Raw genomic sequence first — 53,973 nt, 5'->3', positions numbered from 1 at the left:
TGATCCCGTTAGGATTCGAACCTAAGACCCTCTCCTTAGAAGGGAGATGCTCTATCCAGCTGAGCTACGGGACCATCATTATTTTTGATGTTTGCCTTTCTTTTAAAGCGCTGCAAAGATAAACAATTATTATTCGTTAAAACAAATAATCAACAATAAAAAATAGATGTTTTTTTAAGCACATTTGATACAATATTGTATATCATATATTTGACATAAGCGATTATGTATTTTTATTAATTTTACACCCCAAACCATAAACTAAAAATGATAAACACGTTATAATTTCTAGGATATCTGTAGTTGAGCACAAAATTGAGTTAAACTATAACATTATAGTACCTTAGTCACTATTTTTTGTTGGAGTGATAAAAAGAATGTCCTACTTTTGAAAGAATTTTAAATCTCGAATAAATAACTTTTATACTTAAATAATTATTATGAATAAGTGGATAATAGGCATACTTGCAGTTGGCACACTATCATTTACCTCTTGCAAGTCGTTACAAAAAACAGGTTCCTCTAGCTTTGATGATAGCGAATCACCCTATCTTGAAGAAGAACCCATTGTAAAAGAATCAGAACCCAAATCGGATGCCAAACCAATTATAGTTAAAGAGGAAAAGGTTAAAGTTATTGAAGAAAAAAATACAGAATCCTTTAAGTATTATGTGATTATTGGTTCTTTTAAGGTTTTAGAAAATGCTAGAAATTACAAAACCGATTTAACCCAACAAGGTTTTACTCCGGTAATTCTTGAAAATACAGAAGGTTTATATCGTGTTTCTGTTTCTGCATACAATGAAGAAACTAGTGCACGAAACAAGATTGCCAATATTCGTCATCAATACGAAAAGTATAGTGATACATGGCTTTTAAAAGCAAAACAATAAAGTAAGCATAGTAATATTTAAAACTAAAACTTTATTTTTGGCATCATATTACCTAAATAAAATAGATAACATCATATAAAATGTACAAACCAGTTAATTTATCAACCGATATATACTATGTTGGTGTAAACGACCGAAAAACTAGTCTTTTTGAGAATATGTGGCCTTTAGATAAAGGGGTTTCATATAATTCGTATGTAATTGCCGATGAAAAGGTAGCCATAATTGATACTGTTGAAGCAGGACAATTTGAAAAATGGTTGGCCAAAGTTAGAGCAATTTTGAATGGAAGAAATGTAGATTATCTTGTGGTTAACCATATGGAACCAGACCACTCTGGCGCTATACGAATTCTTACTGAGCTATATCCAGAAATGGAAATAATTGGTAATAAAAAAACAATCCCTATGATTGAGGGATATTATGGTATAACTGAGAACTGCAAGCTTGTAAAAGAGGGTGATTCAATTGAACTAGGAAATAATAAACTTTCGTTCTATCAAATACCAATGGTACATTGGCCAGAGTCGATGGTTTGCTTTGAAGAAAATAATCAAATTCTTTTTTCATCCGATGCCTTTGGTAGTTTTGGTACTTTAGACGGTGGGATTTTTGATGATGAATTAGACTTTGATTCATATATTGATGAGATGCGTCGTTACTACTCTAATATAGTAGGTAAATATGGTAACCCTGTACAAAAAGCTTTACAAAAGTTAGGTGGTTTAGATATCAAGATGATTGCTCCCTCACATGGTCCTATCTATCGCGAGAATATAGAGCGAATGATAAAAATGTACGACCAATGGAGTAAGTACGAAGGAGAAGAGGGCGTAGTTATTGCCTATGCCTCAATGTATGGAAATACAGAGGAAATGGCAGAAGTAACTGCAAGAGCCATCGCCGAAGAAGGTATTAAAAACATCAAAGTATACGATGTTAGCAAAACACATCCATCGTATATAATATCAGATATTTTTAAATATAAAGGGCTTATTTTAGGTAGCCCTACTTATAGCAACGAGCTCCATCCAAACATGGAGTCACTAGCACTTAAGTTACAACACATGGGCATTAGCAACCATTATTACGGTGTTCTGGGTTCGTTTACTTGGGCAGGAGCTGCTGCAAAAAAACTAAATGTAGTTGCCGAAACTTTAAAATGGGAGGTTGTTGCTGAAGCAGTTGAAGAAAAGCATGCTTTAAAGGCTGATAAATATGAAGCTTGTAGAGAACTTGGTAAGGCTATGGCCGAAAAGTTAAAAGCTTAATTCTAGATAAAAAAAAATCCCCGTTTGACATTAGCTCAAACGGGGATTTTTTATGCAATAAAAATAGCTATTCAAATAAAGCAGAAAACTGTTCCTTAGAGACTAATATAGGCAGCTGTATAATTGAATTCACAGTTTTGCCCTTTTTTAATGCTGGCTCCCACATTTCCGAAGTTGCTTCTATAGCATTGATAAAAGCGGTATCTAATTCTGATGAAACCCCTTTTACAACTTTTACTTTACTAACCATACCCTGCTTGTTTACTTCAAAGGTGAAGAGTGATTTTTGACTAAAATCTGAGAAGCTAAGCTTATGGGTTTTTGCTACTTCTTTTAAAATATAATCTTGAAAAGATAATGGATTTAATACATCTGTATTTTCAATAGCAAGTTCTAAACTTCCAAGAAAAATAGATGAACAAGTTTTTTTTTCAACTGGCCCTTGAGCAAAAACTAACTGCATACAAGAACCAATAAACAAAGAGAGAATTAGGTGTTTTGTCATAAAAAATAAGTTTAAGGTGAATTATTTAGCTTCTACTAGCAAAGACTGACTAAGTTAAAAGCGCTATTAGGTATTAAATTATAACTTTTAATGATGCATTACTTCATAAATTGATGAAAAACACAAATTCCTCTACGAATTCACTAATTATTGAAACTAGATAAAAAAGGGTAACAAGTACAATACTTGCTACCCCTACCCTTTACTTAAATCAATCGCATTATCCTATTTAACGATACACTATCTATTTGCTCTTCTCATTGCCTGCAACTCTGGTATGTAATGATCAGCCAAAGAACAATTCAACCTTTTTACTCTTCTAAAATCTTTTAATGCCATTTGATATTCTCCATTTTCATAATTCACACAACCTTTCATGTATACTAGTCCTGGATGATTTGGCATAATTCGCATTGCTTGAGCAAATAACCGCTCCGCACCTTTTAAATCACCATTATTATATCTCTCAACACCTTTTGCATATTTCTTAATAGCATATGATTTACTTTCAACCTCTTGTAAATCAAAAACAATAGATAATTCTGATGTATTTTCTATTGATACACCACCTGCTATAGCAGGCTGCCACATACCATTTGTTTTATTAACCGCTTCAATAATAGCTAAATCACATGCTTCTGATAAACTATTAACAATCTCAACATTTTCAACAGTTCCCATTTCTGTAACCTTAAATTCAACTATGGCTACTCCCTCAACAAAGAAATTCTTCATATCCTCAGGGTATTCTAAATTCTCAAGAATATACTCTCGAAAGGTTAAAGGCTCTAACACTTCTCCAAATTCAAATGCCTCCTCCAATGATCCTAGAAAAACTGGTTCAACTTTGGGTGATTTATCTTCCTGCGCTATGGTAAAAAGTGAGACACCCATACAAACTACTAATAATAAAATTGCCCTTTTCATAACTCTGTTGATTAATTAGTAATAAAAGACTCTTAAATCTTTATTACAAATTTATGGCAACTCGGTACTAGTGGCAATAGCATGTTTATGTCATTTTTACACAATTAAATCCCATACTCTTTAGCAAACATGATTAACTCTGAAGTTTTATGCACCTTAAGTTTCTTAAAGATAGATCGTTTATGGTTATTAACTGTATTAAAGCTTCGGTTTAAAGCCATTGCTATTTCTTTTGTAGATAAACTTTGAACCAATAACTTAAGTACTATTAGCTCAGACTTTGTTAATAATGAACCATCAATACTATTCTGATCTCTTTTTAATTCTGATATACATTCATCTAGCTTAGTGTTATTGATTAAAAACTGCTCATCTACTCTGAAAGCGATACAAATAATATGTATCATATCTTCTTGTAAAGCTATCCTCTTCAACCTAATGTACATCCAATTACAAGCTGAATAAAGGTTTACCCTACAAATTACCCCAACTTCGGTATTATGCTGAATCAACAATTTCTTTGTTGCCGCAATTACATCTTCCGAATCTTTTATACTATAGATATCTTCTGGATGAGCAAAACCAAGCTTCAATCTATCTTTTAAATCTAAACCCGTAACCTGAGCATAATTATCTGTAATCCAAATGGGAAGAGTGCGATTTAAATTATCAACTTCCAGTATTTGAACCATGGCAGGTAGGGAGTTCAGAACTTTAAATAAGAATTCATTGCTTTGATCGTTTAATATATCCATTGTATCATTTGTAATACGCGTAGTAGACCGCAAAGGTATTACACAAATAAAGGATAGTCAAGTCTTTTATTAATTCCATCTACCATCAAAAATGAATAGCTATTATATTACCAACTCAGATAAATCCCTTATTTTTGCAAAAAAAGTAATTATGGCAAACAAAGATTATGACCAACTAAAGGCAAAGTTGGAAGAAAACAAAATATGGCCCTTATTATACATGTTTAAATTTATTGCTCCCAATGAAGATGGCAAAGTAAAACAAGTGGAATCTTTACTACCTAAAGGTGGAGAAATATCGCATAAACATACGAAGAACTTAAAATACGTATCGGTTAGTTGTAAGGTTAAAATGCCTAATGCTCAAAGTATTGTTGATGTAATGGAGCGCATTACAAAAATTGAAGGTATCATCAGCTTATAACTATCAAATCGACATCATTTAACACTTAAAACCTCTATTTTAACACAATTAGGGGTTTTTTACATTGAAATTACCATACCTTTACATTCTCTGGCGAGCATTAATCATTACAATAATCTTATAAATGAATGGTTATGAAAGAAACAAAGTTTTGGCAAGATCAAGAAAAGGATTGGAAATTCTATTTTGATGAAGGTAAAAGCTATTTAAAAACTTGTAATAAACTCATTAATAAAAAAGGAGTATTTGATAATGAGTTTATCTATAATTTAGCGGTTTTAGCGGGCGAACGAATAACGCTAGGCATGCTATTGAGCTATAACTATATTCCGGCATCTACAAGTTTATCGGGCATGCTAAAAGAGGGTAAAGAATTATATCCATTGGCAACCGAACTTATTGTTGGGGCAAGAATTATTAATCGTTTTCAAGCATTTTGCTCCCTTGATGTTGTACCACTAACAGCACCAAAAGATGATGAACTTATTGAAGTGGTAAAATACATAAACTCTGTTGATGCATTTTGCTCAGAACATCTGAATCAAGAAGTTTCAGTGATCTAAAACTTTTATTACACCCCAAATTGCACATAAATAATCCCTCAATAGTCCTATTGAGGGATTGTTTTTATATTGAAGTCTACTCCCCTATTGCAAAGATTACTATTCTCTAATTGCAATTAACCAGAAACCATCCTAACTTAATAGCTCCACACATTTATTATCAAGTTCTCATTACTTATTTAGGATACTACCACAATTACTTCCCCTTTTTGTTGACTCTTATGAGCACTTTCCTTAATTTGAACATAATAAATAGGTTACTGTTAATTAAATATTGAAGCAGCAATTTATCTAATCCCATATCAACAACTTAGCATTACATTTTGTCTATATAATACACTAAAAATATAAGATCTAAATTTTAAATTAATTGCTATGAAAAAACTTTGCTTAATAACTCTAATAGCATTTCTAACACTTAACACTTTAGGATTTGCCCAAGAAAGACCCACTCAGTTTGATGCCCTCACTTGGCGGTTTATTGGACCTATCATCGGAAATAGAGGTTCCGTAGTGATTGGGCACCCTACAAAACCAAATACTTTTTTTCATGGTGCAAGCAATGGCTTATGGAAAACGGAAGATGCAGGTACCTATTGGGAAGCTGTGGGTGATGATGATTTTAACTACGGAAGCATTGGGGCGATGGAGTTTTCGGAGTCGAACCCAAACATTGCTTACGTGGGACTAGGAGAACCCCAAATGCGTAATAATGTAAGTTGGGGCGACGGTATATATAAATCTACTGATGGTGGTGATAACTGGTCGCATATTGGTTTAGATAAGGTTAGACACATATCTCAAGTTAGAGTGCATCCAACTAACCCTGATATTGTTTACGTTGGAGCCTTTGGCGATGCTTTTGGTCCTGGGACTAATCGTGGTGTATATCGCACTAAAGATGGCGGTAAAACTTGGGATCAAGTACTCTTTAAAAGCGATAAAGCAGGTGTAATTGATTTGGTTCTTAATCCATCAAACCCTGATGTACTATTTGCTGTAATGTGGGAGTTTGAGCGCAAAGCATGGGGACCAAAAACAGGTGGTCCTGAGTCGGGAATTTACAAATCGACGGATGGTGGTGATAATTGGACTGAAATAACTTATAACAATGGTTTACCTGAAAAAGGGCGTGGTAGAACGGGTATAACCATGTCGGCAGCAAATGCTACAAAAGTATACGCACTAATTGATTCAGAAACTAAACCTGGTTTATATGTATCTGATGATTTAGGAGATAATTGGAGTTTTGTGTCAGATAACTTCCAAATTATAGGGCGCCCATTTTATTACAGCCACATTTTTGCAAGCCCACATGATGCCAACGAGCTTTGGTCCCCAAACAACAGAATGTTTATGAGCAAAGATGGAGGAAAAACTTGGGTGCTCGACCCGGGCATTAAAGACGACTTTCATGATATTTGGATTTGCCCCAAAGACCCAAATAGAATGATTGGCACAAATGATGGTGGTTGCCAAATTAGTATGACTGGTGGTAATACATGGAGTAGCCAACATACACAGAAAAACTCACAATTTTACCGCGTTAATGTAGATAATGATTTTCCTTATAATGTATACGGCAGCGGACAAGATGTTTTGGCGTATAAAGTACCAAGTGCTTCACGTTGGGGAGGGATTTCGGGATATGAAACTACTATTATTGGCAATGGTGAGACCAGTAGCGTTATACCTAATCCGAACGACTTAAACATTGTTTACAATATTTCGGGTGGAGCCCCTATGGGAAGCGGTGCTCCTTTCACGGTTAATAATATCGCAACCGGACAAAACGAAGTGCGTTCAGTGTGGCCTGTTCCTTTGTTTGGCTTAAATGCTTATGATCTAAAATACCGTTTTAACTGGGATTTAGCCTATTTTTTATCTCCTCATGATAATAAAACCTTGTACTTAGGAGGTAATGTGGTTTTTAAAAGTACCGACGAAGGATTAACATGGGAGGTTATTAGTCCGGATTTAACAAATGATTTAAAGGATCGCCAAAAAATAACTGGTACACCTTGGCTATCTGAATACTTTGGTCAGGAGATTTATAGCACCATTAAGCGTCTTGATGAGTCGCCAGTAAAACAGGGTGTAATTTGGGTTGGTTCCGATGATGGAAAAATATCTATTACAAAAGATGGAGGTGCTAGCTGGGAAGATATTTCTATTAAGGATAAAGCATTACCCAAATACTCGCAGGTATACGAAATTGAACCTTCGCCTTATGATGCTGCCACAGCATATGTTGTTTTCTCAAACTTTAACACCTACAATGATTATAAGCCTTACATTTTTAAAACTACCGACTACGGTAAAACTTGGATCAATTTATCTGCCAATTTCCCTCAGGAAGAAATTACACGTACCATCAGGGTGGATAAAGTGCGTAAAGATCTTCTTTTTGTGGGTACTGAAACAGGAGCTTATTATTCACTAAACGATGGTAAAAGTTGGGATAAACTAAAAGCCAACTTACCTGCCGTTCCTGTGGTTGATATTAAGATAAAGGACCATGACATAGTGATAGCTACAAACGGACGTGGTTTTTGGATAATGGACGATATTACACCTCTTCGTGAGTTAGGAACTGAAGCTGCCTCAAAACCGACACACCTCTACCCTATCCAAGATCATACGCGCTTTGGTTATAACTGGTGGTTAGATTATGTACCAGGTGGTGACCCTGCTATGAAAAAGAATTATTTTGTGCAGAATATGCGTCCTGGTTTAACTTATTACGAAGAAAGTTTTAAGCAAGTTAATGGCGAACGCAAACGCAAATTTATAGATGCTGGAGATCCGAAACCTCTTGGACCAACTTTCTATTTCAAGCTTGAGAGTGAACCTAAAGATATTTCAATAGAAATAATGAACAGTGATAATAAGGTAATTCGCAACTACGGCAAGAAGCACATGATGCTTAATTTCAGTAAAGGAGACGACTTCAACAGTGGTTTAAATAAATTTGTTTGGGATATGCGTATTAACATGTTACCACGAGTTCCGAAACGCCCTGCTACTGCAATCATTCCCATAGTAGCACCGGGAGAATATCAGGTTAAATTAACGGTAGATGGTTATAGTGAAACACAGAAGTTTAAAATCCATATGAGTCCAAAAGAAAAATATACGCAGGCTCAGGCCGATGCGAAGTTTGAATTTTGGATGAACATGTATAACTCAGCATCACAAATGACTAAAAATGTAATGGATGCCTTGAAGGTTCGTGATGATGCAAAATCTAAACTTGAAGTTTTAGAGGCTTCTGGTGCTTCCCCTAGTGCAATTAAAAAGGCTCAGAAACAATACGATGTAATTGCCAAAACGGTGAATTCTTACGAAGGCAGCTATGTTTCAACTGGGCGAACTTTGGCTGAAGTAATTAACCTACCGGCAACTATACTATTTAAACTTTCGTTTATGAGCGGCATATTAGACCACTCAGAAGGACCTGTTTCAAACTCAATGAAAACGGAATATAAAGTTTTACTTGATGAAGCTAAAGCTGCAGATTTGAATTATAAAACTGCAATTGATACTGAACTAATAAAGTTTAACAAGCTTGTAAAATAATAACTACTAAGAAACAATACTATGAAAACACTTTTCCCTATTATTCTCATTTGTATTTCGCTTAATATGTATGGAAGCGAAGAAAGCAAAACATGGGACGCCTCAAAGAAAGCCAAGAAGTTTGTAGAAGAAACAATTGTAATTGGCTTTTTTGCCAGCCCTTATGGTGCTGGATGGACAGAAGATAAACATTTACATGATTATTTAGATCGTTCTAGAGAAGCAGGAATTACAGGCCATGATATGACAATTGCAGCAGCTAGTTACACATGGCAAAACTACTTAGATGAGTTGTACAAATGGCGATCTACCATGGCGCAAACCCCTGAGAAATATATTTTCGTGCGTAGTGTGCGAGATATAGAGGCAGCTCATAAACGTGGTAATACCACTGCTGTAATATGGAATACGCAAACGGCATCCATCCTTGATGGGGATATACGGAAAGTTGCACTCCTAAAGGAGCTAGGTATTGCCAGCATGATTTTATCGTATAATGATTTGTTCAGGACAGGGTCTGGAAGTTTGGCCGAATTTAATGGTAACACAACAGGTGTAACTACTTGGGGCTTGAAGGTAGTTGATGAAATGGTAAAATATGGTATTCTAGTAGATTTAAGCCATATGGGCCCAATAATGACTAAAGGTATTATGGATCATATGGATAAAAATCACCCTGGTGTACCTTATGTTTATACTCACTCGTTGCCTATAGGCCTATACAAAGACGAACCCGAAGCTACACACAGAGGTTGTTACCGAAATATAAGCGATGAAGAGGCTATTAGAGCTGCCAAGTCTGGTGGGTTTGTATCTCCTACATTTACAGAATGGATGATGGATGGAATCTGGCCCGATGACATTACGCCTCAACAATGTGCTGATATGATTGACTACTATGTGAAATTAGTGGGCATTGACCATGTGGGAATAGCTTCTGACGATATGTTTACTACTGAACCAACAATGGACTTTGTGGCGAAAAACCCGAACATGTATGATGATGATGGATACATGGTAAATGCATTCAATAAAGGAGCTACAGGTTGTGGCGAACTTGCTAAAATACTACCAGCCATTACCGATGAGCTTTGGAAAAGAGGATACAGCGATGAGGACATCAAGAAAATATACGGTGGTAACAAAATGCGTGTTTACCGCCAAGTATGGGAAGGGAGCAGTCCGGAAAATGCCTCGGTAAATAAACATTAAAGAGCGAAATTTATTGATAAATAAACTAGGTCTATGAAAAACAACATATATATAATCTGTATTTTATTTGCCACATTGACTCTTAATGCACAAGAGCAAGAAGGAAAAAAAAGCAACAGCTTTGTAGGACCGGATAATGTTGAGCGCACATTAGAAGAAGACCAGAAGCCGAAACAACCCTTTTTTGAATTAGGATGGATGCAAGGCTATTTCGGATTAAAAACGGAATTATACGAAAAGACCGGAATCAATTATGGGCTTGACTATAGCGCTGCATACTTTGGTACAAACCATAGTATTGGCCACAATGCTGCAGGAAGTGGTATGGTGCGTTTATATGGTAGCTGGGACTTAATTGGTAAAGGCAAAAACAACACAGGGGCATTTATATTTAAATTGGAGCATAGGCATAAATACACCAATACTTCACTTAAGAATTTTGGTTTTCAATCAGGTTACGTGGGTATGGTTTTGCCTCCATTTAGTGATGATGGCTTTAGAATGACCAACTTTTATTGGCGTCAGCGTTTTGCTAATGGTAAAATATCGATGGCTGTTGGCTTATTAGATGCTACAGATTATATTGATGTGTATGGTTTAGCAAGTCCTTGGATGCATTTCTCTAATTTCCAATTTAGCACTGGTTCTCAAACCATGTTTGTTCCGAATGATGTAAACTTAGGCATTGCACTTGCTGCTTACCTTACCGAAAATATTTATCTGATTGCAGGTATTAATGACACCAACTCAGACCCAACAAAGCCATTTAAAAGTTTTGAAACTTTCTTTTCAGAAAATCAATATTTTAAAAGTATAGAGCTTGGTTGGGTGAATGGCAGAGATCGTCATTACTTCGATAATATACATGTGATGTATTGGCATAGCGATGGCAGCAATTTTCAGGCTTCGCCCGATGGATGGGGTTTAAATTTCTCGGGCACTTGGTTTGTGAATGATAAATTGATGCCTTTTTTAAGAGGGGGTTATGCCGAGGATGGCGGCTCTATACTTCAGAAATCAATTACCACAGGTTTAGGCCACTACTTTGCTGATGGAGGTCATTTACTTGCAGGAGCCATTGGTTGGGGCGAAGTGAATGAATCAACATGGGGTACTGGATTAGACAATCAAATATCAATGGAAGCTTTTTTCCGCTTTCAGATTTCAACAAAGTTTGCGCTTACGCCAGATGTACAGTTTATAATAAATCCGGCCTTAAATTCTGAAGAAGATACAATGTTTTTAGGAGGAATCAGAGCTCGATTGACCTTATAATTCAATTATATATGAAAAGAGCATCGCTTACAAAAACTATAGCATTAAGCTTATTTATGCTTGCCTGTGCCTCAACGTATAGCCAAAATGAAATAGATAGGTGGGACAATTGGCTTATACTAGGTAACAAAATAGTATTTGGCGGTGATAAAGATTATAGGCATTCGCACGAACTTCAGTGGCGTGTTGATAATAACATGCAAAACTTAGATCAATGGTTTTATGAGGGTGTATTTACTTATACGCCTAATAAAAATTGGGAGGTAGTACCCGACTTTAGGGCCAGTGTTCAGTCTGATAGATTAGACTTTAGGTTAGGACTAGGTGCTGTTAATAAGCAATATTTAGGATCGGGAGAAAATGGCTTTAACTCTCAATTTGTTACACAAACAAAGTATCAACTTGATTTTGATAACAAAAACAACGTAAGGCATGGTATTCGGATCGTTTTCTCATACAATTACATTTACAGTAAAAAACTTTTAATTGGCGGTTTGGTTGGGCCATTCTATCGTTGGTCGGAAAACTTTACTGGTATTGAGTTTATAAGGGGCGGGCCAACCTTTACTTATATTTTTGATGAGATTCATACCATTGCTTTTGCTCCCCTATTTGGTGCTGGGAATATAAAACCCAATGGATGGGCTTATTCATTTACACCAATGATTTCGATAATATTTAGAGTAAATAAAGATTATAAATATATACCAGCTAAGTATATAAACTTTTAAAAACACTCCTTATGAAGCTATTTTTATTTTTCATCGGTATCACTATGATTTTTGTAAGCTGCAATGCTCCTTCAGAAAAGAGTACTAAAACACCAGCAGTAAATCAAGACTCGATAAATACAGCGCAGTATGAAACAGAACTACTCAATAAGGAGATGGCATTACTAAAAGACTCCATAGAAGATTCTAAATTAGATGAGAAATCGTTAAAAGCCAACTACCTAAATGAGCGTAAAAAACGTATTGCATTGGAAAAGGATTATGCCGCAGAAACTCTAATTACTGATTCGTTAACAGAAGTGATTCGAAGTAAAGATAAAAGCTTAAGCATGCTAATTGAAAAGAAGCAGCAAAAGCAAGTTCAGAATCAGGAAATAAAAAACTTAATTACCAATTTACATACTGCCATTAACCAACTTAGAAGCGAGCAACAAGAAGGGGCTGTTTTACAATATTTCTTACCTCAATTCTCTATTAAACACGTAAAAATAGATACCGATAATTTGGGTCATATTGCAGAGTATAATCACGAGGATTATAAGAAACATTTAAAGGATTTAAGCAAAGAAAAAAAGAGCAGGTATGTAATTGACAACATTAATATACTTGATATTGAAACCAAGGAAAATAGCTTTTTTAATGCTTTATATAAACTTAAAATGAGTTTGTATGAGAATGATAATCGTAAATACACCACTAATACCATGGTATCATTAACTGGTAAAAGAATAGATGGAGAACTAAAAATAGCCAGTTTCTCTCTGGTTGAGTTCCAATACAAGTAGGGAGTGCAATCTTCTACTTCTTTATTTCTCATCCACGCCCGTGAAATGGCATCAACTATTTGGTGAGGCCATGCTTTTCATTCTGAAGGGGCATCTACATTTGCGTAAGGGTACAACTGGAGCTTATTAAGTTGTATCCTTTTTTCGGGATGGTACTTTTTTGGGATTAAAAGGGCTTCTTTTTTTTCAAGATGGTGTTTTTTTATCCACGATAGAGCATCAACACTTTGGGGATGGCACTTTTTTAGCCCCGATGATGCATTTATTTTTTGGAGAGGGTACTTTACAAACGCAGATGCTCCATCTACATTTTGTGTATGGTACTTTTTAGGCGATGATGAACCTTTTATTTTTTCGGGAGGGGACATTATGATGGCAGATACAGAATCCTTTTTGCGGATTGATACTTTTTAATGCATGGTGGAACATATCGGTTTAGGGGATGGCATTTTTTTGCCTAAAAATGGTTTTACAGCAATGGGATTTGCATTTTTGTTAAAGAAGTTGTTTAAAGAAAAAATGCGGCTGCTATATTGCCTGCGAACCCAGTTGGCTTAGGGACAGAAGCGGCATCCTTTGTGAGCCCTTTTTGGCGAAGCAAAGATATAGCGGATGGCCCGACCCGCAGGGGAAGCCCCAATTGAATAGGTCTGAAAAGAATTGGTGATTGATTATTTGCAGGATGGAACAGGGATAAAAAAACGGCCGATACAGGGTTGTATCAGCCGTTTTGAGTGTATCATGTAGTTGGTATTATTCCCACATTACTGGAATCCAAACCGACATTTCTGATTTTCCGCGATTACTCCATGCAAAATAAGGTATTAACTGCACTTTTGCAGTTTCCCATGTTGGCTTTTGCATTTCGTTATACATTTCTTGGTTTTTATCCTGACGGATTTTGAAATTACCTTCAACGGTTGTTACTCCACCTAAGAAATCGGGTTTGTATGTGGCATCCATTTTGGTGCTTGATGGAAGGTATAAATCTAAGATTTTAGCATTGCTAGGTAAATCAGTCGACTCAGCGCAATATACTACCGGCCCTCTTTTTACGGCTACCTGGTTACGCACTTCTTCAATACGCTCGTGCCCTTCAAGATACTTTACATCCATTGGCATATCGATGGTAATAACATCGCCTTTTTTCCATTTGCGGTCTATTTTAGCATAGGTACCTGGTGTTGCTGCAACTACGGCATCGGTTCCGTTTACCAATAATTTTGAACCTTTTGCCCACTCAGGAATACGCACTTGCACTTCGAAGGCATCTTTTTTACACTTCTCAAGGGTTATATCTACTTTACCCTCCCATGGGTATTTTGTTACTTGAGTAAGCGATAGTTTTGAGCCATCTAACATTTGAGTGTTTAATTTATTTCCGCCGTAAAGGTTTACTGCTACCCCATTATTGGTTAAACTATAGGCCCAACCTGATACTTTGGCAATAGTACGTACTAGGTTTGGAGGGCAACAAAAACACTCTAAGTAAGGCTTGCGATGTTGTACGATATGGGTTTTTGCCATTTTACGCGACTCTAATGAGCGAAGTGGATTGGCGTAGAAATATTTGTTGCCTTGGATATTAATGCCTGACAATGCTGAGTTGTATAATACCAACTCCATAACATCAGAATACTTGGCATCGCCATCGAGACCCAACATACGGTAACTGAACATTGAGTTACAGATATTGGCACAGGTTTCGTTATAAGCCGTTAGGTTAGGCATCATATAATCGTTGATAAATGCCTCGTGAACCATATCAACTCTTGACGAAACACCATGGTGTGTTTGACCGCATGCACCGGTTACATACATTTTTTGATTCACCACGTTAGACCACAAACGATCTAAAGCATCTTTTAACTCCTTTTCGCCTGTTTCAGCAACCACATCGGCCGCACCTGCATAAAAGTACAAGGCCAATACTGCATGCCCTACTGCTTCGTTCTCTTTGCGGATAGGCTTGCGCTCTTGAACCATATCGCCCAGATGCTTATAACTAGCAACTTTTGAAGGCTCTACTTTTTGTGTACCTCGCATGTTGATGAACAATTCTGCTAGATCTAAGTATTTTTTATCGCCCAGAGTACGATACATTTCAACCAATCCCATAATTTGTGTTTGGTTAAAACCGAAACGTGCTAACTCCTTTGGTTTTGGCATAAAAGTATCATATAAGAAATCTGCGTTCTTTTTGGCAATATCCATAAAGTTAGTTTGCCCCGTTATACGATAGTGAATACAAGCACTTGTCATTAAGTGACCTGAATTATACATCTCGTGATATTGACGATTACCAAAACGTTTTTGTCCCTTTATATCAACTGAAGTCTGTAAATAACCATCTTCATGTTGCGCCTTTCCAATAATTGAGATGTACTCATCAAGGCTTTTTAGTATCTCTTTATCTTTATTTTGAGCGTAAATATACATGCATGCTTCCATGTATTTATAAAAGTCGCCATCGTGCCAATTGTGTCCTCCATGCTCACCTTCCTTCATGCCGGCAACAATTTTAAAGTTATTTAGGGCATGACCCACATCGCCACAAAGCACTTCGCCCATATAAGGCACCATAGTTTCTTCACATACTTTCCATTTATCGGCCCAAAACCCCTCTGTCCACTGGCAATCGCCAAAGTTTATGCTTTTAAACTTTACATTCGGACTTTTACTGTTGTCGATAATTCCTTTCTCTTGGGCAAATGCATGGTTACCAACAATTAAACACAAAATTAGCGTTACAATCTTTCTCATTATACTGTTTTTAGTTTATGAAGTTGTTTAAAGTTGTATCGAAAATCTGCGAGTAACACCTTGATTTTATGAGGTTAAAAATATGTATTTTATTTTGTCTCATAGAACTCTCGTTTCATTGGCTTCAGCTAATTTTTATTCCGTAGCTACGGCTATGCAATAAAAAATTGAGCTTTGCCACTGATAATCAAATTGTCGCTCTCGAAATTCCCCTACAACCTTAAACAACTTCTTTTTCATTTTTCACAATTCACATAACGGTGTCAGACATTTCTGACACCGCTATAATCTAATACAAAATCAACTTTCGTAGGCTCTAACTTCATAGAGCTTAGGATCTGGCACTCCATAAGTCTCTTGTAAAACCAAACGAATAGCTGTGGTTTCGACTGAATCAAAACTGAACTTGATTAGTCTTGTTCTATTATTATCTGTTGCTCCAACCTTTACCCATTTACCCTTTACACGCGCCTCTACTGAAATTGTTTTCAATAGCTCACGGGGCACATCGTTCCAAAAGTTATGACTCACCTTTGAATCTTTACGCATCATTATATTGCGCTGCAAGTTGGTGTCGCACTTTACCTCTACCTTAGAAATTTTAACCGGTTTCTTCCACTCCATTTGCAAGTGTGCTGGTAAACCAGATGATTGCCAATGGTGCACTTTACCATTAAAATCGCGAGACATACCATCAATTACCAAATTCGCATCGCCCGACTTGGTGCTTGATGCAAATATTTGAGAGGCTTTTTTAGCTAAATCTTTAGAATCTTTCGATGGCCTATTGGGTATAAAAGCATCATCGCGCATCAGGTTCTCTTGCAATTCATTGATATATTTCTGAGAGATATCGCGCGGATTTACTCCTTTTTGCACACATAAGTTAGCTGCTGTACCTGCTGCTTGCCCCATAAGCGAACAAGTAGACATTACTCTTGACGAGGATAAAGCAATATGTGTTTGACTAATATTACGCCCTGCAAATAAAAGGTTGGTAATGTTTTTAGAATACAAACTACGATAAGGTATTTCGTACACCTTTTTAAAGTGATAATGGAAATAACTTGGCGGATCTTGTAAATTTTCGATACCTGCCCAACAGTGCTCGTCTAATGACCAACCGCCAAAGGCTACAGCATCGGAAAAGTGGCGGTGCTCGGTTAAGTCTTTTTCCGATAAAATATAATCGCCAATAAATCGGCGCGACTCTCTTTTACTTGGTAAAGACCCCAACCAATCTAAAGCTAAATTGTCTGCCTCAGGGAAATTTCCGGAGTTTTTAATGTAATCCCATACGCCATGTAAATACCCCATTAGCTTATGGCGATTGATTTCCTGATCGGCTATAATATCATTATCACTACCAATTTCAATCCACCAAATTCCATCTTTAAAGCCAGCAAATTTCCGCTTAGGATGGGATTCCTCAGCCTTGTATTTAATGGCAAAATGTGGCGCCTCGTAAGGTGTTGGTTTACCCATATCCTTGGCCGACAATAATAAGGTAGCTCCCATTTGCCAACCATCTGGTTTTTCTGGGGCATACTTTTCGTTAAACTCATTACGACCTTCGCGCCCAGTTCTGTATTCGGCCCCTGCTGCTGCAGCAAGTAAACCATCGCCAGAACAATCGATAAACATTTGGGCGTTTACCGTAATCTCAGTTTCCGTAGTTAATTGCCAACAACGTGCTGCCTTTATGGTGTTTCCACTCATAATAGGCTCAACAGCCTGCGTATTTAATAATAACTCAATGTTTGGTTCGCGAGTTACAAAATCGTACATCACATGGTCGAACATTGGAAAGGACTCTTGCTTATTTAAGAAACGATTGTGTAATAATATTTCCTCAATAATACCTGTTTCTCGCTCAGCCTTATTATCTGGTTTCAAATGATTAACCCCATTCACATGAACCCGCATTTCACTAGATGCATTGCCACCCAATACCGGACGATCTTGCACCAAGGTAACCTTAGATCCATTGCGGGCTGCAGATACCGCAGCACAAATCCCTGCTAAACCACCTCCCATAACTGCCACATCGCATTTAATGCTTCGTTTACGATTAGGGATACCAACTTTACCTGTGCCCAGGTTTGTCCACTTATCTTTATCTCTTGTTCCAAGGTCGTCTGCTTTCGTATCAGCTTTTGCAATACTAGGCACCATGGATGCCCCTACGGCACCCACAACTCCTTTTCTAAAAAAATCTCTTCTCTTCATAGTAAGCTAATTTAGTGGAACCTGTGCGCGCACAGCTCTCGATTCTTTCTCAAAAAGTTCTAATAACTCATTGGTTAATTCTTCTTGCTCTGGTGCAATATTTTTGGTTTCATTCGGATCTAATTTATGATCGTACAACTCAACAAACAGTGGCTTTTCGTTCGGAACTTTCCTGTCTTTCCACACTATCAGTCTGTATCTATCGGTACGCATACCATAGCCCATTACATCATTTTCGAAGGTTGCTCTATCCCACTCTTCTTTAAACTCAGCTCTAATTTTTTCTTCAACATCTTCAATCAATGGTAAGAAATAGGTTTCGCGCATTCCTGGGCGTAAAGGATAGGCACCCCATTCGCGTAAAGCAGGGTTTGGAAATTGTGTAAATGCGGCTTTCTTCCACTTTTTGTGTGGCTCTTCCAATAAAGGAGCAAAGCTTTTTCCATCTAAGTGCGATGGTTTTTCTAGTCCTGCTAAATCACAAAGCGTTGGATATATATCTACTAACTCAACCAAAGCATCCGTTATTTCTCCTCTATTTTTCTTTAACATATCAGGTGTCCAAATCATCATTGGAACTCGTGCCGCTACTTCGTATGTGGTTGCTTTACCCCAAATACCCATATCACCAAGGTGCCATCCGTGATCGCCCCAAAGCACAATAATAGTATTGTCTTTAACACCTGCCTCATCTAAAGCATCAATCATTCTACCCAATTGAGCATCGATATAACTTACACAAGCCAAATAAGCATGCTTTAGTTTACGTTCTAATTTAGGATCTAAATCGCCATATTTAGGTATATTTGAACGAACCCTTAATTCGAATGATGGATGTAAGCCCATTGGTGATCCATTTTCTGGTGCCTCAGTATTCTCGGCCATTGGAATTTCATCCTCATTATACATATCCCAATACTTTTTAGGAGCAACCCAATTTAAATGCGGTTTCTTCATACCTAAACCCAGAAAAAAAGGTTTGTCAGGATTCTTCTTTAGCATGTCTTTTAAGGTAGCAATGGCCAATGTGGTATTATAACCATCCTCGTAAGTTACATCCGGAACATCAGCACATTCGTAGGCAGGCCCCATCGCAAGACCGTATTTTGCTTGTTCACCGTATTTAGCAAACATGGCTTTTCTATCCTCAGCCCTACTTTTCATATTTTCTTCCAGAGCAAAACCAACTGGCTTCTTTAAACCTTTCATTTCAGGTGCATTTTTGGCTGCTTTACGTGTCCAGGCTAGTGTATCTAAGGCATCTTTACCATGAAATACTTTTCCGCAATAAACGGTTTCGTAGCCATTTTCCTTAAAATGCTGCGGTAAGGTTATTATATCAGGACTACCTTCGCGTAATAAGGTATAGTTATGTGTTACTCCAATGGCCTCGGGTCTACCGCCCGACATTAAACTGCATCTTGAAGGACCACAAATGGATTGCTGGCAATAGGCTCTATTGAATAATAAACCATCACCGGCTAACTTATCTAAATTGGGTGAAACAGCAATTGGAGATCCGTAACATCCCAATTCTGGTCGTAAATCATCAACTGCAAGAAATAAGATATTAGGCTTCCTTTTCTCTTCAGTTTTGTTTTTACCATTACATGATGAAAATGAAATAACCATGCATGCAATTACGACAGCATTAATAATTTTATTCATAGGTAATATTTTTAACAGAATACTTTTCTGTTCGTTAGTTGTTTAATAATTGAATACCTCAAAATTATTGCAAACGAAGGTTTTTTATATCATATTTGCCCTTACATGGAGTTAACATACAGATATATTTTTGATATTATTAGTTAACACACTCCATTTACTACCGGGAACACAAAGGCTTTAAACTACTGAAGATGTTAATGATAAAACTTAAGAACAAATACACTGTACTCATTTTAACATTATACACACTCTCGTTAGGCTTATTACATGGCCAGCAATTCAATCATTTTTTAGAAGACCCCTTAATTAAGCATAACAATATCTCTTCGGAGGAATTAATGACAGAATTAAGTTCACAATTAGAAGAATCTATTAGAGATAATGATAGTATTGCCATTGTTCAACTTCAAATATTATTGAGTAATATTTCAAGAACTAATTTAAAATATGGGAAAGCATTTGACTATGCTGGCGAAGCTTTATTTTTAGCTGAGGAAACCAACAATGACCTTTTAATAGCTAAAGCCAATGAAGAGTATGGCATACTTTGCTATCTTTTTAAGCAAGATAAACAAACCGGCGATTTGTTTAAAAAAGCACATCAAGCGTACTTAAATTGCTATTTAAACAATGAGATAACTATTGATATTTTACATCGCTCGTACTACAACCTCTTATTATATTATCAGAATATTAGAGATAAAGATAACACACAAGCCTATATTGATACTTGCTCTGCTATTGCAGATACAGCGGATATTGCTCCTATATACAGCACTTTTTTAAAGGAAAAGAAATCGAGCATTTATAATTGGGAAAAGAACTTCGCGGCTTCAGGCAAATTACTATCAAAGGCCATTGATGAACTGGAGCAATTAGAAAAAGACTCGCATGCCGCCTACAAGAACAACGACTTTTTAACGGTTCTTTATGCTGGCATGGCCATTTACCATAGTAACGTGAAAGACTTTAATAACGCTCAAATCTATTTTAAAAAAGCACTTGCTCAAAAAGATGTGTTTGGCGAATATACTTTCTATAAGGAATACATCTACCGCAGGTATGCATGGTCATTGTACAAAAATGGAGATTATAAGGAGTCGTATTTGAACTCAGAGCGTTCAAGAAAAATATTGGATAATTATTTAAATCCTAGAAGTAAAAGCACACAGGGCTTTATCTCATTAAAAAATAGATACACTGAAGAATTACGCCTAAAAAATAATGAACTGCACGTTCAGCAGCTTGAACTAGCCATGAGCAAACAACGCATGTTGGTGCTTCAAATTATTTTTATTGTGTTTATAGCTCTTATTATTGTGGCATACCTAGTAATCCTTTCTAAAAAGAGATACCACAGATACCAAAAGGAGAAACAACTCAACGAGAAAAAACATAAACAATCGCAAGATGAGTTGGAGCACAAAAACAAGGAGCTCACCACCTCTATCTTACAATTGGTTGAAAAGGAAGAAATTATAAAAAGACTCAGCAATGAGCTAAAAGAAAATGTAAATACTCCTCAAACCAAAGTGCTCCTGAAAAGTATTGAAAAACAATCGGGTAATTTATGGGATGCTTTTAACAGCCGATTTGTTGAGCAGAATGAATCCTTCTATGAAAAGTTAAAACTCAAAGCACCGAACCTTAGTCCGAATGACTTAAAACTTTGCGCACTCCTAAAATTGAATTTTAGTGGTAAAGAAATGGCATACTTACTAGGTATTTCTCACGGAAGTGTAAATGTAGCATGCCATCGCTTGAGAAAAAAACTCGATATTGATAAAGAGGTACGACTATCTTCGTATATCAATAGCTTATAATATTTGCGCTACTATATGGCTAATCTGTATGCCTTTGGTGTGGTGCCCATTATTTGTTTAAACTGTCGATTAAAATTAGTAATTGACTTGTAGCCTACCACATCACAAACTTCTGAAATGGGTAACTCCTCCTGAGCCAATAAACGAGATGCATTTCTAACTCTAACTTCGTTTAAGAACTGCGTAAACGATTTATTGGTTATTTTTTTAAAGAATCTACAAAAGGAGTTCGTGGTCATACAAGCAATTTCAGCCACATCATTTAGCGAAATATTACCGGCATAGTTATCAGAAACATACTTTATCACATCATCAATTCGCTGAGAACTCTCGGTTGTATACTGTCGCATATCCGATGATGAAAGTACTTTTACATCCTCAGTTAATGACAACTTACACAATATATCCAATAGCTTTATAGATTGTGCCGCAGGCGACAAATCGAGAATACTTACCAAATCAGAGTGTACTTTTTGGCTCATTGATTTACCAAAATACAAGCCGTACTTAGACTGCTCTAACATGTGATTGATTTCTGTAAATTCGGGATTATTAAAAGTTCCCTCGCCTATAAAATCTTTGGTGAATTTTAAGATGATTGTTTTTACCTTATTCGTATTGTCTTCTTTATAAAAAGAAACATCATTTCGCCACAGGTGTGGTAAATAAGGCCCCACAAGAACTAAATCGCCAGGAAAAAATTGAGAAACATTATCACCCACAAATCTAATTCCATTACTCTGCGATATATACAGAAGCTCATACTGGGCATGATAATGCCATGAAGAATCTAAACACGGAATTTCCTTTTTTGTAATGTTTAAGCGTCTATTTGCTGCACTCTCTGAATTTTTCAATATCAACTTCATCCCATCAAATTTTTCGCTACTTCTTACACACGCTAACTGTATTCCCTCAGAAGTACTAATTAATAATTCACTACAAAATTAACAGACTTGAGCTTTGCGGATGTGTTGATGCGTACATTCCTATACATCATTTGTACGTAAAGATAAATTTTACAAAAATAAGACAACGGTTTATAAATGAAAAAGGGCATCCTGTAAAGAATGCCCTCAAACTAATATAATTTAAAAATCTTAGTAAATAAACCTAAACCCAACTGAAACTGACAACCAGTTTTCTGCAGGATTATCACTTGTTTTAACAGCCATATTATACTGTGCATTCAAGTTGATGCTTGTTTTATAATTGATTGGAAAACTAGCGCCCAACTGAGGTGCTAATCCGAAATGCCAAGTAGTAGTATAAAGACTGGTTAAGCCCATGTCGAGCTGCTTATCGATATAATAGGTACCAACTCCTAAACCAACATGAGGTATCACTTTTGTTTCTTGCCCGAAAGGATAAAACATTCCATTAGCCAAAATTGGCACTGCCGATAGATACCTGTATTGCTTACCAGTTACCGCACCATTCTCAAGCGGATAAGTTGTTTTGGGTAACTCCTTATAAAAACTTTGAAAGCCCGATTGAATTCCAACACTAAATTTATCTTCAAGAACGTATTGTCCGAATTCTAATTGAAAGCCACTAAAGCTTGATTGGTCAATAAATTCGTTTGTATCGCCTGTTCCAAATCCCATTGAATATCCTACGATACTATATTTTTCTTGCGCTTCTAATTGTATTCCTAAAGCAAATACAAAAAGCATTGTATATAATATTTTTTTCATTGCAAATTGTTTTAATATAGTTATTCTATAAGATTAATAAGGCGCTTGATTAAACATATCATCTAAGCCCGTTTGAATACGTGCATCAATATATGCATCAGAACCTTGCAATAAACCATTTATGGCACCCATATAAATAACTGGATAAACAATCTCGTTTTCTCCTCCTTCTATCGGGTTTTCTATTGGATTTTTAATATCAGCAAACTCAACTAACAATGTACCTACTTTATAACTGTACGAAACAGGATAGCCCCAACCTGGATAACCTGGGTAACCTGGATAACCCCAGCCTGGATAACCCCAACCTGGATAATAGCCCCAACCTGGGTAACCCCACCAATAATAACCGTAATTCTTATTAGATATGGCAGAAACCATTACCATAAATGAAGATTCTAAATCTTCTGGCAACTGAGTAGCTGGGTCAAACTCTTCTCTCTCATAACCTTGGTCGGCAAGGTGCTTATTTATAGAAGCTAAAATCTCAGCATCCCATTCTCTATCAACATCATCAACCTCTTCGCCATCAGCGATATGAATGATTGTATCAGACATGATGTATTTATGGGCAGCTGTGAAATCAAACTCAGGATCATACCTACTAATGGTGACATCTAATTCATCAACATATTCGGCTCCTTTATGCGAACAGCTAGCTAGAAATGCTATGCATAACGCAACTAATTGTAATCGAATTAATTTGTTCATTTTTTAAATTATTTAGTTAAAATATTGGAGTTCCTTTATAAATAGAAGACATGGTGGTTGGCAAAAGCCTGCCATTATATCTTACACTTTGAGGTCCGTTACCCTTAATGGTTGCATCAACCATATCGCCAGTGTTATTGGTATTCATTCGTATATCGAAAGTGCCCAACGAAGAACTAACAATTAATACAATAAAGTAGGTGCCTTTTTTCTCATTATAATCTACTTCGTATTTTGTTACTCTACCATCTACAGTAACACCCCCTACTCCATTATAACCAATACCTGAATTACGGCCCAACTGAACCGTTGCGTATTTATTGGTTACACCAATAAAATTGAGTGTAGATGAAACGTTAACAGATTTACCATAACGATCGAATAACATATCGGCTTCAAGCACCCAATTGGCACTATCAATGGCCAGCTTAATAAGTGCTGATTGTTGCTCTTCATAAAGCTTTTGTTCAGCTTCTTTTTGTTCTTTTTCTAATGCTCGCCTTTCTTTGCGAGTCATCTTCTTTTCAGTTTCTTGAGCGGTAATTATGCTACAAGTAAAGAATAGGATAAATACGATTATTAAGTTTTTCATAAGTTCATAATTTGTTCTTAAGCCATTACCAATATGTAATTTAACAAAAGCATGTTGGATAATAAAGAAATTAAGAGCTCAACTTTACTTTATTTGATTAAAGCATTTCTGTTTGAAGTTGCGCTACAAAATATAAACATAAGCATTTGGTATTTGTTTAATAATGGCGCCAAAATAGATACCTAAATAACAAGTACAAGCTTAAATGTTTGCTACGAAAATATTTTTTACAAAATATAATGTTTTGGTTTTGTTTTTGCTTGATAGATGGGAATGGCTTAGAAATATTGAAACAAATAAGATCTAACAATAATAATAACTGTAATTATATAATGAAGTTGTTTAAAGTAATGCGGAAAAACTGCGAGTAACTTCAATACTAAAAATTGGGAAGCACCAATATTTATGAACCGACGGATCAGTAACATATATCTAGTTTTCACAATAATTAATTTTATTGCATTGGGTTTTGGAGCTAACTTAAAGGCTCAAAACAATGACAATATCATTGATGTATCTCAATTTTCATCGTATAAACTACTTTGGGATAATGACGTGATGATGCAAACAGACTATTACTATACCCAAGGGCTTGGGATGGAAATAATTTTGCCTGCGTTAGAAAAAAATCCGCTCAACTTCCTATTTTTTAAACCTAAAGGATTTCAATCGGTTTATGGTTTATCAATTCATCAAGAAACCTATACACCCACTATTATTAAAGTTCAGGAAGTATTAATTGGAGACAGACCATATGCTGGTGCTTTGTATGCCAAATCGTTTATCAGAAGCTCAAACTACGAGAAAAAGCTTTTTATTAATAATGAATTCGATTTCGGGTTTATTGGTCCTAATTCATTAGCGGGCATTACACAATATAAATTTCATGTTCTATCAGACAATCATTTACCATTGGGGTGGGCTAATGAAATTAAGCAAGTTCCGGTATTTAATTACAACCTTACGGTGAATAAGGGCTTAATTACAGATGAGTTTCACGAGGTTCAGGCTCTAAGTAGAATAAGAGTAGGTACTATGTACGATGACCTTTCTCTTGGTTTAACATACAGAGTTGGTTTAATGAATTCAACCTACCAAAGCGCGGGTGAAAACATATACCTTTTTAAAAAGTTTCAGGCCTATTTCACCTTTGGGCCACAGGTAAAATTTGTAGGTTATAACGCCACTATGCAAGGCAGTCCGTTTGTAACTGATTCTGACCAGTATGTTATACTACCTCATCAGGTAGAACGTATTGTGTTTTCGGTGAAATCGGGCATAACACTCATGTATAAAAATGTAGGAGCGTCATTTCATTTAAACTGGCAATCGCCCGAATTTAATGGCGGACTAAATCACACCTATCATTCATTTATTTTCTTTTATAACTTTTGAAACAACAACACGTTATACACAAACCACAGTTACAAACTACTCAATTCATAACATTAACTTTAAGTGTATTATAAAGTGAATGGTTACTTTTGATAAAAATATAGATTATTAGATATGCAAAAACACTTTACTATTATTGCAACACTCGCACTGTTAAGCTTTTCGTTTTATTCGTGCGATAATACCAGTCATAAACAGCATTACTCTGGCCAATTAATGAGCATTGACTCAACTATTACAGGTAATGCTATGATGCAAGATTATATAAAACCTTATCAATTACAACTCGACTCGCAAATGAATCGGGTAATTGGAGTAAGCTCTGAAACTTTAATTGCTGAAAAACCAGAAAGTCCTCTTTCGAACCTTGTTGCTGATATAATGCAAGATAAAACTGCTGAGTATATTTCAAAAAACAAACTAGAAAGCTTACCCCTATTCTCACTTGTAAATACCCGAGGTTTACGATCTGACATTCCCAAAGGAGAGGTTTTACTAAGAGATATTTATGAAGTAATGCCTTTTGAGAATCAAATTGTGTTGGTAAAGCTAACCGGAGAAACTGTATTAGCATTGGTAGACCATATTGTTAAATCAAAAGGAGATGGAATTGCAGGCTTAAGCTTTACCATAGAAAATGGCGAGGCAAAAAATATTAAGCTAAATAATAAAACCATCGATACTAAAGCCCACTACTACCTATCCACATCCGATTATCTTGCCAATGGAGGAGATAACTATAGCATGTTACTTAATCCGATTAGTAGAGCCAACATTGAACTAAAAGTACGTGAAGCTATTGTTTCACATATCGAATCGCTCTCAGAACAAAACCTTAGCATTGAGGCAAACAACAACAAACGCATTACTCTGTTAAACTAAGCAAACGGTCATAAAATGTCACATTCAAGAAGAAACTTTGTAAAAACGCTTACCCTAGCAAGCGCTTCTGCTGCATTACTACCCACTGCTTGTAGTAGTAATAAGGATAAAAAACTAACCATACTGCACACTAACGATGTGCATAGTCATATCGATCCTTTTCCGGCCAACGATAAAAAATTCGGCAATAAAGGAGGCTATGCACGTAGGGCTGCTCTGGTTAAAAAAATAAGAGCTACTGAGCCCAATGTAATACTATTAGATTGCGGTGATATTTTTCAGGGCACACCCTACTTTAATGTATTTGATGGCAAGCTTGATATCAGCCTAATGAGCAAAATGAAATACGATGCCGCAACAATCGGAAACCACGAGTTTGATAGTGGTGCTGAAAACTTAGCCGAACGTGTTAAAGAGGCTCAGTTCCCTTTTGTTTGCTCTAATTACGATTTCACAAACTCGCCTCTTGAATCGCTAACAAAGCCTTACGAAATCATTAAAAAGGGCGATTTAAAAATTGGTATTATCGGACTTGGCATAAAACTACAAGGCTTAGTTGACCCCAGAATGTGTGGAAACATTACATACAACAACCCCATTGAGGTTGCCAATCGTCTGGCAAAAAAGCTAAAAGAAGACGACCAATGCGATGCGGTAATTTGCATATCGCATTTAGGCTACAAATACGAATCGGATAAGGTTAGCGATGTAGAAGTAGCCACAAAATCAGAAAACATTGATGTGATTTTAGGAGGCCATACGCATACCTTTTTAGACGAACCCACCATTGTAACTAACCTTAATCAAGAACCTGTTATTATCAATCAAGCAGGCTGGGGAGGTGTTAAATTAGGCAGAATTGATTTAACCATGCACGCGCACAAAAAAAGCAAAACATTAGCTTACCATAAAATGGTTTAAAATAAGGCTTTCAACCAATAACACAGTAACACGAGGGTATCTATTCAATAGATATCCTCGTTTTGTATATTTACTTTCCTTCCTCTTAAGCATAAGCCCACTTGCACCACAAGCATTACTAAAGTACGTATTGGGGCGCCATATCCTGCTATGCGTTTTAGCCTTTATGTTTTAGCTTAAGTCAGCCTAAAGCGTGCGTGTGCTTCCTGCGGTCGCATCCGCCACTTAAAGCTGCCTAAACCCAAACCACAAAGGGCTGCCACTCCTATCAGGGCCGCACATTGGCATAAATCAGTAAGTTGGTGGCTTAGCATTAGCAAAACCCATCTAGCAAAGCTTAGCCATTCCATAGAAAGTTGCGAGCAATAATCAATACAAGAGCAAACATCCATTTTTTATTAAAACCCAGTGTTTACAAGGCGAGCGCCAATACAAAGTACGCACCATCCAGTGTAAACTGAGGGACATCCAGTGCAAACTGAGCATCATCTAATACCAACTACACACCAGCGCGTGTGTTTTATGTGTAAGCTAATACGCATTACAAGCCATCCCATATAAATTACAGATAAGCTGATGCAAATTACCGGCAAGCAAATATAAATTACGCACCATCCATCACTAAAAATAGAAGATCTAATACCAAATTTGACCCATCAGGTGAAACCATACAAAAAAAGCAGTAACACAAGGTTTAAACCCTCGCATTACTGCTTTTATAGTATTTGCGGCCGCTCCTTAAGAACAACCTTTATAATTTATCAAGAACTAGTCTATAATCACTTCTAAATACATTGGTGAAGTAATTACCTCAGAGCCTTCGCCATATGTAGCAAAAGAAACTTGCCAAATTTGGCCTTCTTCAAGATCTAACATGTGGTGCGATTTGATGATAGTATTGATTTTTTCAATAATATCTGCTTTGGTATTGTAGCGTAAATCAAAGTTTGGATAACCTTCACCCACCATTGTATAATCAGAAGCAATTAAAGTATAAGTGTTTGTACTTTCTTTATTATCTGATTCAATAAGTTCATAATTAGGTACTACTTGCCAATAAGATGAATCGGCAGGTGTTTCGCGCACGTAGGTTACAAAGCAAGTTGAATCAACAGTTCCGCCTTCGCTACCTAAAAAATAGGCAAATTGTACGGTTACTAATTCGCCATTGTTTCCGTATAAATTATGAATGGTTTCTGGTAAATACTCATCAAAAGGTGCACTATCCGAAAAATTCTTGTAATCGGCTACTGATTTATTTGAAGACATTTCATAGTCCTCATCAGTTAAAACATAAGGAGAATTTGCGTTGTATTCTGCTTCTGTAGCTAAATCCCTTTCAGAGATAAAGATGTACCAATCATCGTCAGCCTCAAGGTTATCATTTAAATCATCTCTATATTCATCTAAAGGATCGCAAGAGAAAAACGTAAATGCTACGGATAAAAATAATATGCTTTTAAATAAATTCATTGTTCTGTTTCTTTAATAATCAAATACTAAAAGTCAAGCTTTAAACCAAACGACCAAGTTCTACCTAAACCAATATACATCGATGATGCATCCCAAGTTCTGCCATCATTAGCATCGGCAATATACCACTCGTCTAAAAGGTTACTAATTTGAGTAAATGCAGAAGCATTTAGATTTCCAATTTTGAATCGGTAAGATGCATTTACGTCTAATAAACCAAAGTTTGGTAACTGCCAAGCCTGAACGCCTGATGAAGCTTCATCAGTTCTGTCTTCTGGCGAGAAGTTAGCGTAGTTTTTAGCAAAATAAGTATAGTCGGCACCAATACTTAGGCCTTCTAAAATTTCGTATTTAGCACCTAAAGCAGCTGTTATTTGTGCTGAGTTACCTACTTTTAAACCTTCAGTATAAAGCTTATAATCGCCAATAATATTTTGATCTTGATCAACAAAAGTAGCGTTTACATCGTTTGCCCAAGTCCAATCACCAACAGATCCCATACCGGTAACTGTAAGCTTAGTTGTAGGTCTCCATTCAAAATCAACTTCAACACCCATGTGTTGAGCATCCAAACCTAAAATGTTTGCATATCCGAAGAACTCGCCATTGTCATCGTACATTGATTGAATCATGGTTTTATCTTGCCAATAGGTATAATAAGCATTCGCATTAACCGATAAGGTATTACTACGGTAACCGTATCCTAACTCAACACTATAAATACCTTCATTTTTAGCTCCATCGTTGACATTGTTTGTATTGTTAATAAATACAGCGTTCATCATCGGAGGACGTTGGAAATAACCTGTATTGAAAAATACGTTGTTTTTTCCATCAATATTAAAGTTAACACCTGCTTTTGCAGAAATAGTTTGGTGGTGTTGCCAATCGGTAATATGATCGCCTTTTGCATGATCTTCAAAATCGTAACGACGGTATGAAACATTTGCAGCAGCCATGTTAACGAAAGAAGATAAACGACCTTCGCTATACTCTAACTGAGCAAAAGCTGATTCCCACAATACTTCTCCATCACTATGGTAACCTACAATATCGCCTTCACGAACAACCACATCCATGTTCTGACCATATTTATTACGGTTTACAACGGCATATTGACCACCCATTAAATCATCTAATACTTGGTAATGCTCGCCATAATAATAACGTCCATCTAATCCACCAATAAACTTAAGGTTGTTATTCACATTCCAGTCTAAGGTAGAAACTCCACCATACCAATCGTGATTATTTACAGATGATGCCATATATGTAGATGACTGACCGTTTTGTGCATTTTCGCGGTATAAACGATCAAAATCGATTAAGCTTCTGCTGTCGCCTACACGATAATCGTTGAAATTACGATCGTCGCCAAAACCAGCTACACCACCACCTCTACCTTGAGAGGCATATAATACAGTTTTAAGATTCAAATCATCGTTAATATTCCAAAAGTGATTTAACGACATTTGAGGCTTGCTATAATAATTTGTACGTGCATTGTACTCGCTTCCGTTAAGGTAACCCCAATCGGCATTGTGCTTACGTCCGTATTGATTCCACTCATCTAAGCTCATCATTGTACGACGCTGTCCGTGCGATTGATTTGCTCCAAATACATTGAATGAAAGTGTATGCTTATCATTAATTACTTTTGAAACATTGGCAAAGTAACTCCACCCTTCAAATTGTAATCCATCAGCCCAACCTTTACCTTCGGTATGAGAACCAGAGAATGTAAAAGCCCAACCTTTATCATTTAAACCTGTTGAGGCAGTAAATGCCATTTTTTCGTAACCATCGTTACCAATTCCATAGTAGATATTTCCACCTGGTTTACTATCGGTAGTGGCCGTTAATATATTAATTGTACCTCCGGCAGATGGAACCGCTAATTTAGAAGCTCCCATACCACGCTGAACTTGCATTGTACGAGTAACGTCTGATAAACCAGACCAGTTACTCCAATAAACGGCACCATTTTCCATATCGTTTACCGGAACACCATTAATCATTACTGCAATGTTATCGGTATCAAAACCACGTAAAGTAATACGTGAGTCACCAAATCCTCCACCTGAGTTAGTAGCATAAACACCTGGTGTGGCCTTTAATACTTGAGGGAACTCTTGAGAACCCAATTTTTCTTCAATCATTTTTGGTTGAATGGTTGATACTGCAACCGGTGTTTTACGGTCTACCGCAAAGTTGGCTACAACCTTAACCTCATCAAGGCCAACATCGTTACTTCCTAACGTAACAATACCCATGTCAACAGGAGTACCATTTAAGCTTACATTTTTCTCAATAGCATCGTAACCGATGTAGCTAAACACTAGGGTGTGATCTCCATTTTCAACTTCAAGAGTAAAGGTTCCATCAAATGAAGAAACTGTTCCATTAACTGTACCTTTAACAACAACAGATGCCCCAATTAGCTCCTCTCCCGTTTTAATATCGGTAATTGTTCCTGTAACAGTTGTTTGTGCAATGGCTGATAGTGGTAATAAGCCCAAACTTAAAAGCCAAACGAACCTGAATAATCGGATTCTCATTTTTTACGTAGTTTTTGTGTAATAATAAATTAATATAAACGACCTTTTTGGTCGCTGCCACAACAACTAAGAGTATGCCAATTTGTAATTGAGAATTAAAACGTTTGTTAAAATTAGTGTTATCTAATTGTAACCATTAAGGTAATTTAACTAATGATAATACTGGCTGAAAATAAACCAAACAGACACGTATGCTTGCGATTCAAATACTTAACACAAGCCTAAAGAATTAACTTATATTTTTTAAACCCACTTATATTACCTTAGTGTTAATTATGGAGAATAAACGAAGATATATTCATTACAAAAATTATCTAATTTTCACTTTCGCTCACATCTTTATTGAGGAAAAACACCTTCTTTTTCAAAAAAAAGAGGAATACAATTCGAATTGCATTCCTCTTTACAGAAGTTTATAGTGAAGTTGCTTAAGAAACGAATGTTGTCCTAAATAATATTACGTGTTGGGCTATTTGCCCAAACCTGCCTACCAGCAGGTAGGCCCAAATTCATTTCTTGCCTTGAAGCAAGAAACAGAAGCAAAGAAATTCAAGGCTGCTTTCCAAAAAACTTTCTTATTTATTTGAAGCTTAAGTGCGGCTGGCGGATCTAAGAACAAAGCTCTTAGCTAGCCAGTCTTACTAAAGCTCCAACTAAAACAAAAGCCTTTTGTAAAGAGGCCAGCCTAACAAGGCGCTTAAATACAAGCCTACAATAAAACACATTCCAATAACAAATTATTCATTAGTGAGTTAGCCTTAATCTTAAAAATCCTTTAAAACGCTATTGTTAAGATACCATACTATTTGGTCAGTATCATATACACTGGTAAATGGTCGCTATATCCATCGAGGTATGTTCTACCACCAAAAGTACGCAACAAGTGGCCTTTGTATTTTCCTTCTTGCTGAATTAAATAAGGTTTATTGTAGATTTTTGCCGTATCAAATTTTAAACCCTCATTACTTTTATCCAGTAAAGCTTTAGTAATAATCATCTGATCAAACAGGTTCCACTTTCCTCTATACATCAAAGTACCTATAGAGTCGGGCTGATGTAATTGCTCCATGGCATTAAACAAAGAACAATTATTATTAGCACAACAGTTGGTGAAACTACAAGCTTGTAATCCTTGTTTAAGGGAAACGTTGTGGGGATCATCGTTTAAATCGCCCATGCTTATAATTTTAGCATTGGCATTAACATGTAATATAGAATCGATAATAGATTTATTAAGTTGAGCTGCGGCTAAACGCGATGGTCGGCTTCGCTCCTCGCCTCCATATCGGCTTGGCCAATGGTTTACTATCAGATAAACAAAATCGCCTTTTAACTCACCTTCTACTAATAATTGATCACGAGTAAATACTCTATCACCTGATTCTTTATCGTGAATAATAAGTGGGTGAATGCTCGATTTAGCTAATTTAAAATCGGAAGCTTTATAAAACAAAGCCACATCGATACCTCGTTTATCCGGAGAATCATAATGTACAATCTCGTATCCTAATGGAGCCAACTGATCATTAGCAACTAAATCTTTTAATACATCTATATTTTCAACCTCGCATAAACCAATAACCGATGGACCCTCAAAACCCTCATCAGCACCTAAATCGGCAATTACCTCTCCTAGTTTATTTAACTTACTGGCATACCTAGCAGCATCCCATTGGTACTTTCCTTCAGGTGTAAAATCGATATCATTAACTCCTGGCGTATCAATGGTATCAAATAGGTTTTCGACATTATAAAATGCCACAACTGCACCTTTATCTACCTTATCTTTTTTAGTTACCGTACAGGCATTAAACACTAGCAAACCTGCCGCTATTAAGTATATTACTCTTTTCATCGTATTATTTTAAAACAACGAAAGCTACCAATATTTTGGTAGCTTTCAATTATAATAGAAAGTTAATTATTTACTCGAATGAATTCCATTCAATATCATCAATAATAAGCTGTTTTTCGGTGATATTTCTGATTTCAATGGTAACATCGCCTGAAACATTAATATCATCAATGGTCCAAATGTGCTTATTGTTATCATCAAAAGCTTCTGATGTACCATATGAATTACCGTTAATAAATAATTCAGCCTGGCGGTCACCACCACCTGTAAAACCTTTATAAAGCTTTACTCTAAAGTTTTTAATCCCGCCCGAAATAGTAGAAGATGTTACTTTACTAGCATCAGATAACCTACGTAACATTAACGCATTTCCATCGATACCAGCACCATTACCATCTCCATTTTCATCACGTGAAGCAACATAAGTCCATTCAATACCATTATTACCGGTAAATGAACCATCGACGTAACTATTACCAATCGTATTGTTATCAAAGTTCTCTTTAAAGTCGTAAGTTACATCTGGCTCAAGATCAATATCCACTCCACCATCTATACTCCCACCTTCTCCTTTAGCATCACCAAAGTTAAAGTTGGCAACCCTAAAGGTACAGTTCTCATCAAGATCAGTTCCTTTATAGTAAAAAACAATATACAGCTCTTCCCAATCGACTAGGGACGATAGATCAATGTTTCCTGATTCAACCCAAGCATGATCAGCATCAGAATCCCCAGCCACTTTAAAGTTTAATTTGGCCATTTTCGCTGTTGTTGGGTCATTGCTATCAGCAGCATACACTTCAAATGTAGTTGTTGCAGGTTGCCATCCGTATTTAGCCGTACTGAAACTTACTGTTTTTGCAACCACATCCTTAATGTTTAATGATGGAGACACCATCCAGCTTTCAATCTCAGTATTTAAACCCGCTCCTTTAGCTGTGGCTTGGGCATAATAATCATCATTATAACTAGTATATGACCATTGACGTTCTGGATCTGAATCTTTATTTAAAGTAGTCCATCCATCACCTACAACAGGGGCATAATTTTCGCCAACAAATTCATACAAATATGAATGTGCAGGAGGCTCAGTGCCTTGGTCATCTTCATCTACATCACCATAAGTAAAATCATCTACTCTAAAACTAGTTGAATTGGCACCAGCACCATCTCCTTTATAATAAAAGGCAATATACTGAACACCTGAGTATGCAGATAAATCAATATCCCCTGATTCAATCCATGCATTATCCTCATCTGCTTCAGCAGCTAATACTGCTGCTAACTCAGTTTTATTTGCTATTGACGGATCAACACCATCCATAATATACACCTTAAACTCTGTACTTGCTGCCCAATATGCTTTTGCTGTTTTAAATGCTACTTGTTTATTTATTGTGTTAGTAACATCTAATGGCGGCGATATCATCCATGAAGTATACGAAGCTTCTGTACCTCCAAAACCTGATCCTTGAGCATATTTATTTACTACACCATCAATATCAACTTCATTATATGACCAACCTCTATCTGCTCCTTCTTTGGCATCAACGGTTAACCAACCATTTTTGGTAATTTTATCATATTTTACACCATCGGAAAAATCGTAAAATAATTTTGTAGCCGCCACAACATCAACTGCTGGGTCAAAGTCTACAGTTGTAACTTCGAATACAACAGGGGCATCCGTAAGTATATTACTATTTTGCGGAAGCAAAAATGCCACGTCAATACCTTCTGCTCGCGGATCGTCCTTATCAACACCTACATATACAGGCGTATTATCTTTTTCCTTTAAAACACTGGCTGTTTGCAATTCCCAATTACCTTCTTCAACAGCAATAGCTTCTGTTGTGATGGTACCATCTTCGGCAATTGATTCGATGCCTAACTTAGACTCAACAACAACGCCATTATACTCTCTATATAACTTTATTTTTACCACAAAGTCCTCAGCAACTGTAATTACCTCTGGTGTATTTATTTTTAACTGTACATTACCTTTACGTACAATTTCACCTATTTCATCGATACACGAAAAAGCGATTAATGAAACAAGTGCTAACGATAAAAACTTATGTATTGCTCTCATTATAAATTATTGTTTTTTTTCTTAATTAACTGAATAAACTACTCCACCATCCCATGCAACATCCTTTTTACTACCGTAAATATGATCTACAAGTTCAGGATGATCTACAAAAGGATTTCTATTGTTTTGATGTTGAAATACAATATTATTTCGTCGTATTTCAAAGGGATCAACAGGATCGGTACTATGCCACTCTATCAGGTTAGTGACTCTTCCTTGTCGTGCAGGGCCTCCATCGTGTGACCCTGTTGAATTAGTACTAGAATCATCTAAATACAAGCCTTTACTATCAGCCCAACGCAACTCCATATACATTAAAATACGAGCTACATCACCTCGAGCAGAAACCATTGGCGCGTAAGAATACGAACCGTGCACACCAAAATAATTAGCATCATCCGACTTTGTTTCAAAATCTCTATTGCTTTTAATTCCATTAACTCCGGGATTTTCAGCTTTAAGATTATGTACATCGGAAGCGATACCTTTTGTTGAGTTATCCGCACTTGATTCTCCAACCTGTTTTAAACCTCTAGATTGTGCCCATACATGCTCTCTATTCCAAGTACTGCCACTATCCCAAGTTGGATTACCTGTCATCTCCTGATAAAAACACCAAGTGCGACCACTTACAGGATCATTATCCGCTTTTTCCATTATATAACGTGCATCACCATAACTTACTGCTTGATAATTGTCCGTAATTATACTAGCTATAGCTGCTTTTAGCGCATCTCCTTTTTTCCCTATTGCTGATGCGTAATAAGTTTCAATATCAAAAGGTTTATTATTATCAATATCATATGCTACTGAAACCACATGATAGCTGGCTGTGTCTGTATACAGTGGAGGATTACCACTAACAATTATACGCCCATTAACATCTACTTGAGGTATGATATAATCATAAGCAATAATTACAGTATCATCGTCTTCCTCATCTGAATCATCAGGTTTCTCGTTAGGGTCAACATAATCCGGAGGAAGCACATCCTCAATGGTATCACCGTCACAAGATGTAATAGAAAATACGGTAAATGTTACTAATAAAAGGTGAAATGTAAATTTTATATAATTCATTATAAAATTATTGTTGATTGAATAATAATCTCTTAAGCCATGGACTTAAGAGATTAGACTTATTTAAAATACAGGACCTGATAGTAAAACAAACTCAGGATTTGGAGAAGCTTTTGTACAGTTAAAACTGTATGTAGCTAATTTCTCACTTTTATCGTTGTATCTTAATTTGGCATTGGTTACTCTATAGGTAATTGTTACACCGTTCGATTCTATTTGAGCACCAGCCTCTTTGTACTTTTCCTTAAGCATAATCATAACTCCTTCTCCCACTCTATCAATCAAAGCTTCATCTAATTCTGCCAATTGATTTGTATCAAATAAAGCAGCTAAGGTTGGATCAACAGTAGCATCACCTATAAAATCTCTGCCAGAATTTGCTCTGTTATAGTGTGATAAATCAAAGTTTGAATACTGAGCGGTACTACCATAATAAAGGTCTCGTCCTCCATTATACCTGTCTTCCCAATACGTACCAAGATCTTTGCTATTTTTTACATAATCGGTAATTAACTGAAACTCCGGAGTACCCATAACAACATCTACTACTGGAGAAAACTTCCAAAAACGCGCTGCTTGCATTTCGTAATATTCAGCCACTGTATCTACCGCCGCTTCAAGAGCATCTGCAGTTCTAAAGGTTACCTCCGTAATAGATTTATTAGCGTATCCAGCAAAGGGTGCATCTATCACACTAGGAATATAATCAACAGAATAACCTTTATAAAGAATAGTATCTTCAGCAATGCTTTTTGCCAGTTCTAGCTCCTCTGGCGTAAGGGCATCCTCTTGTACCAATTTACTAATACTAACATAATCAGATGGAGTTAAAGTATAAGTCAGGCTCTTGTTTAATGGCCCTGTATATGCATCATCCAATTGGTTAGTGATATCCTCTAAAGGTTCACAAGCAAAAGTAATTATTGCAATAACAATTAAGTATATATAATTAAATTTCATTTTTTATTTTTTTAGAAGTTAACTTTTAGACCTAAAGAATAAGTGCGACCGAAACCATAATAAACTGGAGAACTTTGCCACGTAAATCCATCATCAGCATCAGTAATATAAACTGTATCAAATAGGTTATTTATTCTACCCGAGATACGAGTCATTACGTTGCCGATAGCAAAGTTATAACCTGCATTCAGATCCATTAGGTAAGCATCTGGTATTTGCCAAGCATCAACACCACTAGTTTCAGGAGTAGTTCTGTTTGCTGGATCGAAATCTGCGAAGTTGCGACCAAAGTAGTTTCCATCAAGGCCAATATTAAAACCATTAAAAAAACGATAGTTAAGACCTAAAGCTGCAGTTGTTTGAGCTGAGTTACCAACGCTAACGTCTTTTACATAAGCATTAAATTCACCTACAAACTCTCCTTGGTCATCAAATTCTTGGAAACGAACGTCATCTGTATACTTCCAATCTCCCACTGATGCCATAGCAGTAATTGTTAAATTTTTGGTTGGTTTATATGATCCTTCAAACTCAACTCCTCGGTGTAACGAATTTAAACCTAGAAGAGAAAAGCTTTGTCCTTGAAAACTTCTACTTAAACCCTGATCTCTCCACTCGGTATGATAAACACCTAATTTCAAACTAAGATTACGTGTTTTAAAACCATAACCTCCTTCAAAGGTTAACACCTTCTCGTATGGCGCATCCTCAATAATATCATTTGTATAACCATCAAACACAAACTTTATAAATGGTGAACGAATAAAATAACCCCCATTTGCATATACATTGTGCTTATCGCTTATATTATAATTAGCACCTGCTTTAATACTCCAATCTAAGAAGTTAGCCCAATCAGAAATTTGATTACCTGGCTCATACTGAATATAATCGATACGTCGTACGTTTTGATAAGACGAAGCGCCAGAAACAAATGCCGACCATTGGTCTAAAACAAACTCAGCTTGTGCAAATAAACCATTACGTAATACTTGCATATCGTTGTTAAAACTATAAATATCACCTTTTCTTAACGGTGTGTTATCTGAACGATTTACATCTTTATCATCCAAGAAAAACTGACCTCCAAGTAAATCATCGATTTGCTCGTAATGCTCTCCTAAATAATATCTACTATCTAAACCAAAAGTTAAGTTCACATTATCAACAGTTGTATTTAAGCTTGATAATAAACCATACCATTGATGAGAGTTTATTGAATTAGCTATAATAAAATCTGACTTCCCGTTAATTTCATTATTATGGTCAATCATCTTATCCCAATCAATTAAGCCATCACCAGTGCGCCAATCCATACTAGTGAACTTAAAGTTATTTCTATCATACTCCACTTCTGAAGCTAAATCTCCTCTTAATCGGCGACCACCTCCTGTCGAAACAGAAGCATAAACAGAAGTACTTAAAACCGTTGTAGAATTAATATTCCAATAGTGATTTATTGAGGCTTGTGGTTTATGGTAAAAGTTGTAACCATATCCTCCACCGTACTCTTCGCCATTACGAATACCATATTCTGAATTATATTTAGCACCCGAGGTATTAGAAAAAGGTAGATTTTCATTTTTATCCTCAAGTGTTGATATTAAGTGTTTATTACCACGCTGACCATGCGTTTGTGGCGCGCCAAAAATTTGAAATGACAAACGATGGTTTTCATTAATTACCTTTGTAATATTAGCGAAGTAGTTATACCCCTCAAAGCTTGTTCCGTTAATGTAACCATCACCTTTAACAGCACCTCCCATTAAAGTTAAGGCCCAACCATTTTCCATTAAACCTGTTGAAACATTAAAGTTGGTTTTCATATAACCATCGTTACCCATACCTGCATAAAACGATCCGCCTTGCTCAGCATCAGCACTTTTGGTTAAAATATTCATCGTTCCACCTACAGATGATATCGCAAGCTTAGAAGCTCCTAGACCACGCTGCACCTGCATTACTGAGGTAACATCGTTAAGACCAGCCCAGTTTGAGAAGTATACTTTACCATTTTCCATGTCGTTAACTGGCACACCGTTAATAAGTACACCAATATTACTAGTATTAAAGCCTCTAATACTTACACGAGAATCACCGAAACCTCCGGCTCCTTTAGTGGCATAAACAGAAGGTGTAGATTTTAGCACCTCTGGAAACTCTTGATTACCTAATTTCTCTTGTATAACGGCAGCTGGTATATTAGAAATAGCCACTGGTGTTTTTCTGTCAGTTGCAAATGATGCCACTACTGACACCTCAGTTAGGCCAACAGACGAAGACTCTAGTTTTATTGTACCTAAGTCTACATTCCCTTTTGCATTAATTGTTTTAATTTGATCGATATATCCCACAAAGTGAAATACCAAATCGTGCTTACCATCCTCTATACTTATCTCAAAGAAACCATCAAAATTTGTAACTGTTCCAACTCCCTTATCTTTCTCAAGGTATATAGCAGCTCCAATTAACGGTTCATTATTTGAAGCATCCACCAAAATACCACTTACTTTGTTTTGCGCTAAAATACTCATTGGTAATATGGCCATTAATAGCATCCATAGAAACCTGTGTTTTTTTAAATTCATTCTTAGTTTAAATTATTAGAGTGTAAAAAAATGTGTAATAATATAACTCTGCAAAGGAATAAAAAAAACAAGTAATTATCGAAATAGAAAATTACGAATAGGTTAAATAAAGCTTAATAAATGGAAAAAATGATAATTTCAAACAATCACCCCTACAAATAATACCTATAAACTAAAATTTAATGTAAATTTTAATCAATACCCCTAAATTTAAAAACAATCAAATATGGATATAAAACAGTATATTGACTAAATACAATTAACACTTCGTAAGTGTTTTAAATAATCAATAACTAAAAAGAACACAACCTTAATACAATGTTAATTTTCATTTTCTTATACATTTTCCTGCTAAATAATGTGAATTCAATATTATTAATACACAATTAAACTATAATACAACTAACCGATATATAAAGGTGATTAATTGAAATAATTTACCCCAAAATTTAAAGCAAAACATATATTTGCATTACAAAAATCCTTATACCACCCAACGCCTTTGCACATTAATTAAACTTTCAAACCAAAACACATGAAATTAAAATATAAAATATTACTACTAATCTGTGTTTTAAGTATAATAACCATTGCAAGCTGCTCAGTATTAATAAAAAGATATATCACAAAAAATTCAATTGAACTAATAGGTAATAGAATTGATATTAGCTCTTTGCACTTTAACCCTTTAACATTTGCTATAAGCGCTAATGATGTAAAAATATTTGAAACCAATAATATTAATATCCTTGCAAGCATCGAGCATATTTATCTTGATTTTTCTCCGTTTAAACTAATAGATAATGAATACTCAATATCTAAATTTACCATCAGTGGTTTAAATGTAAATATTAGCCAATACGATTCTCGTTTCAATTTTGATGATGCATTTGAACCTTTGAGGAATAAAAGTAACAAGAGCAATACACAAGAATTGAAGTATTCAATTTATAATATAGAGCTCAAAGAATCTAATATTGTTTTTTCTGACAAAAATACTGGAAAACAGATTTCTCTTAATGCTATAAATTTCCAGTTACCAAAATTGGCATGGAATAACACTGAATCAGAAGCAGGTTTGAATCTAAAATTAGGCGATAATGGAAGCCTATATCTTCAAGCCCAGCTTGATGATAAGAATAAACGATATCAGATAAACTGTAAGGTAAATGAATTTGACTTAAATAGCATTGAAGATTATACATCGGAATACTTTAATATAACTAAGCTAAATGGCTTATTAAATTTTAACTGCTCCATAGTAGGGAGCTTATCTGATATAAACGACATTAAAATATCAGGTGTTACAACAATAAACGACTTATCTGTTTTTGATGGTAATAAAACTGAAATAGCTAATATCAAAGGTATTGAAGCAGACATATATTATTACAAACCAACTAAGTCAAGCCTCTACCTCAGAACGATAGAAATACTTGAACCCAATACCAAACTTATTATTGATGATACATCTAATAATTGGAGTAAATTCTTGCAAAAAAAACACTCTAATGGCGCTGTTGAAAAATCAACTATGAATTATATGATTCGTAAAATCAGTGTTATGAATGGAAATCTGTTATTTAATGACAAAAGAGTTGAACCTGAAATAAGTACAGAAATTCAGAACATTACTGCCTCCATCTCAAATATTAGTAACGAAACCAATGACATTAGTGCTACTTACGAAGGACTTATTAAGAGTGGAGGTAAATTACACGGAACTGCAAGTTTAAGCACTGGCGATATAAAAGAATGGCAAGTAAATGCGAATCTAACTAATTTGCCTTTGGTTAACTATTCTGAATTTTCGAGTCACTACTTAAGCAGACCAATATTAAATGGCTCATTAGATTATCAGTTTAAACTAAAAGTTAGCAATAATCATATCACAAATAACAATCGACTTACCTTCTCAAACATAGTATTCGGGGACAAACAAAAAAGTAAAACGGCATATAAAGTGCCTGTACAAACAGCCTTTAATATTCTAAAAGATAAGAGGAATACCGTTACGATAGATATCCCAATTATAGGTGATCGCAAGAATGAAAATTTTATTTTAACCGAAGAAATAAGAACGGCATTTATCCAATACCTTAAAAACGCTGGAAAAACTAAAATTAAACACGTTGGTAAATCTATTAACGAACTAACTAAGGATGCTGAGACAATAAAGCTCAATTTTGGCAAATCAAAAATTCCGTTCAAACAAGAAGTAATTTTATCAAAGGCAGCTGATAAAATAAAATCAGGTGAATTAAAAAAACTCCTATTTTATCCCATTACTAATCCCCAATTGGATAAAGAAGAATTGGCATTTCAACAAGTCAAAATACAATATCTTAAATCTAAGCAACGCTCAAAAAAAACCAACGACAATTTATTAAAGGTCAAACTAAAGTTATTGTCTGATAATAAACCCGCGCTAATAAAATACATCAACGCGCAAACAAGTTTGACCCAGAATGAAAGTATTTATTCAAAGTGTATAGATATAATTGGTGAGAATGAAACAGAAAAACTATATCAAAGATTAATAGAAGATAGAAATGCAGAACTTGTTAAACATCTTACCAATAAACTCAAGCTTAATTCAGGTGCATTCGAAATTAAAAATAACGAAGTGTCAAATGAAATACCAAGCCCAATTTATCAAATAAAAGAAATTTCATCCGGTATTGGCGTTGAATTTGAAGGTGATTTTTAACATCATATACTAATTAACAGATAGGCAGGAAGCACGCTCGCTTATAGTCACTCGTGCATTAAAGGCTTCGGGAAAAGTATATTCACTAAATTATTAAACAAAAAAAGGTTGACTATACCTAGCCAACCTCCATCTATATATCGTAAATAATTAAAGGTCGGATATATTACCGTTGCTAACTTTAATTAATTCTACATCAAATATTATTACTTCATTCGGTCCTATTGGACCAGCACCTACAGGCCCATATGCATATGGAGAAGGAATAATTATTGTTGCTTTGTCTCCTTCTGCAACTGCAGTAAAACCAATTCTCCAACCAACAATTACTTGCCCTAATAAAAACTTAATACTTTCGTCTCCAGTATCTTCAAAAACGTCTCCATTAGTAAAATAGCCTTTATACTTTACCTCAACAAGCGAATCGCTATTAGGGTAAACTTCAGAGTGTGATGAATCTGTAACAGCTACATAAATTCCTGTTTCAACAGCTTCACCTTCTGAGTTTTCTACTGCCACATTCTCTGCATCAATATCATTTTCAGCTATATAATCTTCAATTATTTTAGCGTCAATTTTTAGCTGTTCCTCTAAATCATAATCGTCCCAAGGGTTATTGGGTGTATCTTTTTTACAGCTAGTGAAAATTCCTACAGTTAGTAGTGTGAAAAATAATGGTGTTAATAATCCTCGTAATTTCATTTGTTGTTCTTTGTCTTCCGCAGAAGGTGAATATTAATTAAAGAAGATTAGAAATATTAGGTATAATAATGATGTTTGTACTTACTTTTAGTTGCGTTCGCTAGCTATTTTAGTTACTTCTTTCATTTTACTCATAACAAAGGCATGCGATTTGCGCGTGTGAGGTATGGTACAATCACTACAATCTTTAAATCCGTTTGTATACTTAAAGTTTCCACCACACTTATCTTTTAACATATACAGAGGGCAAAAGCAAAAAAGACAGTTAAAATCGTCTTCATTTTTTACTTTATGGCAAGGAAAATATTCGCACTTGCGATTTTGGGTAAACTTATAATTCTCTGACATCGTTCTTGTTTATAATATTGTACTGAATATCGTAAATAACTTTGTTGGTTATTTTAGATTAAAGAGCTGGCAAAAGTATAAAAAGTAAATTAGAAATACGATGGTATTATAGCCTTATCGAAAGCTAAGGAGTAATAATTAATACCTACAAAAGCAGCAACCTAGCTGCGTGAGGGATTGAAGCGACATCCTTTTTGACCTTTTTGGGGGCAAAAAGATATAGCGAAAAAGCCCGGCCCTTTAGGGACACGCCCAAAAAAAGAAAGAGCCTGTCTGAAAAAAGACAAGCTCCATATTTAAATCTGATTATTTAAAATTATACGGTATAATTATCGTACTTGCAAATCGTGCAATTTACTGTAGACACCGCCTTTAGCTTTTAACTCGTCATGTGTACCACGTTCTACAATCTCTCCATCATCAAAAACACAAATCATATCGGCATTACGCACAGTTGATAAACGGTGAGCAATAACCACTGAAGTTCGTGAGTTCATTAAATTTTCTAAGGCTTCTTGCACTAGCTTTTCCGATTCGGTATCTAAGGCCGATGTGGCTTCGTCGAGAATTAAAATATCGGGATTTTTAAGTACAGCACGCGCAATACTAATACGTTGGCGTTGGCCTCCCGAAAGGTTTCCTCCCCTATCGCCCACAACAGAATCGTAACCATTTTCAGTAGCCATAATAAACTCGTGGGCATTGGCTACTTTAGCGGCATTTTCAACCTGCTCTAAAGTAGCATCTTCCACGCCAAAAGCAATGTTATTAAAGAAACTATCGTTAAATAAAATGGCTTCTTGATTGACATTACCCATTAATTCGCGAACATCAAATACTTTCATATCACGAATGTCAGTGCCATCAATTTCAATGCTTCCCTCTTGTATATCGTAAAAACGAGGCATTAGATCAACAAAGGTTGTTTTACCTGAGCCCGATTGACCAACTAAGGCAACCATTTTTCCTTTAGGAATAGAAACAGATACATTTTTAAGTACCTTTTTATCCTTGTAGGCAAAGGTCACATTTTTATATTCTACGGCTGTTTCAAACCCCTTTTTATCAACGGCAGTTGCTTTATCTGTAATTTTATTTTCAGCGAGTAAAATGGTATCAATACGCTCCATGGCCGCCAAGCCTTTTTGCACGTTAAAGTACCCCGTTGAAAACTGTTTTGCAGGATTAATAATTTGATAGAACACCCCGATATAAGCAATAAAACTAGCCCCATCAAGAGTACTTCCCTCGCCATTAATTATAATGGCACCAAACCAAACTATAAATACCATTACAATGGTTCCTAAAAATTCGCTGACCGGATGCGCTAAGGCATATCTACGCTGCAGCTTATTCATTATGGTGCGGTATTGCTCTGTTTCATCGCCATACCACCTTTCCATTTTAGGCTCTGCATTAAAGGCTTTAATTATTCTTAAACCACCTAATGCTTCTTCTACTATACCTAATAAATCGCCAAGCTTAGTTCTACTTTCTTTAGATTTATGCTTTAAGGTTTTTCCGGTTTTACCAATAATCCAACCTGCAATAGGCAGCATAATAAAAACAAAAATGGTTAACTGATAACTAATGGCAAATAAAAATCCAACCGATACAATAATCATAATTGGGTTTTTAAATAACATATTTATCGAGGCCATTATTGAACCTTCAACCTCGGTAACATCGCCTGTGGCCCGTGATATTAAATCTCCTTTACGCTCATCGGAGAAATAAGCCATTGGCAAACGCATTAGCTTATTAAAAATTTGAGTACGTAAATCCTTTACTACTCCGTTTCTAATACCTACCATTTCATGATCGGCCATATACATGCTCCCCACCTTAATTAAGGTTGCCACAAGCATAAATAATCCAATAAATGGCATAACCAATACAACCCCGTATTTTAACTTCACAAGAGTAACGTAATAGTATAAATTATTGGCCAACACATCCTTTGTCATTTGCCAAGGCAACAAAACATCTACCTCTTTTGCTGTTTGAAATAACACCTCTAAAATAGGTATCATAAATAGCATAGCTATTCCTGAAAACAAGGCTGATATAATGTTGTAAAAAATACTTAAAACAAGGGCACGTTTATACGGAGGTATAAATCGCTTTAGAATCTGAATAAAATCTTTCATTAATCTATTAAGTCTGTAAAAACATCATTACGATGTACAAAAAAAGTCAGCCGCTAAAGTAGTAATAGCAAGGCTGACTTTCAAAAAAATTATACCGAAATGCTTAAACTCCTGTATAAGACTGAGGAGAGATTGAACGAAGTTCATCTTTCACTGCTTCTGATACATTTAAAGTTTCAATAAATTCAGCTATACTTTTGGCTGTAATGCCTTCATTTGTTCTTGTTAACTCTTTTAACGCTTCGTAAGGGTTTGGATATGCCTCACGACGTAAAATAGTTTGAATAGCCTCAGCAACTACTGCCCAGTTATCCTCTAAATCTTTATCTATAGCCGCTTTGTTTAATAACAATTTACCCAATCCTTTTTGTAGGGATTTAATGGCAATAACCGTGTGTGCAATAGGTACACCAATGTTACGTAATACGGTTGAATCAGTTAAATCGCGCTGTAAGCGAGATACTGGAAGTTTTGCCGATAAGTGCTCATACAAACAATTGGCAATACCTAAGTTACCTTCAGCATTTTCAAAATCGATTGGATTTACCTTATGTGGCATAGCACTTGAACCTACCTCACCTTTTTTAATCTTTTGCTTAAAGTACTCCATCATAATGTAAGTCCAATAATCGCGCGAAAGATCCAACATAATTGTATTAATACGCTTTAAGCTATCAAAAATGGCAGCTAAGTTATCGTAGTTAGAAATTTGAGTTGTATACTGCTCTCTATCTAATTTTAATACATTATTTACAAAGTTGTTTCCAAAATCAACCCAGTTAATTTCAGGATATGCAACCTTATGTGCGTTAAAGTTTCCTGTAGCACCGCCAAACTTAGCCGAACAAGGAATCCTTTTTAACAAGTTCAATTGTGTATTTAAACGCTCCACAAATACCTTCATCTCTTTACCCAAACGAGTAGGAGAAGCTGGCTGACCATGCGTTTTAGCTAACATTGAAATATCTTCCCAATCCTTAGATAAGCCATCTAATTGCTCAATTAGCTCTTCTAATAATGGGTAATACATTTCGTTAACAGCATCGCGCAACGAGTAAGGAATCGCGGTGTTATTAATATCCTGTGAAGTTAATCCGAAGTGAATAAACTCTTTATATTTATCTAATTTAAGAACGTCAAATTTCTCTTTAATGAAATACTCTACAGCCTTAACATCGTGGTTAGTTACCCCTTCAATTTCTTTGATACGCTCGGCATCTTCTAACTGAAATTTCTTGTAAATATCTCTTAAATCGTTATAAAGCGACTTATCGAAATCTGCCAGTTGTGGTAATGGCTGCTCACATAACGTAATAAAATACTCCACTTCCACTAAAACACGGTAGCGAATTAATGCATACTCTGAAAAATAAAGTGCTAAACCATCCGCCTTGCTTCTGTATCGTCCGTCTACTGGCGAAATTGCCGTCAATAACTGTATATCCATCATTAATATTTAAATTTTGAAAGTGCAAAAATAACATTTTTATATTCACACAAATTTATTTATCCATATAAAAGGTTCGCTTTTTTAATTGAGGTTACATTTTTATCCCTCGCCTTCCATATCCTCAACTATTTTTATGGCTCCCGCTACAAATTTAGGGCATCGTGTTTCAAAAACACCCGATTTACCAGCTAACTCCTTTTTCTCTGGGTCTGAAATATCATAACCTATTAGGGCTTTACAATCGCTTGAACCAAATTCCGCTTCAAATTTAGAAACCAATAACTGCGATAAATTTAAACACTTTGCCGCTTCACTATCCTTTGTATCCAGGGTATAACCGTATTTTAAACCAATTCCCATCAGGGCACCCGTAACAGCCCCACAGGTTTTTCCGTATCGTGCAATTCCTCCGCCAAAGGCAGAACATATCAATTGCATTTGTTCCGAGTTCATATTATCAGGCGCAATACCTTGCAGTGTGGCCTGCGCGCAATTACAACCGGCGTTAAAAAGTTGCACGCCCTTTTCTAAATCTGATGTTTTATTTGCCATGCTAGTGGTTTAATACCAAATGCATTATTGAATGATTGATAAGAAATTGAATTATTTAAAAATTCTACGATGCATAAAATAGAGATATAGCCTTAGCTACGTTGATATTTTATGAAGCAGTAGAAGCTTTATAGAAACAATTTATAGCAATCATTTGATGATGTTTTTGGTATAAATGTTTCCCAAAAATAAACTAAACCACAGATAAGTACAAGAAAAAGTAATATTATGGCGAACCATATCTCGCTATCTGTTTTAGCCTTTATTTTTGTGGCCATGTTTAGCTAACTTGTGCGGGTGCTTCCTGCGGTCGCAGCCACCAAGTAAGCTGCACAAAGCCACAAAAGCAAAGGGCTATCACGCCTATCGAGGTCGCGGCAAATAACACCCAGTAAAATATAAAGTATTCGAAACATAAAATGCCGTATAAAGTTATATTTGTAAAATATTACAAAAAATATAAATACCCAGGTATTTAGTATAAGACAAAAGCATAATGAAAATAATATCGTGGAATGTAAATGGCATCAGAGCCGTTGCCAAAAAGAATTTTTTTGAAGATTTTAAAAATATAGATGCCGATGTTTTTTGCCTACAAGAAACCAAAGCACAAGACGATCAAGTGGCGGAAACCCTTGCTCCGCTCGAAGGTTATCATATTTACTCAAACTCAGCAGTAAAGAAAGGCTACTCGGGTACGGCCATTATTTCAAAAACCAAGCCCCTAAACGTAACTAAAGATATGGGCATTGAAGAGCACGATACCGAAGGAAGGGTTTTATGTGCCGAGTACGAAAATTATTATGTGGTCACTGTTTATGTACCCAACTCAGGTAGTGCTTTGGCGCGCCTCCCATACCGACAAGATTGGGATAAGGCATTCTTCAACTATTTAAAAGACCTTGAAAAGACGAAGCCTGTTTTAGTTTGTGGCGATTTTAACGTAGCACACAAAGCCATTGACTTAGCTCGACCAAAACCAAACTACAACAAGTCCGCCGGTTTTATGCAAGAAGAAATTGATGGCATGGACAGGTTCACACAAGGTGGCTTAGCCGATACATTCCGCCACATCAACCCTGATAAAACAGACATGTATTCGTGGTGGAGCTACAGAGCTGGAGCTCGTGGTAAGAATGTAGGTTGGCGCATCGACTACTTTTTATCTTCAGAAAGCCTATTACCACAAATAAAAGATGCCTATATTTTAAAGGATGTAATGGGGTCGGATCATTGTCCGGTTGGGGTTGATTTATAGATATTCAACTCTAAAAAAAGATAGTTTAAGGTTAATACACAAAAACCACCCAATGATTTTAGAAAAATGACGGATGTTTTTTAAAAAATGTCCATTATTTTTTGAAAATCGTTGGGTGGTTTTTGAAAAATGATGGGCATTTCTTATTCAAAGAAACCACTATCTATTTATTCGTGGTGTACTATATAATTCTATTGGATAAGGAAAGAAGATTGAATCGGCAATTAGTTCGGTAATTAACTTCTTTCTCATCCCATTTGAGCTTTCTTCATTAGACTCCCAATATAAACGTGCATCAAAACCTGAATGAGAATATTCTGCTAAAAGACCGAGTTTTTCATTAAAAAACAATCTTAAATCTCCGTCTATTCCATCATTATCAATCAATAATGATAAAACATCATGTGATTTACCGTCTATCTTATATTCTTTTTTAAAGTCCAAAATAAAGTACTCACTATATACTAGGTTAGGGTCTGATAAATAATCGACCGTCGGTGTTTTTAATGACTCCTTTGAACACAAATACCATTTCTGATAATCAACAGTATCATTCGTTAAATCAATCGACTTATATTTTAAATCGCCATACCTGTACAATTTCAAAAGTATAACCGAATCATTTAGTGTTGAGTATGAATAATCCACATCGAATACCGGTCTTTCATTCTTTAATTTATAGGATAAATAATGAGTATAGACATTTACTTTCCCAATAACCCTGCGCTCTGATACCTGTGCACAGGAAAATAGAATAAAAAGGAGTATAAAAAGTTGAAAATATCTTTGCATGAACTAATTCAAAATTGGCCAATTTTATTAGCCATTACAACTCTGCCGACCAAAAGTACATTGGAGGGTTGCTCTCTTCAAATTTTAGTGATTTATAAAGTCCCTGAGCCTTCGGGTTATCGTGCCTTACTTCTAAGGTTATTTTGCAAAAATCGTGCTCAGCACCATAATCTTTTATGGCTTTTAAAAAGGAACGTCCATAACCCTTTCCTCTATATTTTTGATGCACCACATAATCGTGAATATTAAAAAGCTGCTTGGCTTTAAATGTTGAGAAAGCGACAAAACAATTGGCTAAGGCAACAAACTCCTTTCCATCAAAATAAAGAAAGCCTAAATAATTAGGCTGCTCTTTTAAACCCGCAATAATCTTTTCTGCTAAACCCGCTTTCATGGGTGCGCCAAGCCCCATTTCATCGAGCATATAATCGTTCATTAATTCAATAATCGCAGCTTGATGAGAAGGGGTATTTATATCTATTTTTACTAATTCCATGCTGAACTCTATTTTATATCACATTGGTATATAATATCCATTATTTCGGAAGCCACATGTGGCCTATAATGAGAGGTTTCGTAATAATTATGAATTGTCTGTGTGTATTTATTCTTTCCTGAAAAATTATAGATATTCCGTTCCCCAAAAATCTTATACAATAATTCTAATTGCTCTTTCTCCAATGGAATTTGATCATATATTGGAGAGATCACAATTTTATAATTCGTTTTATGTTTATTAAAAACCTCTTTAATATTCGTTAATAACTCTACTTCTTTATCCGTAACATTACACTTTATAGGTTCGATCAACGAAGGTTCCACAAATATCCCTTTTTCTATTAATTCTTGATAATAACCAGCAGAATCATTTTTTATTGCAACATCCTCTCCGTACCATACATCACAATTTATTGAATTAGCTTTACTTTTAGGATAATGATTATTCCTTATTAAAAAACCCATATAATCGCGATATTTACCAAATAAATAATAATCACAATATGCTATTAAGAATTTTGGAGAAAGAGATGCTCTAAAAAAAGAATAATAATATTCAACGTTTGAACTTTTTGAAACACAAGGCATCGGTATAAATAGATGCCCTTTGTTTATTTCTGTTTGAGCTAGTAATTCCCTATCTATAATAATTAGAGCATTACGTATTGTATCTCCTGCTTCAAAGATATACTGAACTTTTTTTGATATACCCCAAATACCTTCTCCAGATGCATCAAAATGGAATCCCCTAGAATTGAGGTTTAAATGTGGTTTCCATTCTTTTATTTTAAACGCATTAGAGCGCGAACTCCCAAAAATAAAAGAATCATACTTTTCTTTTTCTCTATAAAAATTGAAAGTTTTAGTAGTGATCATTTCTCTATTCAATCCTACTTTTTGTGTTGAATAATAATCTTGAAAACCATTTATCTTAAAGAAATCAATTACAAATACTACAGGTAAAACACAAGTGAGTGGAAATAGAAACAATACTAATTTAGTAATATATCTTTTCATAAGTTAAAATTGAAAATAAATGAACTGTTGTTTTTCGCCTCCAAACCATACTAATGAAAATATTATCAGATAATATAAAGCATACCTCATGACTTTAGGCCATTTAGATCCGAAGTACTCCAAAGCATGTTTATGTGTTCTTGCATTCCATTCTATTAATACAAATAGGAATAAAAGTAATATCATTTTTTTTGGTGTTACAGAAGTTCCAGAAAAATCAAAGCCATTAAATTGGAATATGCTTTTTGAAAAAATAGTAGTAATAATGTCTAAGGATTGAGTCAAATTCTCTGCTCTAAAAAATATCCAAGCAAAAACAGTCAAACCAAATGTAATAAACATTTGAAATAACTCTTTTAAATTAGGTAAGGTCTTTCCGTCCGCTACGACCCCAAGATTATTTCTATTTCTTCCACTAAGTAAAAGAGGTATAAAATAAATAGCATTTAACATTCCCCAGAATAAAAAGGTCCAATTAGCTCCGTGCCAAAAACCACTAACTAAAAATATGATAACAGTATTCCTTATAGCGAGATTACGATTAACTCTGCTACCTCCTAAAGGAATATATACATAATCACGAAACCAAGTTGATAAAGAAATGTGCCACCTACGCCAAAACTCTGCTATATCTCGAGAAAAGTATGGAAAAGCAAAGTTTTGCATTAAATTAAATCCAAAAAGACGAGAGGTTCCAATGGAAATATCTGAGTACCCTGAAAAATCACCATAGATTTGGAAGGCAAAAAATATAGCCCCTAAAAGCAATGAGCTACCATAAACATCGTCTGAATTATTAAATACAATATTTGCCAAATCGGCGCAATTATCAGCTATTACAATCTTTTTAAACAAGCCCCATAAAATTTGCCTAGTTCCATCAACAGCTTTTTTATAATCGAAAATACGTTTACTATAAAATTGTGGCAATAAATGGGTAGCTCGTTCAATGGGTCCAGCTACTAATTGAGGAAAATAACTAACAAATGCAGCAAACGCTATAAAATTGGTAGTCGGTTTAAGTTTCCTTTTATACACATCAATTGTGTAACTCAAGGTTTGGAAAGTATAAAAACTGATACCTACTGGTAAAACTATTTTAAGAGAACTCGCATTTATATTTAAACCAAATACTGAGAAAGATGCAATAAAGCTATCTAAGAAAAAATTGTAATATTTAAAGAAGGCCAAAAAACCAATATTAACGAAAATACTAACATATAATAAGTACTTTCTAGAGCTTGTTTTCTCAACATGACTCATCCTAATACCAACTATATAATCTACTATTGTGCTAAAAAATATTAAACTCAAAAAATGCCAATCCCACCATCCATAAAAGACATAACTAGCAACTACTATTAATAAATTTTGAAATTTTAAGTTACTATTTAAAAACCAATACAATAAGAATACCAGTGGTAAAAAAATGGCAAAATCTAATGAAATAAATAACATCCTAGAGAAGGTTTAAACGGAGAACAAATATATACAATTACTATAATAGAAAACAGTTCCTCCTAACCCCTCTTTCATAGGTTCGCCAAGCCCCATGCCATCGAGCATATAATCGTTCATTAATTCAATAATCGCAGCTTGATGAGAAGGGGTATTTATATCTACTTTTACTAATTCCATTGAATCCCGTGTTTTGTAAATAAAACTTGCTGCCATTGTCCGTCAATGTATTCGCTTAAATGGGTATACCCAGCTTTTAGCAACTCTTCGGCCACAAACTCAAAACCCTCAATTAGTTTTTCAGGGAAATGGGCATCGCTATTTATAGTTACTTTAATACCCATTTCGCACATGGTACTGAACCACTCAATACCCGGAAATAAAAGTCCGTTTCGTTCTAAGGACTTGGTATTTATTTCTACAATTAAATCTTTTGTAGCAATGCTTTTTAGGGTTTCAATAACTTCGTTTTTGTACCACTGATCGGTTTCATTAAAGACAACCTCGGTAGCATTGTGCATTTTTATTTTATCAAGATGCCCTACTATTTCGAAATCTTGAGTGTCAATCATTTCGCGGTTTAGTCGGTAAAACTCCTGAACCACTGCTTTTACATCGCCATTAAATATTTCGTTTAGGCCTTGCTGAAACTCTTCGAAGCTGCCATCAATAGCCCAATATTCGCCATTATTAAGTTGCTTAATAAAGTGGATGGAGCCCACAATATAATCGAGCTGAAGCGCTTTTATGTAATCGGTATTTGGGCCAATTTGCTTGGGCACGTAATCTACTTCGAGTGATCGTAGTAGTTTTATTTTACCCTCATAC

General features: G+C 35.5%; 43 protein-coding genes and 1 tRNA gene (1 of these 44 cut by a window edge). 15 read left to right on the top strand and 29 right to left on the bottom strand.

Annotated features, from left to right (window positions below; translation table 11 throughout):
* Positions 1-74 (bottom strand) — tRNA-Arg (locus QMO11_RS17760).
* 366 nt (positions 75-440) lie between these two features.
* On the opposite strand from QMO11_RS17760, the gene QMO11_RS17755 reads away from it, so the two are divergent.
* Complete coding sequence (locus QMO11_RS17755) at positions 441-893, top strand: SPOR domain-containing protein (protein ID WP_282038882.1); 453 nt, start codon at positions 441-443, stop codon at positions 891-893.
* 80 nt (positions 894-973) lie between these two features.
* Positions 974-2,164: an FprA family A-type flavoprotein gene (locus tag QMO11_RS17750; RefSeq protein ID WP_282038880.1), complete on the top strand. Its 1,191-nt coding sequence runs from the start codon at positions 974-976 to the stop codon at positions 2,162-2,164.
* 67 nt (positions 2,165-2,231) lie between these two features.
* Here QMO11_RS17750 and QMO11_RS17745 read toward each other — a convergent pair whose 3' ends face one another.
* The 3 genes from QMO11_RS17745 to QMO11_RS17735 all read right to left on the bottom strand — a co-directional run bounded on the left by QMO11_RS17745 (position 2,232) and on the right by QMO11_RS17735 (position 4,351).
* Entirely contained in the window at positions 2,232-2,669 is a 438-nt protein-coding gene (locus QMO11_RS17745) for an energy transducer TonB (RefSeq protein ID WP_282038878.1), read from the bottom strand.
* 240 nt (positions 2,670-2,909) lie between these two features.
* Positions 2,910-3,596, bottom strand: coding sequence for an energy transducer TonB (locus tag QMO11_RS17740; RefSeq protein ID WP_282038876.1), 687 nt, complete (start codon positions 3,594-3,596; stop codon positions 2,910-2,912).
* 104 nt (positions 3,597-3,700) lie between these two features.
* Positions 3,701-4,351: a response regulator transcription factor gene (locus QMO11_RS17735; protein WP_282038873.1), complete on the bottom strand. Its 651-nt coding sequence runs from the start codon at positions 4,349-4,351 to the stop codon at positions 3,701-3,703.
* 151 nt (positions 4,352-4,502) lie between these two features.
* Between QMO11_RS17735 and QMO11_RS17730 the strand changes: the two genes are divergently transcribed.
* The 7 genes from QMO11_RS17730 to QMO11_RS17700 all read left to right on the top strand — a co-directional run bounded on the left by QMO11_RS17730 (position 4,503) and on the right by QMO11_RS17700 (position 12,920).
* On the top strand, positions 4,503-4,775 hold the full coding sequence (locus QMO11_RS17730; RefSeq protein ID WP_075604115.1) for a DUF493 family protein: 273 nt from the start codon (positions 4,503-4,505) through the stop codon (positions 4,773-4,775).
* Between the two features lie 134 nt (positions 4,776-4,909).
* On the top strand, positions 4,910-5,338 hold the full coding sequence (locus QMO11_RS17725) for a hypothetical protein (RefSeq protein WP_139314998.1): 429 nt from the start codon (positions 4,910-4,912) through the stop codon (positions 5,336-5,338).
* A gap of 375 nt (positions 5,339-5,713) precedes the next feature.
* A complete protein-coding gene (locus QMO11_RS17720) occupies positions 5,714-8,917 on the top strand; it encodes a WD40/YVTN/BNR-like repeat-containing protein (protein ID WP_282038869.1) in 3,204 nt (1,067 codons plus the stop codon).
* A 21-nt stretch (positions 8,918-8,938) separates the two neighbouring features.
* A complete protein-coding gene (locus QMO11_RS17715; RefSeq protein WP_282038868.1) occupies positions 8,939-10,129 on the top strand; it encodes a dipeptidase in 1,191 nt (396 codons plus the stop codon).
* A 33-nt stretch (positions 10,130-10,162) separates the two neighbouring features.
* On the top strand, positions 10,163-11,404 hold the full coding sequence (locus QMO11_RS17710) for a carbohydrate porin (protein WP_282038866.1): 1,242 nt from the start codon (positions 10,163-10,165) through the stop codon (positions 11,402-11,404).
* 11 nt (positions 11,405-11,415) lie between these two features.
* Positions 11,416-12,135, top strand: coding sequence for a hypothetical protein (locus tag QMO11_RS17705; RefSeq protein ID WP_282038864.1), 720 nt, complete (start codon positions 11,416-11,418; stop codon positions 12,133-12,135).
* Between the two features lie 11 nt (positions 12,136-12,146).
* Positions 12,147-12,920: a hypothetical protein gene (locus tag QMO11_RS17700; RefSeq protein WP_282038862.1), complete on the top strand. Its 774-nt coding sequence runs from the start codon at positions 12,147-12,149 to the stop codon at positions 12,918-12,920.
* Between the two features lie 753 nt (positions 12,921-13,673).
* On the opposite strand, the gene QMO11_RS17695 is transcribed toward QMO11_RS17700, so the two are convergent.
* The 3 genes from QMO11_RS17695 to QMO11_RS17685 form a co-directional block, all read right to left on the bottom strand.
* Positions 13,674-15,683 carry a glycoside hydrolase family 127 protein gene (locus QMO11_RS17695; protein WP_282038860.1) on the bottom strand — a complete coding sequence of 670 codons (2,010 nt, stop codon included), beginning with the start codon at positions 15,681-15,683 and terminating at the stop codon, positions 13,674-13,676.
* 300 nt (positions 15,684-15,983) lie between these two features.
* Complete coding sequence (locus tag QMO11_RS17690; protein WP_282038858.1) at positions 15,984-17,912, bottom strand: FAD-dependent oxidoreductase; 1,929 nt, start codon at positions 17,910-17,912, stop codon at positions 15,984-15,986.
* A gap of 6 nt (positions 17,913-17,918) precedes the next feature.
* On the bottom strand, positions 17,919-19,580 hold the full coding sequence (locus QMO11_RS17685) for a sulfatase (protein ID WP_282038856.1): 1,662 nt from the start codon (positions 19,578-19,580) through the stop codon (positions 17,919-17,921).
* Positions 19,581-19,774: 194 nt separating this feature from the next.
* Between QMO11_RS17685 and QMO11_RS17680 the strand changes: the two genes are divergently transcribed.
* A complete protein-coding gene (locus tag QMO11_RS17680) occupies positions 19,775-21,406 on the top strand; it encodes a helix-turn-helix transcriptional regulator (RefSeq protein WP_282038854.1) in 1,632 nt (543 codons plus the stop codon).
* 11 nt (positions 21,407-21,417) lie between these two features.
* Here QMO11_RS17680 and QMO11_RS17675 read toward each other — a convergent pair whose 3' ends face one another.
* The 4 genes from QMO11_RS17675 to QMO11_RS17660 all read right to left on the bottom strand — a co-directional run bounded on the left by QMO11_RS17675 (position 21,418) and on the right by QMO11_RS17660 (position 24,406).
* Positions 21,418-22,275 carry an AraC family transcriptional regulator gene (locus QMO11_RS17675; RefSeq protein WP_282038852.1) on the bottom strand — a complete coding sequence of 286 codons (858 nt, stop codon included), beginning with the start codon at positions 22,273-22,275 and terminating at the stop codon, positions 21,418-21,420.
* Positions 22,276-22,506: 231 nt separating this feature from the next.
* On the bottom strand, positions 22,507-23,103 hold the full coding sequence (locus tag QMO11_RS17670; protein ID WP_075602862.1) for a porin family protein: 597 nt from the start codon (positions 23,101-23,103) through the stop codon (positions 22,507-22,509).
* Between the two features lie 33 nt (positions 23,104-23,136).
* Positions 23,137-23,814: a DUF4136 domain-containing protein gene (locus QMO11_RS17665; protein WP_075602863.1), complete on the bottom strand. Its 678-nt coding sequence runs from the start codon at positions 23,812-23,814 to the stop codon at positions 23,137-23,139.
* Positions 23,815-23,830: 16 nt separating this feature from the next.
* Entirely contained in the window at positions 23,831-24,406 is a 576-nt protein-coding gene (locus QMO11_RS17660; protein WP_075602864.1) for a DUF4251 domain-containing protein, read from the bottom strand.
* Positions 24,407-24,811: 405 nt separating this feature from the next.
* Here QMO11_RS17660 and QMO11_RS17655 point away from each other — a divergent pair, with 405 nt between their 5' ends.
* The 3 genes from QMO11_RS17655 (at position 24,812) to QMO11_RS17645 (ending at position 27,604) form a co-directional block, all read left to right on the top strand.
* Positions 24,812-25,801, top strand: a complete 990-nt coding sequence (locus QMO11_RS17655; RefSeq protein WP_282038850.1) for a lipid A-modifier LpxR family protein — start codon at positions 24,812-24,814, stop codon at positions 25,799-25,801.
* A 114-nt stretch (positions 25,802-25,915) separates the two neighbouring features.
* Positions 25,916-26,683 (top strand): 5'-nucleotidase C-terminal domain-containing protein, encoded by a 768-nt coding sequence (locus tag QMO11_RS17650; protein WP_282038848.1) that lies wholly within the window; start codon positions 25,916-25,918, stop codon positions 26,681-26,683.
* Between the two features lie 15 nt (positions 26,684-26,698).
* Entirely contained in the window at positions 26,699-27,604 is a 906-nt protein-coding gene (locus QMO11_RS17645) for a bifunctional metallophosphatase/5'-nucleotidase (protein ID WP_282038847.1), read from the top strand.
* Positions 27,605-28,372: 768 nt separating this feature from the next.
* On the opposite strand, the gene QMO11_RS17640 is transcribed toward QMO11_RS17645, so the two are convergent.
* The 7 genes from QMO11_RS17640 to QMO11_RS17610 form a co-directional block, all read right to left on the bottom strand.
* Positions 28,373-29,077, bottom strand: a complete 705-nt coding sequence (locus QMO11_RS17640; protein WP_282038845.1) for a hypothetical protein — start codon at positions 29,075-29,077, stop codon at positions 28,373-28,375.
* A 26-nt stretch (positions 29,078-29,103) separates the two neighbouring features.
* Complete coding sequence (locus QMO11_RS17635) at positions 29,104-31,635, bottom strand: TonB-dependent receptor (protein ID WP_282038844.1); 2,532 nt, start codon at positions 31,633-31,635, stop codon at positions 29,104-29,106.
* Positions 31,636-32,437: 802 nt separating this feature from the next.
* A complete protein-coding gene (locus QMO11_RS17630; protein ID WP_282038843.1) occupies positions 32,438-33,490 on the bottom strand; it encodes an endonuclease/exonuclease/phosphatase family protein in 1,053 nt (350 codons plus the stop codon).
* 70 nt (positions 33,491-33,560) lie between these two features.
* On the bottom strand, positions 33,561-35,582 hold the full coding sequence (locus tag QMO11_RS17625) for a choice-of-anchor J domain-containing protein (RefSeq protein ID WP_282038842.1): 2,022 nt from the start codon (positions 35,580-35,582) through the stop codon (positions 33,561-33,563).
* 21 nt (positions 35,583-35,603) lie between these two features.
* The gene (locus QMO11_RS17620) at positions 35,604-36,662 is read right to left on the bottom strand and encodes an endonuclease (protein WP_282038841.1); all 1,059 of its coding nucleotides are present in this window, start codon (positions 36,660-36,662) and stop codon (positions 35,604-35,606) included.
* 63 nt (positions 36,663-36,725) lie between these two features.
* Positions 36,726-37,622, bottom strand: a complete 897-nt coding sequence (locus QMO11_RS17615) for a hypothetical protein (protein WP_282038840.1) — start codon at positions 37,620-37,622, stop codon at positions 36,726-36,728.
* A gap of 11 nt (positions 37,623-37,633) precedes the next feature.
* Complete coding sequence (locus tag QMO11_RS17610; protein WP_282038838.1) at positions 37,634-40,210, bottom strand: TonB-dependent receptor; 2,577 nt, start codon at positions 40,208-40,210, stop codon at positions 37,634-37,636.
* A 535-nt stretch (positions 40,211-40,745) separates the two neighbouring features.
* Between QMO11_RS17610 and QMO11_RS17605 the strand changes: the two genes are divergently transcribed.
* A complete protein-coding gene (locus QMO11_RS17605; RefSeq protein ID WP_282038836.1) occupies positions 40,746-42,920 on the top strand; it encodes a DUF748 domain-containing protein in 2,175 nt (724 codons plus the stop codon).
* Between the two features lie 150 nt (positions 42,921-43,070).
* On the opposite strand, the gene QMO11_RS17600 is transcribed toward QMO11_RS17605, so the two are convergent.
* From QMO11_RS17600 to QMO11_RS17580, 5 genes are all read right to left on the bottom strand, one after another.
* On the bottom strand, positions 43,071-43,622 hold the full coding sequence (locus tag QMO11_RS17600) for an FKBP-type peptidyl-prolyl cis-trans isomerase (protein ID WP_282038834.1): 552 nt from the start codon (positions 43,620-43,622) through the stop codon (positions 43,071-43,073).
* Between the two features lie 87 nt (positions 43,623-43,709).
* On the bottom strand, positions 43,710-43,970 hold the full coding sequence (locus tag QMO11_RS17595; RefSeq protein ID WP_068473540.1) for a cysteine-rich small domain-containing protein: 261 nt from the start codon (positions 43,968-43,970) through the stop codon (positions 43,710-43,712).
* A 329-nt stretch (positions 43,971-44,299) separates the two neighbouring features.
* Positions 44,300-46,120, bottom strand: coding sequence for an ABC transporter ATP-binding protein (locus QMO11_RS17590; RefSeq protein ID WP_282038831.1), 1,821 nt, complete (start codon positions 46,118-46,120; stop codon positions 44,300-44,302).
* Positions 46,121-46,223: 103 nt separating this feature from the next.
* Positions 46,224-47,570: an adenylosuccinate lyase gene (gene purB / locus QMO11_RS17585; RefSeq protein WP_068473711.1), complete on the bottom strand. Its 1,347-nt coding sequence runs from the start codon at positions 47,568-47,570 to the stop codon at positions 46,224-46,226.
* Between the two features lie 99 nt (positions 47,571-47,669).
* Positions 47,670-48,122, bottom strand: coding sequence for a C-GCAxxG-C-C family protein (locus QMO11_RS17580; RefSeq protein ID WP_282038829.1), 453 nt, complete (start codon positions 48,120-48,122; stop codon positions 47,670-47,672).
* 496 nt (positions 48,123-48,618) lie between these two features.
* On the opposite strand from QMO11_RS17580, the gene QMO11_RS17575 reads away from it, so the two are divergent.
* Entirely contained in the window at positions 48,619-49,380 is a 762-nt protein-coding gene (locus tag QMO11_RS17575; protein ID WP_282038827.1) for an exodeoxyribonuclease III, read from the top strand.
* A gap of 159 nt (positions 49,381-49,539) precedes the next feature.
* Here QMO11_RS17575 and QMO11_RS17570 read toward each other — a convergent pair whose 3' ends face one another.
* The 6 genes in view from QMO11_RS17570 to QMO11_RS17545 are tightly spaced (at most 34 nt apart) and all read right to left on the bottom strand, a layout consistent with a single transcriptional unit that may run on beyond the window.
* Positions 49,540-50,172: a hypothetical protein gene (locus tag QMO11_RS17570; RefSeq protein ID WP_282038826.1), complete on the bottom strand. Its 633-nt coding sequence runs from the start codon at positions 50,170-50,172 to the stop codon at positions 49,540-49,542.
* 34 nt (positions 50,173-50,206) lie between these two features.
* Positions 50,207-50,668, bottom strand: coding sequence for a GNAT family N-acetyltransferase (locus tag QMO11_RS17565; RefSeq protein ID WP_282038823.1), 462 nt, complete (start codon positions 50,666-50,668; stop codon positions 50,207-50,209).
* A gap of 8 nt (positions 50,669-50,676) precedes the next feature.
* Entirely contained in the window at positions 50,677-51,687 is a 1,011-nt protein-coding gene (locus QMO11_RS17560; protein ID WP_282038822.1) for a hypothetical protein, read from the bottom strand.
* 3 nt (positions 51,688-51,690) lie between these two features.
* Positions 51,691-53,145: an MBOAT family O-acyltransferase gene (locus QMO11_RS17555; protein WP_282038820.1), complete on the bottom strand. Its 1,455-nt coding sequence runs from the start codon at positions 53,143-53,145 to the stop codon at positions 51,691-51,693.
* A gap of 12 nt (positions 53,146-53,157) precedes the next feature.
* On the bottom strand, positions 53,158-53,325 hold the full coding sequence (locus tag QMO11_RS17550; protein WP_282038818.1) for a hypothetical protein: 168 nt from the start codon (positions 53,323-53,325) through the stop codon (positions 53,158-53,160).
* A protein-coding gene (locus QMO11_RS17545; RefSeq protein WP_282038816.1) for a histidinol-phosphatase crosses the window boundary here: on the bottom strand, positions 53,316-53,973 show its 3' portion. 203 nt of this gene lie beyond the right edge of the window; only the last 658 of its 861 coding nucleotides appear in the window; its start codon lies off the right edge, out of view; the stop codon is at positions 53,316-53,318. Before QMO11_RS17545 ends, QMO11_RS17550 begins: the two co-directional genes overlap by 10 nt.

The sequence above is a fragment of the Saccharicrinis aurantiacus genome (assembly GCF_947489045.1).
GTDB classification, from domain to species: domain Bacteria; phylum Bacteroidota; class Bacteroidia; order Bacteroidales; family Marinilabiliaceae; genus Saccharicrinis; species Saccharicrinis aurantiacus.
This window is presented reverse-complemented; position numbering and strand designations above follow the sequence as displayed.

What these genes read in the sequence shown, in the direction of transcription:
- QMO11_RS17600 (WP_282038834.1), bottom strand. Translation starts at nt 43,622, where the DNA reads ATGAAATTACGAGGATTATTAACACCATTATTTTTCACACTACTAACT.
- QMO11_RS17625 (WP_282038842.1), bottom strand. Translation starts at nt 35,582, where the DNA reads ATGAGAGCAATACATAAGTTTTTATCGTTAGCACTTGTTTCATTAATC.
- QMO11_RS17630 (WP_282038843.1), bottom strand. Translation starts at nt 33,490, where the DNA reads ATGAAAAGAGTAATATACTTAATAGCGGCAGGTTTGCTAGTGTTTAAT.
- QMO11_RS17615 (WP_282038840.1), bottom strand. Translation starts at nt 37,622, where the DNA reads ATGAAATTTAATTATATATACTTAATTGTTATTGCAATAATTACTTTT.
- QMO11_RS17705 (WP_282038864.1), top strand. Translation starts at nt 11,416, where the DNA reads ATGAAAAGAGCATCGCTTACAAAAACTATAGCATTAAGCTTATTTATG.
- QMO11_RS17730 (WP_075604115.1), top strand. Translation starts at nt 4,503, where the DNA reads ATGGCAAACAAAGATTATGACCAACTAAAGGCAAAGTTGGAAGAAAAC.
- QMO11_RS17555 (WP_282038820.1), bottom strand. Translation starts at nt 53,145, where the DNA reads ATGTTATTTATTTCATTAGATTTTGCCATTTTTTTACCACTGGTATTC.
- QMO11_RS17645 (WP_282038847.1), top strand. Translation starts at nt 26,699, where the DNA reads ATGTCACATTCAAGAAGAAACTTTGTAAAAACGCTTACCCTAGCAAGC.
- QMO11_RS17580 (WP_282038829.1), bottom strand. Translation starts at nt 48,122, where the DNA reads ATGGCAAATAAAACATCAGATTTAGAAAAGGGCGTGCAACTTTTTAAC.
- QMO11_RS17640 (WP_282038845.1), bottom strand. Translation starts at nt 29,077, where the DNA reads ATGAATTTATTTAAAAGCATATTATTTTTATCCGTAGCATTTACGTTT.
- purB (WP_068473711.1), bottom strand. Translation starts at nt 47,570, where the DNA reads ATGATGGATATACAGTTATTGACGGCAATTTCGCCAGTAGACGGACGA.
- QMO11_RS17605 (WP_282038836.1), top strand. Translation starts at nt 40,746, where the DNA reads ATGAAATTAAAATATAAAATATTACTACTAATCTGTGTTTTAAGTATA.
- QMO11_RS17610 (WP_282038838.1), bottom strand. Translation starts at nt 40,210, where the DNA reads ATGAATTTAAAAAAACACAGGTTTCTATGGATGCTATTAATGGCCATA.
- QMO11_RS17695 (WP_282038860.1), bottom strand. Translation starts at nt 15,683, where the DNA reads ATGAGAAAGATTGTAACGCTAATTTTGTGTTTAATTGTTGGTAACCAT.
- QMO11_RS17700 (WP_282038862.1), top strand. Translation starts at nt 12,147, where the DNA reads ATGAAGCTATTTTTATTTTTCATCGGTATCACTATGATTTTTGTAAGC.
- QMO11_RS17745 (WP_282038878.1), bottom strand. Translation starts at nt 2,669, where the DNA reads ATGACAAAACACCTAATTCTCTCTTTGTTTATTGGTTCTTGTATGCAG.
- QMO11_RS17715 (WP_282038868.1), top strand. Translation starts at nt 8,939, where the DNA reads ATGAAAACACTTTTCCCTATTATTCTCATTTGTATTTCGCTTAATATG.
- QMO11_RS17655 (WP_282038850.1), top strand. Translation starts at nt 24,812, where the DNA reads ATGAACCGACGGATCAGTAACATATATCTAGTTTTCACAATAATTAAT.
- QMO11_RS17635 (WP_282038844.1), bottom strand. Translation starts at nt 31,635, where the DNA reads ATGAGAATCCGATTATTCAGGTTCGTTTGGCTTTTAAGTTTGGGCTTA.
- QMO11_RS17650 (WP_282038848.1), top strand. Translation starts at nt 25,916, where the DNA reads ATGCAAAAACACTTTACTATTATTGCAACACTCGCACTGTTAAGCTTT.
- QMO11_RS17660 (WP_075602864.1), bottom strand. Translation starts at nt 24,406, where the DNA reads ATGAAAAACTTAATAATCGTATTTATCCTATTCTTTACTTGTAGCATA.
- QMO11_RS17550 (WP_282038818.1), bottom strand. Translation starts at nt 53,325, where the DNA reads ATGGAATTAGTAAAAGTAGATATAAATACCCCTTCTCATCAAGCTGCG.
- QMO11_RS17675 (WP_282038852.1), bottom strand. Translation starts at nt 22,275, where the DNA reads ATGAAGTTGATATTGAAAAATTCAGAGAGTGCAGCAAATAGACGCTTA.
- QMO11_RS17720 (WP_282038869.1), top strand. Translation starts at nt 5,714, where the DNA reads ATGAAAAAACTTTGCTTAATAACTCTAATAGCATTTCTAACACTTAAC.
- QMO11_RS17590 (WP_282038831.1), bottom strand. Translation starts at nt 46,120, where the DNA reads ATGAAAGATTTTATTCAGATTCTAAAGCGATTTATACCTCCGTATAAA.
- QMO11_RS17565 (WP_282038823.1), bottom strand. Translation starts at nt 50,668, where the DNA reads ATGGAATTAGTAAAAATAGATATAAATACCCCTTCTCATCAAGCTGCG.
- QMO11_RS17740 (WP_282038876.1), bottom strand. Translation starts at nt 3,596, where the DNA reads ATGAAAAGGGCAATTTTATTATTAGTAGTTTGTATGGGTGTCTCACTT.
- QMO11_RS17710 (WP_282038866.1), top strand. Translation starts at nt 10,163, where the DNA reads ATGAAAAACAACATATATATAATCTGTATTTTATTTGCCACATTGACT.
- QMO11_RS17570 (WP_282038826.1), bottom strand. Translation starts at nt 50,172, where the DNA reads ATGCAAAGATATTTTCAACTTTTTATACTCCTTTTTATTCTATTTTCC.
- QMO11_RS17560 (WP_282038822.1), bottom strand. Translation starts at nt 51,687, where the DNA reads ATGAAAAGATATATTACTAAATTAGTATTGTTTCTATTTCCACTCACT.
- QMO11_RS17750 (WP_282038880.1), top strand. Translation starts at nt 974, where the DNA reads ATGTACAAACCAGTTAATTTATCAACCGATATATACTATGTTGGTGTA.
- QMO11_RS17575 (WP_282038827.1), top strand. Translation starts at nt 48,619, where the DNA reads ATGAAAATAATATCGTGGAATGTAAATGGCATCAGAGCCGTTGCCAAA.
- QMO11_RS17595 (WP_068473540.1), bottom strand. Translation starts at nt 43,970, where the DNA reads ATGTCAGAGAATTATAAGTTTACCCAAAATCGCAAGTGCGAATATTTT.
- QMO11_RS17620 (WP_282038841.1), bottom strand. Translation starts at nt 36,662, where the DNA reads ATGAATTATATAAAATTTACATTTCACCTTTTATTAGTAACATTTACC.
- QMO11_RS17685 (WP_282038856.1), bottom strand. Translation starts at nt 19,580, where the DNA reads ATGAATAAAATTATTAATGCTGTCGTAATTGCATGCATGGTTATTTCA.
- QMO11_RS17665 (WP_075602863.1), bottom strand. Translation starts at nt 23,814, where the DNA reads ATGAACAAATTAATTCGATTACAATTAGTTGCGTTATGCATAGCATTT.
- QMO11_RS17690 (WP_282038858.1), bottom strand. Translation starts at nt 17,912, where the DNA reads ATGAAGAGAAGAGATTTTTTTAGAAAAGGAGTTGTGGGTGCCGTAGGG.
- QMO11_RS17670 (WP_075602862.1), bottom strand. Translation starts at nt 23,103, where the DNA reads ATGAAAAAAATATTATATACAATGCTTTTTGTATTTGCTTTAGGAATA.
- QMO11_RS17725 (WP_139314998.1), top strand. Translation starts at nt 4,910, where the DNA reads ATGAAAGAAACAAAGTTTTGGCAAGATCAAGAAAAGGATTGGAAATTC.
- QMO11_RS17735 (WP_282038873.1), bottom strand. Translation starts at nt 4,351, where the DNA reads ATGGATATATTAAACGATCAAAGCAATGAATTCTTATTTAAAGTTCTG.
- QMO11_RS17680 (WP_282038854.1), top strand. Translation starts at nt 19,775, where the DNA reads ATGTTAATGATAAAACTTAAGAACAAATACACTGTACTCATTTTAACA.
- QMO11_RS17755 (WP_282038882.1), top strand. Translation starts at nt 441, where the DNA reads ATGAATAAGTGGATAATAGGCATACTTGCAGTTGGCACACTATCATTT.